This window comes from Streptomyces sp. HSS9-12 (assembly GCF_054963655.1).
On record NZ_JBUEGC010000040.1, the window covers coordinates 1 to 57,671 of the forward strand.

45 protein-coding genes and 1 pseudogene are annotated in these 57,671 nt (G+C 70.8%); 15 read left to right on the plus strand and 31 right to left on the minus strand.

From position 1 onward, the window contains the following. Positions 1-308: 308 nt before the first annotated feature. Positions 309-1,316: a stage II sporulation protein M gene (locus tag ACY34J_RS20550; RefSeq protein ID WP_462728009.1), complete on the minus strand. Its 1,008-nt coding sequence runs from the start codon at positions 1,314-1,316 to the stop codon at positions 309-311. 194 nt (positions 1,317-1,510) lie between these two features. Here ACY34J_RS20550 and ACY34J_RS20555 point away from each other — a divergent pair, with 194 nt between their 5' ends. After that, complete coding sequence (locus ACY34J_RS20555; RefSeq protein WP_462728008.1) at positions 1,511-2,482, plus strand: RDD family protein; 972 nt, start codon at positions 1,511-1,513, stop codon at positions 2,480-2,482. Between the two features lie 21 nt (positions 2,483-2,503). Here ACY34J_RS20555 and ACY34J_RS20560 read toward each other — a convergent pair whose 3' ends face one another. The 8 genes from ACY34J_RS20560 to ACY34J_RS20595 form a co-directional block, all read right to left on the minus strand. Beyond that, positions 2,504-3,142 carry a hypothetical protein gene (locus ACY34J_RS20560; RefSeq protein WP_462728007.1) on the minus strand — a complete coding sequence of 213 codons (639 nt, stop codon included), beginning with the start codon at positions 3,140-3,142 and terminating at the stop codon, positions 2,504-2,506. Between the two features lie 72 nt (positions 3,143-3,214). Next, positions 3,215-4,672, minus strand: coding sequence for an adenosylhomocysteinase (gene ahcY, locus ACY34J_RS20565; protein ID WP_462728006.1), 1,458 nt, complete (start codon positions 4,670-4,672; stop codon positions 3,215-3,217). 406 nt (positions 4,673-5,078) lie between these two features. After that, positions 5,079-6,047 (minus strand): cation diffusion facilitator family transporter, encoded by a 969-nt coding sequence (locus tag ACY34J_RS20570; RefSeq protein ID WP_462728005.1) that lies wholly within the window; start codon positions 6,045-6,047, stop codon positions 5,079-5,081. 140 nt (positions 6,048-6,187) lie between these two features. Beyond that, on the minus strand, positions 6,188-7,399 hold the full coding sequence (gene manA / locus ACY34J_RS20575; protein WP_462728004.1) for a mannose-6-phosphate isomerase, class I: 1,212 nt from the start codon (positions 7,397-7,399) through the stop codon (positions 6,188-6,190). 62 nt (positions 7,400-7,461) lie between these two features. Continuing rightward, complete coding sequence (locus ACY34J_RS20580; RefSeq protein ID WP_462728003.1) at positions 7,462-8,667, minus strand: SIS domain-containing protein; 1,206 nt, start codon at positions 8,665-8,667, stop codon at positions 7,462-7,464. A 79-nt stretch (positions 8,668-8,746) separates the two neighbouring features. Further along, positions 8,747-8,947 (minus strand): Trm112 family protein, encoded by a 201-nt coding sequence (locus ACY34J_RS20585; protein ID WP_462728002.1) that lies wholly within the window; start codon positions 8,945-8,947, stop codon positions 8,747-8,749. 718 nt (positions 8,948-9,665) lie between these two features. After that, positions 9,666-11,024 (minus strand): phosphomannomutase/phosphoglucomutase, encoded by a 1,359-nt coding sequence (locus ACY34J_RS20590; RefSeq protein WP_462728001.1) that lies wholly within the window; start codon positions 11,022-11,024, stop codon positions 9,666-9,668. Between the two features lie 132 nt (positions 11,025-11,156). Further along, positions 11,157-11,582, minus strand: a complete 426-nt coding sequence (locus tag ACY34J_RS20595) for a DUF3499 domain-containing protein (protein ID WP_462728015.1) — start codon at positions 11,580-11,582, stop codon at positions 11,157-11,159. 271 nt (positions 11,583-11,853) lie between these two features. Here ACY34J_RS20595 and ACY34J_RS20600 point away from each other — a divergent pair, with 271 nt between their 5' ends. Next, positions 11,854-12,324, plus strand: a complete 471-nt coding sequence (locus ACY34J_RS20600) for a metallopeptidase family protein (RefSeq protein ID WP_462728000.1) — start codon at positions 11,854-11,856, stop codon at positions 12,322-12,324. Positions 12,325-12,369: 45 nt separating this feature from the next. Here ACY34J_RS20600 and ACY34J_RS20605 read toward each other — a convergent pair whose 3' ends face one another. From ACY34J_RS20605 to ACY34J_RS20615, 3 genes are all read right to left on the minus strand, one after another. Beyond that, on the minus strand, positions 12,370-13,923 hold the full coding sequence (locus ACY34J_RS20605; RefSeq protein WP_462727999.1) for a DUF5719 family protein: 1,554 nt from the start codon (positions 13,921-13,923) through the stop codon (positions 12,370-12,372). After that, positions 13,920-17,612 carry a glycosyltransferase gene (locus ACY34J_RS20610; protein WP_462727998.1) on the minus strand — a complete coding sequence of 1,231 codons (3,693 nt, stop codon included), beginning with the start codon at positions 17,610-17,612 and terminating at the stop codon, positions 13,920-13,922. The genes ACY34J_RS20605 and ACY34J_RS20610 overlap by 4 nt, the downstream gene beginning before the upstream one ends. 334 nt (positions 17,613-17,946) lie before the next feature. Next, a complete protein-coding gene (locus ACY34J_RS20615) occupies positions 17,947-18,210 on the minus strand; it encodes a WhiB family transcriptional regulator (RefSeq protein ID WP_004952403.1) in 264 nt (87 codons plus the stop codon). Between the two features lie 636 nt (positions 18,211-18,846). Here ACY34J_RS20615 and ACY34J_RS20620 point away from each other — a divergent pair. From ACY34J_RS20620 to ACY34J_RS20630, 3 genes are all read left to right on the plus strand, one after another. Next, on the plus strand, positions 18,847-19,344 hold the full coding sequence (locus ACY34J_RS20620) for a cysteine dioxygenase (protein WP_462727997.1): 498 nt from the start codon (positions 18,847-18,849) through the stop codon (positions 19,342-19,344). Positions 19,345-19,419: 75 nt separating this feature from the next. Then, positions 19,420-20,382 carry a 2-phospho-L-lactate transferase gene (gene cofD, locus ACY34J_RS20625; RefSeq protein ID WP_462727996.1) on the plus strand — a complete coding sequence of 321 codons (963 nt, stop codon included), beginning with the start codon at positions 19,420-19,422 and terminating at the stop codon, positions 20,380-20,382. Beyond that, positions 20,379-21,722, plus strand: coding sequence for a coenzyme F420-0:L-glutamate ligase (locus ACY34J_RS20630; protein ID WP_462727995.1), 1,344 nt, complete (start codon positions 20,379-20,381; stop codon positions 21,720-21,722). Before cofD ends, ACY34J_RS20630 begins: the two co-directional genes overlap by 4 nt. A 60-nt stretch (positions 21,723-21,782) precedes the next feature. Here ACY34J_RS20630 and ACY34J_RS20635 read toward each other — a convergent pair. Beyond that, positions 21,783-23,049, minus strand: a pseudogene (locus ACY34J_RS20635) (LCP family protein). A 127-nt stretch (positions 23,050-23,176) separates the two neighbouring features. Between ACY34J_RS20635 and ACY34J_RS20640 the strand changes: the two are divergent. After that, the gene (locus ACY34J_RS20640; RefSeq protein ID WP_462727994.1) at positions 23,177-23,725 is read left to right on the plus strand and encodes an acyl-CoA thioesterase; all 549 of its coding nucleotides are present in this window, start codon (positions 23,177-23,179) and stop codon (positions 23,723-23,725) included. A gap of 12 nt (positions 23,726-23,737) precedes the next feature. On the opposite strand, the gene ACY34J_RS20645 is transcribed toward ACY34J_RS20640, so the two are convergent. Beyond that, positions 23,738-25,192 (minus strand): LCP family protein, encoded by a 1,455-nt coding sequence (locus tag ACY34J_RS20645; protein WP_462727993.1) that lies wholly within the window; start codon positions 25,190-25,192, stop codon positions 23,738-23,740. Positions 25,193-25,329: 137 nt separating this feature from the next. Here ACY34J_RS20645 and ACY34J_RS20650 point away from each other — a divergent pair, with 137 nt between their 5' ends. Continuing rightward, positions 25,330-26,358, plus strand: a complete 1,029-nt coding sequence (locus ACY34J_RS20650; protein WP_462727992.1) for a glycosyltransferase family 2 protein — start codon at positions 25,330-25,332, stop codon at positions 26,356-26,358. An 82-nt stretch (positions 26,359-26,440) separates the two neighbouring features. Here ACY34J_RS20650 and ACY34J_RS20655 read toward each other — a convergent pair whose 3' ends face one another. The 4 genes from ACY34J_RS20655 to ACY34J_RS20670 all read right to left on the minus strand — a co-directional run bounded on the left by ACY34J_RS20655 (position 26,441) and on the right by ACY34J_RS20670 (position 32,184). Beyond that, complete coding sequence (locus tag ACY34J_RS20655; protein ID WP_462727991.1) at positions 26,441-28,093, minus strand: LCP family protein; 1,653 nt, start codon at positions 28,091-28,093, stop codon at positions 26,441-26,443. 52 nt (positions 28,094-28,145) lie between these two features. Continuing rightward, a complete protein-coding gene (locus ACY34J_RS20660) occupies positions 28,146-29,837 on the minus strand; it encodes an LCP family protein (protein ID WP_462727990.1) in 1,692 nt (563 codons plus the stop codon). Between the two features lie 219 nt (positions 29,838-30,056). Then, entirely contained in the window at positions 30,057-31,307 is a 1,251-nt protein-coding gene (locus tag ACY34J_RS20665) for an LCP family protein (protein WP_462728014.1), read from the minus strand. 121 nt (positions 31,308-31,428) lie between these two features. Beyond that, on the minus strand, positions 31,429-32,184 hold the full coding sequence (locus ACY34J_RS20670; protein ID WP_462727989.1) for a TIGR03089 family protein: 756 nt from the start codon (positions 32,182-32,184) through the stop codon (positions 31,429-31,431). Positions 32,185-32,324: 140 nt separating this feature from the next. Between ACY34J_RS20670 and ACY34J_RS20675 the strand changes: the two genes are divergently transcribed. The 3 genes from ACY34J_RS20675 to ACY34J_RS20685 all read left to right on the plus strand — a co-directional run bounded on the left by ACY34J_RS20675 (position 32,325) and on the right by ACY34J_RS20685 (position 35,923). Continuing rightward, positions 32,325-33,683, plus strand: coding sequence for a peptidoglycan recognition protein family protein (locus ACY34J_RS20675; protein ID WP_462727988.1), 1,359 nt, complete (start codon positions 32,325-32,327; stop codon positions 33,681-33,683). A gap of 89 nt (positions 33,684-33,772) precedes the next feature. After that, positions 33,773-34,855: a mannose-1-phosphate guanylyltransferase gene (gene manB / locus ACY34J_RS20680; RefSeq protein ID WP_462727987.1), complete on the plus strand. Its 1,083-nt coding sequence runs from the start codon at positions 33,773-33,775 to the stop codon at positions 34,853-34,855. A gap of 126 nt (positions 34,856-34,981) precedes the next feature. Further along, entirely contained in the window at positions 34,982-35,923 is a 942-nt protein-coding gene (locus ACY34J_RS20685) for a DNA-3-methyladenine glycosylase family protein (RefSeq protein ID WP_462728013.1), read from the plus strand. Between the two features lie 65 nt (positions 35,924-35,988). Here ACY34J_RS20685 and ACY34J_RS20690 read toward each other — a convergent pair whose 3' ends face one another. Beyond that, complete coding sequence (locus ACY34J_RS20690; protein ID WP_462727986.1) at positions 35,989-37,146, minus strand: acyl-CoA dehydrogenase; 1,158 nt, start codon at positions 37,144-37,146, stop codon at positions 35,989-35,991. Between the two features lie 162 nt (positions 37,147-37,308). Here ACY34J_RS20690 and ACY34J_RS20695 point away from each other — a divergent pair, with 162 nt between their 5' ends. After that, on the plus strand, positions 37,309-38,649 hold the full coding sequence (locus ACY34J_RS20695) for a UDP-glucose dehydrogenase family protein (RefSeq protein ID WP_462727985.1): 1,341 nt from the start codon (positions 37,309-37,311) through the stop codon (positions 38,647-38,649). 34 nt (positions 38,650-38,683) lie between these two features. Here the strand turns inward: ACY34J_RS20695 and ACY34J_RS20700 are convergent, their stop codons facing one another. The 4 genes from ACY34J_RS20700 to ACY34J_RS20715 all read right to left on the minus strand — a co-directional run bounded on the left by ACY34J_RS20700 (position 38,684) and on the right by ACY34J_RS20715 (position 42,942). Next, positions 38,684-39,925: a dipeptidase gene (locus tag ACY34J_RS20700; protein ID WP_462727984.1), complete on the minus strand. Its 1,242-nt coding sequence runs from the start codon at positions 39,923-39,925 to the stop codon at positions 38,684-38,686. Positions 39,926-40,051: 126 nt separating this feature from the next. After that, positions 40,052-41,239: a dipeptidase gene (locus tag ACY34J_RS20705; protein WP_462727983.1), complete on the minus strand. Its 1,188-nt coding sequence runs from the start codon at positions 41,237-41,239 to the stop codon at positions 40,052-40,054. 21 nt (positions 41,240-41,260) lie between these two features. Then, positions 41,261-41,758 carry a 5-(carboxyamino)imidazole ribonucleotide mutase gene (gene purE, locus ACY34J_RS20710; protein ID WP_462728012.1) on the minus strand — a complete coding sequence of 166 codons (498 nt, stop codon included), beginning with the start codon at positions 41,756-41,758 and terminating at the stop codon, positions 41,261-41,263. 29 nt (positions 41,759-41,787) lie between these two features. Continuing rightward, on the minus strand, positions 41,788-42,942 hold the full coding sequence (locus tag ACY34J_RS20715) for a 5-(carboxyamino)imidazole ribonucleotide synthase (protein WP_462728011.1): 1,155 nt from the start codon (positions 42,940-42,942) through the stop codon (positions 41,788-41,790). A 293-nt stretch (positions 42,943-43,235) separates the two neighbouring features. Between ACY34J_RS20715 and ACY34J_RS20720 the strand changes: the two genes are divergently transcribed. Beyond that, positions 43,236-43,733 carry a GtrA family protein gene (locus tag ACY34J_RS20720; protein ID WP_462727982.1) on the plus strand — a complete coding sequence of 166 codons (498 nt, stop codon included), beginning with the start codon at positions 43,236-43,238 and terminating at the stop codon, positions 43,731-43,733. A 3-nt stretch (positions 43,734-43,736) separates the two neighbouring features. Here ACY34J_RS20720 and ACY34J_RS20725 read toward each other — a convergent pair whose 3' ends face one another. Then, on the minus strand, positions 43,737-44,996 hold the full coding sequence (locus ACY34J_RS20725) for an ATP-binding protein (RefSeq protein ID WP_462727981.1): 1,260 nt from the start codon (positions 44,994-44,996) through the stop codon (positions 43,737-43,739). A 39-nt stretch (positions 44,997-45,035) separates the two neighbouring features. Beyond that, positions 45,036-45,710 carry a response regulator transcription factor gene (locus tag ACY34J_RS20730; RefSeq protein WP_462727980.1) on the minus strand — a complete coding sequence of 225 codons (675 nt, stop codon included), beginning with the start codon at positions 45,708-45,710 and terminating at the stop codon, positions 45,036-45,038. A gap of 334 nt (positions 45,711-46,044) precedes the next feature. Here ACY34J_RS20730 and ACY34J_RS20735 point away from each other — a divergent pair, with 334 nt between their 5' ends. Further along, the gene (locus ACY34J_RS20735) at positions 46,045-47,550 is read left to right on the plus strand and encodes a peptide MFS transporter (RefSeq protein ID WP_462727979.1); all 1,506 of its coding nucleotides are present in this window, start codon (positions 46,045-46,047) and stop codon (positions 47,548-47,550) included. Between the two features lie 493 nt (positions 47,551-48,043). Here ACY34J_RS20735 and ACY34J_RS20740 read toward each other — a convergent pair whose 3' ends face one another. Then, on the minus strand, positions 48,044-48,556 hold the full coding sequence (locus tag ACY34J_RS20740) for an ATP-binding protein (protein WP_462727978.1): 513 nt from the start codon (positions 48,554-48,556) through the stop codon (positions 48,044-48,046). A 172-nt stretch (positions 48,557-48,728) separates the two neighbouring features. Further along, positions 48,729-49,109 (minus strand): STAS domain-containing protein, encoded by a 381-nt coding sequence (locus tag ACY34J_RS20745; protein ID WP_462727977.1) that lies wholly within the window; start codon positions 49,107-49,109, stop codon positions 48,729-48,731. A gap of 241 nt (positions 49,110-49,350) precedes the next feature. On the opposite strand from ACY34J_RS20745, the gene ACY34J_RS20750 reads away from it, so the two are divergent. Then, a complete protein-coding gene (locus ACY34J_RS20750; RefSeq protein WP_462727976.1) occupies positions 49,351-50,301 on the plus strand; it encodes an RNA polymerase sigma factor SigF in 951 nt (316 codons plus the stop codon). Positions 50,302-50,390: 89 nt separating this feature from the next. On the opposite strand, the gene hutI is transcribed toward ACY34J_RS20750, so the two are convergent. From hutI to hutU, 4 genes are all read right to left on the minus strand, one after another. Then, positions 50,391-51,593 carry an imidazolonepropionase gene (gene hutI, locus ACY34J_RS20755; protein ID WP_462727975.1) on the minus strand — a complete coding sequence of 401 codons (1,203 nt, stop codon included), beginning with the start codon at positions 51,591-51,593 and terminating at the stop codon, positions 50,391-50,393. 116 nt (positions 51,594-51,709) lie between these two features. Then, on the minus strand, positions 51,710-53,056 hold the full coding sequence (locus ACY34J_RS20760) for a formimidoylglutamate deiminase (protein WP_462727974.1): 1,347 nt from the start codon (positions 53,054-53,056) through the stop codon (positions 51,710-51,712). Continuing rightward, positions 53,047-54,246, minus strand: coding sequence for an allantoate amidohydrolase (locus ACY34J_RS20765; protein ID WP_462728010.1), 1,200 nt, complete (start codon positions 54,244-54,246; stop codon positions 53,047-53,049). Before ACY34J_RS20765 ends, ACY34J_RS20760 begins: the two co-directional genes overlap by 10 nt. A gap of 65 nt (positions 54,247-54,311) precedes the next feature. Further along, positions 54,312-55,970, minus strand: coding sequence for a urocanate hydratase (hutU, locus tag ACY34J_RS20770; protein WP_462727973.1), 1,659 nt, complete (start codon positions 55,968-55,970; stop codon positions 54,312-54,314). Between the two features lie 143 nt (positions 55,971-56,113). Here hutU and ACY34J_RS20775 point away from each other — a divergent pair, with 143 nt between their 5' ends. Further along, entirely contained in the window at positions 56,114-57,490 is a 1,377-nt protein-coding gene (locus tag ACY34J_RS20775; RefSeq protein WP_462727972.1) for a type III PLP-dependent enzyme domain-containing protein, read from the plus strand. The last annotated feature ends 181 nt before the right edge of the window (positions 57,491-57,671 follow it).

A 57,671-nucleotide genomic window follows, 5' to 3' on the forward strand; every position in this document is an offset into this window, starting at 1 on the left:
GCTCTATTCGCACCGTTCCCGGTCCGAATTCGACATCCAGAGGCCGTTGGAAAGCCTTTGCCTTTCGGCTTCTCCGACTTTATCAGATTCGCTTTGGCCGATTTGCTCGGCTCAACGCTCCCGATAACTATCCGAGAGGTGCTCCGCAGGGCTTGGTTTCCCGTCCGGAGCGGCGATGATCTTACGTGCTTGCGGAGAAGCCTGTCCAGCTCCCCCGGCAACCGTTCGAATCTACCTCCCGGCTCGACCCGTGTCAACAGGTCCGCCGGAGACAGCGACCTTAGCAGGTCAGGGCCGCCGGATGCACATCAGGCGGCGGCCGGCAGCTCGGCGCTACGGTCCCCGGCCTCGAGGTCCCCCGTCTCGCCGGCACGTACCGCCCGGCCACCCACCACATAAACGTACGCCAGGAAGGCCAGCTCTGCGGCGACGCCGATCGTGATGCGGGCCCACGTGGGGAGACCGGAAGGGGTTACGAAGCCCTCAATCACTCCCGAGACGAAGAGCACGACCGCGAGACCGATCGCCATGCCGATCGCGGCCCGGCCCTCCTGCGCGAGCGCTGAGCGGCGGGGTCGCGGGCCGGGGTCGATGAGCGTCCAACCGAGCCTGAGGCCCGTTCCCGCGGCGACGAAGACGGCGGTGAGCTCCAGCAAGCCGTGCGGGAGTATCAGGCCCAGGAAGGTGTCGAGCCGGCCCGCCGAGGACATCAAGCCCAGACCGACGCCCAGATTGAGCGTGTTCTGGAAGAGCACCCAGAGCACCGGCAGTCCCAGGAAGCCCCCGAAGACCAGGCACGTCGCGGCGACCTGGGCGTTGTTCGTCCAGACCTGGGCGGCGAAGGCGGCCGCCGCGTGGCTCGAGTAGTAGGTCTCGTACTGGCCGCCGGGACGGGTCAGCTCTCGCAGCTCGTCCGGGGCCGCGATGGACGCCTGTACTTCCGGGTGGGTACCGATCCACCACCCGATCAGGACGGCGAGGGCTGTGGACAGTACGGCTGTCAGGCCCCACCATCGCCGCGTCCGATACAGGGCGGCCGGGAAGCCCACGGCGAGAAAGTGCGCGGCGTCCCGCCAACTCGCCTTGCGGGCACCCGTGACGGCGCTGCGGGCGCGCGCGACGAGCTGCGTCAGTCGGCCGGTGAGCTGCGGGTCGGGGGCGCTCGACTGAATCAGCGAGAGGTGGGTGGCCGCTCGCTGGTAGAGCATGACGAGCTCGTCGGCTTCCGCACCGGTCAGGCGACTCCGGCGCCGCAGCAGCACGTCCAGGCGGTCCCACTCGGTGCTGTGGGCGGCGACGAACACATCCAGGTCCACGGGGCGCTGCTCCTCGATGGGACATCGGCACAGGTACGCGGCCCGTGGTGGTGCGGATGCACGGACCGCGCACTCAGCTTGGCAGACAGTGGTCGATCGACGGCAGACTGGTCGCACGGGTGTACGGGGCAGGGTACGGGCACGGCCCGTGGCAGATCGGGGAACGCGAAAACGTATGAGAGAGGACGCCGCACGTGACTGAGCTCGTGACCGGTGAGGCCGTGGTGCTGGGACTGCGGCCCGCGAAGCTGCCGAGCCGCACGCTGGCGGTGTTGATCGACCTGGTGGTGATCTGGACCGCCTATATAGCGCTGTCGGTGGCGCTCATAGCGGCGACGGCTTCGTTGGACCCGGCGGCGGAGGCTGCCGTGTCGGTGGCCTTGTTCGTGCTGGTGCTGGTGGGGCTGCCGATCGCGGTGGAGACACTGAGCCGCGGACGTTCTCTGGGGAAGCTCGCGTGTGGGCTGCGCGTGGTCCGGGACGACGGTGGGCCGATCCGTTTCCGGCACGCGCTGGTACGCGGCGCGATGGGCGTCGTGGAAATCCTGATGACGTTCGGGGCGGTCGCGGTGATCGCGTCTTTGGTGTCGGCCCGGGGGCGGCGGCTGGGGGACGTCTTCGCGGGGACGCTGGTCGTACGGGAGCGCATACCGGTGCCCGAGGCGGTGCGGATGCCGCCCCCGCCGCCGTGGCTGGCCGGCCGGCTGGGCGCGCTGGACCTGTCGCGGGTGCCGGAGGGGCTGTGGCTTGCGGTACGTCAGTACCTGAGCCGTATCGGCGATCTGGATCCGCAGGTCAGCTGGACTCTGGCGGCGCGGCTGGCGGCGGACGTCGTTTCCTTCACGGGTACGGCGGTGCCCGACGGGGTTCCCCCGGCTGCCTTTTTGGCGGGGGTGGCGGGCGAGCGGCAGGCACGCGACGCGCAGCGGGCCTTCGGTACGCCTGCGCCCGGTCCGTGGGCTGCGCCGACGGGGACGCCGGGACACTGGTCCGCGTCGGCTGCCGGTCCGGAGTCCGCACCGGCCATGCCTTCTGATTCGCCACCGAATCCGGCTCCTGTGGCGGCCCAGGATCCGTCGTCGCCGGAAGCCGCCGAGCCGGGCCCGGTCCACACAGTGCGGGCGGAGCCGCCCCACGCATCAACGGGCTTCGTACCGCCAGCGTGACCGTGCGGCTCTCGGCAGTTCTCAGCTGAAGGCCGAGGGCGGGGACTCGAGGTCTTCGAGTTCGATCCCGGGAGCGGACAGGACGACGTCACCGGCGATGTGCACGGTGCTCTGCTCCCCCGTCTCCAGGTCGGTGACCCGGTAGTGGTCCACGGTGAGGGGGCCACTGTCAGTGGCGTGTGTTTCCCTCTTCATCAAGGCCCAGGACTGGTCGAGCGTGCGGGGCGCCAGGACGGGGCTGGTGAAGGCGACGAGTCGGATACGGGTGGCTGGGGGGCCGCCCGCCACGTTGGCGGCCGAAGCCTCGGTGAGGCGGAGCAGCCGGGCCGTGGCGACGAGAAAAGCGGGGGAGGCACCAGTGAAGGCATGGGCACGGACTTTGCCCTCAGTGGCGTGGGCGCCGGTGGGATCCGTACGGACCCAGGTCACTCCCTCGAGAGCCGCGCCGCGGACCTGCCAGCTCGCGGCGTGGAGTTCCAGGCGAATAGGGCGGCCGAGTGCGTCGGTGGTGAGGTCGACCGAGCCGACGTGATCACCGGAGGGGGAGGTGATCTGGGAGACGTAGCGCCAGCCGGAGGGGCCGACGGCGCAGTGGAAGTGCTCTTGTCCGAGGGGGGTGTGGTCGTGCGGGTCGTGAAGCGAGTAGCGGCCGCGGGGCATGATGAGGTCCTTGACGGGCCGGGCCCCCGCGGCTGGCGGGGGCCCGGCTTGATCGTCGTGGTGCTGGTGCTGTCAGTAGCGGTAGTGGTCGGGCTTGTACGGGCCCTCCACCGGAACGCCGATGTACTCAGCCTGCTCCGGCCGCAGCGTGGTCAGCTTGGCGCCGAGCGCGTCGAGGTGGAGCCGGGCGACCTTCTCGTCCAGGTGCTTGGGCAGGACATAGACGCCGATGGGGTAGGCCTGCGGCTTGGTGAACAGCTCGATCTGCGCGATCGTCTGGTTCGCGAAGGAGTTGGACATCACGAACGACGGGTGACCGGTGGCGTTGCCCAGGTTCAGCAGACGGCCCTCGGATAGCACGATGATCTTCTTGCCGTCGGGGAACGTCCAGGTGTGGACCTGGGGCTTGACCTCGTCCTTCACGATGCCCGGGATCTTTGCCAGGCCGGCCATGTCGATCTCGTTGTCGAAGTGGCCGATGTTCCCGACGATGGCCTGGTGCTTCATCTTGGCCATGTCGGAGGCCATGATGATGTCCTTGTTGCCGGTCGTGGTGATGAAGATGTCGGCCGTCTCGACCACGTCGTCCAGGGTGGCGACCTGGTAGCCGTCCATCGCCGCCTGCAGCGCGCAGATGGGGTCGATCTCGGTGACGACGACGCGCGCGCCCTGGCCGCGCAGCGACTCGGCGCAACCCTTGCCCACGTCGCCGTAGCCACAGACGACCGCGACCTTGCCGCCGATCAGCACGTCGGTGGCCCGGTTGATGCCGTCGACCAGCGAGTGCCGGCAGCCGTACTTGTTGTCGAACTTCGACTTGGTCACCGAGTCGTTGACGTTGATCGCCGGGAACAGCAGCTCGCCGGCCTGCTGCATCTCGTACAGCCGGTGGACACCGGTAGTGGTCTCCTCGGTCACACCGCGGATCTCCGAGGCGAGCTGGGTCCACTTCTGCGGGTTCTCACCGATCGTGCGGTTCAGCAGCTCGAGGATGATGCGGTACTCGTCGTTGTCCGCCGTCGAGGGGTCCGGGACGGCCCCCGCCTTCTCGAACTCGACGCCCTTGTGGACGAGAAGGGTGGCGTCACCACCGTCGTCCAGGATCATGTTCGGGCCACCGGTCGGGGTGCCCGGCCAGGTCAGGGCCTGCTCCGTGCACCACCAGTACTCGTCGAGCGTCTCGCCCTTCCAGGCGAAGACCGGCACGCCCTGCGGGTTCTCCGGGCTGCCGTTCGGGCCGACCACGACCGCCGCGGCGGCGTGGTCCTGGGTGGAGAAGATGTTGCACGACGCCCAACGGACCTGGGCGCCCAACGCGACAAGGGTCTCGATCAGCACAGCCGTCTGCACCGTCATGTGCAGCGAGCCGGTGATGCGGGCACCCGCCAGCGGCTGAGAGTCGGCGTACTCCTTGCGGATCGCCATCAGGCCGGGCATCTCGTGCTCGGCGAGGGTGATCTCCTTGCGGCCGTAGGCGGCCAGGGACAGGTCGGCGACCTTGAAGTCCTGACCGGTAGCGGCTGTCGTCATACGGGCTGCTCCTCGTGGATCGAGCGAGAGTGGATACGGCTTGTCTGCGGCAGCGGACACACGGGTCCCCTGGCCGCAGCGCAGTCCGTCGGAGGCCCTCTCTCCCTCGGCCGGCCCGTAGGACGGACCGCCCGACCGCCATCAGCAGCGACGTCTGTCTCGCCACGAATCTACACCGATCAACCCAGCGCGCCCTAGCCCGCACCCCGAACCCGCCCGGTGGTGTTGCGGGATCCACACGGTGCGAGAACGCGTGCACGGCTCGTGCTGGCAGAGCTGCGCCCACCCACCCCAAGCTGGGGCGGGTGGGCGGGCAAGCTGCCGCGGCGCGCCGCGGGGGCTTTCAGTGTTCGCGCCGGATCCACGACGCCTGTTCTATGAGACCGATATGCCGGGGTTGGGGCGCTTAGTGTGCGCTGGGTTCGCCTGCCGCCTCGACCGGCTCGGGACCCGCGGTGGCCCGCGCCGCGTCGTAGATGTCCGGCTCGAGGTAGATCACGCGGGCGATCGGAACGGCCTCGCGGATACGACGCTCGGCCGCGTTGATCGCCTCCGCGACCTCGGCAGCGGTGGAGTCGCGACGCACTGCGATCTTCGCGGCGACGAGCAGTTCGTCGGGCCCGAGGTGCAGCGTCCGCATGTGGATCAGGCGGGTGACCTTCTCGTCGTCCACCACCGCCTCGCGGATCTTCTTGACCTCCTCGGGCCGGGCGGCCTCGCCCAGCAGCAGCGACTTGGTCTCGGCCGCGAGCACGAGGGCGATCAGCACAAGCAGCACGCCGATGCCGAGGGTGCCGATGCCGTCCCACACGCTGTTGCCGGTCGCGAGCGCCAGGGCCACGCCGACGAGCGCGATGACCAGACCGACGAGCGCGCCGAGGTCCTCCAGGAGGACGACCGGCAGCTCCGGAGCCTTGGCGGTACGGACGAACTGGCTCCAGGACTGCTTGCCGCGGACCTCGTTGGACTCCTTGATCGCCGTACGGAAGGAGAAAGTCTCCGCGATGATCGCGAAGACAAGAACACCGACCGGCCAGTACCAGTGCTCGATCGCGTGCGGGTGCTTGATCTTCTCGTAGCCCTCGTAGAGCGCGAAGACACCACCGATGCTGAACAGGACGATCGAGACCAGGAAGCCGTAGATGTAGCGCTCGCGGCCGTAGCCGAAGGGGTGCTCCTCGGTCTCCTTCTTCTGCGCCTTCTTGCCGCCGAGCAGGAGCAGTGCCTGGTTGCCGGAGTCAGCGACCGAGTGCACGCCCTCAGCGAGCATCGACGACGAGCCGCTGAAGGCGAACGCCACGAACTTGCTCGCGGCGATGGCCAGATTCGCGCCCAGCGCGGCAACGATCGCCTTGGTTCCGCCTGATGCACTCATGAGTGCCGAGTGTCCCTTCCGTCGAGCCGGAGTTTTGCTCTCCCTTTACCGGGGCCATTGTTGCAGCCCGCTCGACGGCCGATCCCCCAGGTTGCCGCAGGCCGGTCCGGGCGACCCCGGACCGGCCTGCGGCGCCGGCATCAGACGGCGACGGTGGCGCGGAAGACCGTACCGGTGCCGGAGAGTGTGATCTGCTCCCCTGCCGGGACGAAGGCCGACTCCCCCTGCCTGAGCAGCAAATCTTCGCCGTCAGTCCCGCACTCGGAGCGCAGCAGGACCGTACCCGCCGTGCAGAGGAGGATCTGCGGCGTGCCGGTCGGGAGCCGACGCGCCCCGTCCGCCTCGGCCGGCACGTACCGCGAGAGCCGGAACTCGTCGATCGGGGTCTCGTACGCCTCCTCGCCCGCGGCCGCTGCGGCCGCGGGGCGCAGCACGGCCGGAGCGGTCGCCTCGAAGCGGACGATGCGCAGGAGTTCGGGTACGTCGACGTGCTTGGGGGTGAGGCCGCAGCGCAGCACGTTGTCGGAGTTGGCCATGATCTCGACGCCGAGGCCGTCGAGGTAGGCGTGCGGAACGCCGGCACCCAGGTACAGCGCCTCGCCCGGCTGCAGCTGTACGTAGTTGAGCAGCATCGCGGCGATCACGCCGGGGTCGCCGGGGTAGTGCCGTGCGATGGCGGCGTACGCGGCGTAGGCGTCACGGTACGGTCCGTCCACAGTGCCGAGCCGCTTCGCCGCCGCGGCCGCCTCCGTGACGGTCTCGGCCATCGCCTCCGGATCGGCGGTCAGAACGGCGGTGAAGACCTCGCGCAGCGCGTCCGACTCGGGGCTTGCGTGCAGGATGTCGACGTACGGCTTGAGGGAGTCGACCTCGAGACGGGCGAGCAGGTCGGCGGCCTCCTCCTCGTGCCGGAAGCCGCACAGCCCCTGGAAGGGGGTGAGGGCGCAGATCAGCTCGGGCTTGTGGTTGGTGTCCTTGTAGTTGCGGTGCGGGGCGTCGATCGGGACGCCGCGCTGCTCTTCGTCGGCGAAGCCCGCCGCGGCCTGGGCGAGGTCGGGGTGGACCTGGAGGGACAGCGGCGAGGCGGCAGCCAGGATCTTGAGCAGGAACGGCAGCCGGGGGCCGAATGCCTTCACGGCGCTCGGGCCGAGCTCGGTCTCGGGGTCGGCCTCGATCACCTCGGAGAGCGCGACGGGGCCCGCGCCCCGGTCGACGCGGGACGGTGCCCCGGGGTGTGCACCCATCCACAGCTCGGCCTGCGGCTCGCCGGTCGGCTCGGTACCCAGCAGCTGCGGGATGGCGGTGGTGGAGCCCCAGGCGTAGGGGCGCACGGTGTTGGCGAGGCGGTCCATGGGGTGCGGTTCCTGACTGTGAGTTACGGGCTGGCCGCAGCGTCAACCGCCGCGGCGACTGCTCATGATTTCTCTGCGGAGGCGATCGCCAGGTAAACGGCGGCGAAATCCGAGATGGCGAGCAGTTCGGCGGCAGCTTCCAACGCGCTGCCTCCGGAAGGCTCGAATTCGCTGATCGGCGTGTCGTGGCCGAGCGCGAGCTCGCGGGCCGCCGGCGTCGGCGAGTGCGCGGGCAGGGTGGTCTCCTCACGGAGCAGCACCACGCGCGCGTGCAGCGCCTGCCTCTCCTCGACGCGGTCGCGGAAGAAGTCCTCGGGATTGGCGCCGGCAGCGAAGGCGCCGGAGAGCAGGGTGCCGTGGGCGATGAGGGCGTCGGGCAGTTCGGCGGCCAGGGCCGGGCGGCCGGCCACGGTGGCGAGCACGCGTGCGAAGTGCCGGCCGGCGGCGCCCGCCACGGGACCGTCGCTCCACAGCAGCGGGAGGGCGTCCGCGAGCTCGACCGCGAGGGTCTTGGCGGGGTTGGTGTAGGTGGCGTTGGCCGGGCCACAGCGTTCGGCGACCCGGTCGAGGCTGTCGGCGACCAGCTGGATGGTCGGTGGCGACGCGGGGAAGATGCCGATCCGGTCGAAGAGGACAAGAAGTGGGGTCAGCAGAGCCCAGAGAGTGCCGGGGAGCCCGGCGCCGACGACCTGCTGCCCGTCGGGACGCGGGAGCGGACCGGGGCCCGGAAGGGGGCTGGGAATGGAGACCGGCTTGTCCTCGGGGAGCTCGAAGGGGGCGGGGGTCAGCGGCACCACGAGCCCGTGTCGGCCCCCGGTCTCATCGCTGACCGGGGTGCGCGGCGGTGTGATCGCCACGACCGAACAGCCGCGCCGGTAGGCCTGTTCCAGGAGCGCGGACAGGCCCGGCTCCGTACCGTCCATGGTGACCAGAATCAGCAGGTCGAGCGGGCCCGCCCAGCCGGGGAGCGTCCACAGCAGGGCACCGGGGGCGGCAAGGGCACCGGTAGCGCGGATCAGGCTGACCGGGGTGTTGCCGCCGGCGAGGGCGGACAGCAGGTCGGCGATGCAGCCGGTGGTCGGGGCGGAGCCTGCAACGAGGACGGAGCGCGGCCGGCCGTCCGGCTTGAGGTCGGCCACCCCGGCTTCGCTGGCAGCGCGGTTGGCTGTACGGACGCGGGCACCTGATGCGGCGACACTGCGCAGCAGGCCGCCGGTGTCGGCGCTGACGAGAGTCTCGGGGGCGTCGAGCAGCGACTCGTCGAGCATCGTTCTGGGGCCTCCGATCACCGGGGGATGTCATTCCGCCGGGGCTGGGGGTTCCGCGGCCCGGGCGCCCGTACTGTGCTCAGGCCGGGCGACGGGCCTCGTCGACAAGGAGGACGGGGATGCCGTCGCGGATGGGGTAGGCCAGGCCGCAGTCGGTGCCGGTGCACTGCAGCTCGCCGCCGCCGGTTTCGGCTCCGGTGTCGGTCGCCGAGGCTTCGCGGAGCGGCGCGTGGCACGCCGGGCAGGCGAGAATCTCCAGGAGACCGGCTTCGAGCGGCATGGGCTGTCCCTTCGGGTGGTCCTTTCCTCTGCCCGGTGGGGGCGAGGCGAGGAATATTCGGCCTCGTCAGCCTACCGCCGGGTCGGCGTCGGAGCGCGGGGCGGGACGGCCTGCGGCGCCCGGCTGGGCGGGGTGGCCTCCGGCCGGGTTACACGGAAGGGACCGGGCTCCGGCCCGGTGGTGCGAGGTGACCTCCGGCCCGGTGGTGCGAGGTGACCTCCGGCCCGGTGGTGCGAGGTGACCTCCGGCCCGGTGGTACGAGGTGGCCTCCGGCCCGGTGGTGCGAGCTGTCCCTTCGGGTGGTCCTTTCCTCTGCCCGGTGGGGGCGAGGCGAGGAGTATTCGGCCTCGTCAGCCTACCGCCGGGTCGGCGTCGGAGCGCGGGGCGGGACGGCCTGCGGCGCCCGGCTGGGCGGGGTGGCCTCCGGCCGGGTTACACGGAAGGGACCGGGCTCCGGCCCCGTGGTGCGAGGTGACCTCCGGCCCGGTGGTGCGCTGCCCGCGGGCTCAGCGGCCGGCGCCTGGGCCAGTTACGGCGCCTGGGCCGGTTACCGGGGGACCAGACGGCCTCCGTACGGCGGCTTGCCGAGCAGCCAGTTGGCCCGCGCCTCGGCGCGGCTGTTCCCGCCCACCCGCCCCAATATTGGGGCGTACCAGCCATCTCCGACCGGTTGCGCGGCGCGGGCCGCCCCCTCCGGGAATCGGCCCGCCGTGGCGGCTCAGGCTCGGACGATGGCCAGGACTTCGTCGCGGACCTTCGCCACCGTCTCCGCGTCGCCGGCCTCGACGTTGAGGCGGAGCAGCGGCTCGGTGTTGGAGGGGCGGAGGTTGAACCACCAGTGGGCGGCGGCGACGGTCAGCCCGTCCAGCTCGTCGAGTTCGACGTCGTCACGGCCGTCGAAAGCGGTCCTGACGGCGGCCATGCGCCCGCCCTGGTCGTCCACCATGCTGTTGATCTCGCCGGACGCGGCGTAGCGGTCGTACTGCTCGACGAGCGCGGACAGCGGCCCGTCCTGCTCGCCGAGCGCCGCCAGCACATGCAGGGCGGCGAGCATGCCCGTATCGGCGTTCCAGAAGTCGCGGAAGTAGTAGTGCGCGGAGTGCTCGCCGCCGAAGATCGCGCCGGTGCGGGCCATTTCCGCCTTGATGAAGGAGTGGCCGACCCGGGTGCGGACCGGGGTGCCGCCGTGCTCCCTGACGACCTCCGGGACAGACCAGGAGGTGATGCAGTTGTGGATGATCGTGCCGCCGCCGTGCTTGTCCAGCTCGCGGGCGGCGACGAGAGCGGTGATCGCAGACGGGGAGACGGGCTCGCCGCGCTGGTCGACGACGAAGCAGCGGTCGGCGTCCCCGTCGAAGGCCAGTCCGGCGTCGGCGCCGGTCTCCAGGACGCGGGCCTGGAGGTCGACGAGGTTCTTCGGGTCGAGCGGATTGGCCTCGTGGTTGGGGAAGGTGCCGTCCAGCTCGAAGTACATCGGAACCAGGTCGATCGGCAGGCCGTCGAAGACGGTCGGCACGGTGTGGCCGCCCATGCCGTTCCCGGCGTCGACCACGATCTTCAGCGGCCGGATGGTGGTGAGGTCGACCAGCGAACGCAGGTGCGCGGCATAGTCGGCGAGGACGTCCCGTCGGCTGATCGTGCCAGGAGTGGCGGCGGGCGCGGGGGCGCCGGAGCCGGCCCAGTCCTCCACCAGGGCGCGGATCTCGGCGAGTCCGGTGTCCTGGCCGACGGGAGCGGCACCGGCCCGGCACATCTTGATGCCGTTGTACTGGGCGGGATTGTGGCTCGCGGTGAACATCGCACCCGGCAGGCCGAGTTGGCCGCTGGCGAAGTACAACTGATCGGTGGAGCACAGGCCGATCTCGGTCACGTCCACTCCGCACGCGGCAGCGCCGCGGGCGAACGCCCCTGCCAGTCCCGGCGAGGAGGGCCGCATGTCATGTCCGACGACGATGGCGCGCGCGCCGGTCACCTGCGCGAAGGCTGCGCCGAAGAGCTCGGCGAGGGACTCGTCCCACTGGTCCGGGACCACACCGCGCACGTCGTACGCCTTCACGATCTGCGACAAGTCGGGCACAGCCAACCCCTTCTGGAGTCCAATGGGCTGCCAAATCTACCGGGCGGCACCAGCGCAGAGGGGATGGCGACAAGCCTGGCGAGGCGGACAAGTCGGGCGCGAGGCCACAGCAGCCTTACAGGCAGGGGTGTTTCAGGACTCAGGCGAGCGCAGGACACGCAGGTGGCCACGGCGAGCCACCTCCATGGGGTCGGCCTCCCGGCCGCTGTGGCCGCCCCCTTCGGCCGCGCGCTCCTGCGGGCGGGCGGCCTCGCGTACGGCGTTGGCGAGCGCTTCCAGATCGTCGCTGCTGGGGCGGGTGGGGCCGGCGTCGACCGCGAGGCGGACGACTTCCCAGCCGCGGGGGGCGGTCAGCCGCTCGGAGTGCTCGGCGCACAGGTCGTAGCAGTGCGGCTCGGCGTAGGTGGCGAGCGGACCGAGAACGGCGGTCGAGTCCGCGTAGACGTACGTCAGCGTCGCGACGGCGGGACGGCCGCACGCGGTTCGCGAACAGCGACGTACAGGGCTCACGACGTTGGACGGTACCGCACTCTTGAGCGGGCCGCGACGACTCTCCAGGAGGTCACTCCGCCGTGTCGTATCGGCCCCCACACTTGGTCTGACCTGCGGACACCGTGCCTGACCTGCGCCGGTCCCACCGGCGGAGCGAGGCGGCGACGATGATTCCTGTCACCACTCGGTACAAATAGTGTCATTCGCCTCGAGATCCCCGGTCTCAATATCGCGCAGAATCGAGCGCGAATATGGCTGGAATGCTCATTGGGCGACATGCCGCTGCATAACCGGCCTGTGCCGCCACCACCAGGACCGACAGCTACCCTCGGGAGTGATGGACACCCCCGTTTCTCCCCGCCCCTCCGAGCCACGACCACGACGCCGTGACCGGCACGGACGCGGCATGCGCGGCCCGATCGCTCCGCCTCAGGTGCCGCTTTCCCTCAGCCGCACGGAAGCCTTCGTCGATCTCGTACACGACTCCGCCGAGCGGCTGGAGCGGCGCTGGCCCCAACTGTCGGACGTCGAGTTCCTGGTGCGCGAGGTGCCGCCTCCCGACGGCACCCAGAGCGACGGCCCGGGCCTGTGGGACGACGGGGCGGTGCCACTGGGCCGGATGATCCCGGCGCGCGAGGGGCGCGACGGCGGCCCGGCGCGCATCGTCGTCTACCGGCGGCCGGTGGAGATCCGTACCAAGAGCCGGGACGAGCGGGCGCTGCTCGTCCACGAGGTCGTCGTCGAGCAGGTCGCCGAACTGCTCGGTTTGGCCCCGGAGTCGGTCGATCCGCGCTACGGGCAGGAGTGACCCCCGCCCCCGCCCGGTGCCGCCGCGAGGTCCCGGGCGGGCCGCTCAGTCGTTCAGCACCAACAGGTTCTGCGCGGCCTTGGACACCGCGACGGTCCCGCGGTCGTCAGGAAGCGTCTGGATGGTGAACATCGGGATGCCGCCCCGCGGGAGTTCGAGCGTCCGGGAGGCGTGGACGGGGCCGCCCGACAGCGGCTCGACGGAGACCGCATAGCTGCCCTTGGCACCCGGCGGGACCGGCGGGCGTACGGCCATGGTCGTACCGCCCTTGACCGCGTACGTCTTGCTCCCGGAGCCGCCCCCCGCCGAGGCGGTGACCTTCACCTTCGCGGTCTTCCCGGGCGCGATGAGGGAGAGGGTCGAGCCTTTGGCGCGGTTGTCGACGGCGGTCGCCCGCTCCTCGATCGCCCCGGTTGCGGGGATGAACGCGGTCTCCTGCTCGCTGCCCTTGCCCCGGGTGACGCGCAGGGCCGCGGCGAACGGCGCGGGGTCGCTGCCGTCCGCCGGGGAGAGCACCAGCGAACCCGGCTCGCCCTTGGTCAGATCCCCGAGGTCCACCGCCGTGGTCATGCCGCTCTTCACATTCAGCGTCTCGTGCCCGGCCGGCGTCAGCTGACCGGACGGACCGGCCAGCCGCACCTTCAGATCGGCGTCGTTCTCGCCGGTCGCCATCGCCACCAGGCGTACGGAGGTGGCGTCCGCGGGGATGCCGGGCAGTACGGCACTGCCGCTGGGGTCGGCGGCGGCCGGCAGCCAGTCGCCGCCCTGCTGCTCGTCCAGGGCCTGGACCGAGGCGCCGACGCGGCCGGCGCGGGCCACGGCGTGCAGGGTGGCGTCGGGCGCCGGCTTCGCGGTGAGGGTGGACAGCAGCACGGGAACGCTGGAGCGGGCCGGGATGGTGATGCCCTCGCCCGTCGAGTTCTCGAGCAGGCCGTCCCGCCCGTACAGCTCGAGGTCGACGACGGCGGCGGTGTCGTCCGGGTTGGTCAGGTGGATGTAGTCACGGCGCTGGTCGGCGGTGCTGACACCCGGGAACCAGAACTCGGTGTCCGGAGCGGTACAGGAGGCGCCGAGCACGCCACGGCCGGTTCCCGCCGTGAGCACAGTGGTCTGCTGGACGGTCCAGCCGGGCGCGAAGGCGCCGTCCGCGGAGCCGATGAGTGCCGGGGCGGTGCTGTCGGAGGTGGTGGCCGTAGCCGGCGTGCCGGGCCGCTTGAGGGGCGCGAGCGGCTTGGCTTCACCACCCTTCGCCGTGTCCTTCTTCCCCTTGCCACCTGCCTTGGCGCCGTCCTTGCCGACTACGGCGCTGTCTCCCAGGGCGCTTGCCGCGGGCCGCAGATCCGCGCTGCCCTTCTGTGCGCCGCCGGCCGCAGGCCCACCTTTCGGGGTGAAGGATGTGTAGGTGGTCTCGGCGAGCTCCGAGGTGGACGGCGCTGGGCACAGCAGCGTCGACCGCTCGACGGGCTGTCGCTCCCCGGTGGCCACGGCGGTGGCCTCGGTGCCGCCCGTGGAGGCCTCCGGAGCGGTGAGGGTGGCGACCGAGGTGACGGCGGCGAGCGCGGTGGCGACGCCGATCAGGGACAGGGTGGTGCGGTTCACTGCTGCTCGCTCCCGTCGCGGCGGGGGCCGGGCTCGATGCCGTCCCCATAGGTGCCGTCGGTGTAGGGCTGGGCGGGGTAGCCGTACGGATCGGCGTACTGGCCGCCCTCGTACGGCCCGGCCTGGTAGGGGTCGGCCGGGTAGGTGCCCGCCTGCTGCTGGGCCGGATAGGTGCCCTGGTACTGGCCGTCGTACTGGCCGTCGTACTGCTCGTTGTACTGCTGGTAGCCGGCCGCGTATGCCTGCGAGTCCCACTCCCCGTACTGCTGTTGCTGCGGGATCGCGGTGTACGGGTCCGCCATCGGGTCGGGCTGCGGCTGCTCCCCGGCCCCTTCGGCCGGCTCCGGCTCGTCCGGTCCGGCGCCGTGCGCGGCCTGTTCGGCCTCGGCCGCTGCCCGCAGCCTGCGGGCACGGCGTCCCTCGCCCTCGACCGGCTGCGCGGGTACGGACACCGCCTCGGGCTCGGGCAGATCGTCGTCGACCTCCCGGCGGCGGCCCGGCAGCGCGAGCACCAGCAGTACGGTCGCGAGCGCTGCCTGCGCCCACAGCCACGCGGTACGGGTGACGGGCGTCTCGTACGTCAGGTCCAGCCGGCCGCCGCCCGCGGGGAGTTGGAAGCCCTGGGCCCAGCCATCGACCGTCGTCTTCGTCAACGGCTTGCCGTCGAGCGTGGCCTGCCACCCGGGCGCCGCCCGGTCGGCGATCCGCAGGACGCGGCCCGCGGGGCCGTCCGCCAGGCGCGTGTGCACCTCGACGGGCCCGGCGGCCACGGGCACCGGCGGGGTGGCCTGTCCGCCGGAAGGGCCCTGTGCCTGATTCGGTGAGACGATCACGGCCCGCGCGACCCGCTGGTCCACGCGCCACAGCGCGCTGCCGTCCTCCTGGCTGAGCCGGGTCAGGCCGGGCGTCGCGTCGAGGACGCGGCTCATCTGGCGCGGCGAGCCGTCCCGGACGAGCACGTAGCGCACGGCGTATCCGCCGAGCTGCCGGGTCTGGTCTGCGCCGGAACCGGCGACAAGGTGGGCGACGATGCCGTCCAGCCGGGAGTCGCCGCCGCCCACGGCCGCGATATCGGCGTCGCCGAGGCGGCCGCCGGATCCGCGGACGAGGGCATAGGAGACCCCGTCGGCGCCGCCGCCGATCACCAGGGTGCGCGCCTGGTCGCGGGTGCGGCTCTCCTCCGCGACGAACGCCGGGACTTGCTCGGGGGAGCGCCGCTGGACGGGTCCGGCCGCTCCGCTGACCATCCAGCCGATGGCGGCGAACAGCGGGCCGGCGACGGCCGCGGCGGCGATGAGGCCGGCGACGGGCTGCCGCCAGCCGAAGTTCAGCGCCGCGACCCGTTCGCGCGCGCCCTCGGCTCCGACCACCGCCGCGCACAGCAGCGCGATGCCGTAGACAAGCGTGCTGGGACCGGCCCAGGCCGAACCGTTGGCCAGCGCCGCGAACAGCAGGCCGGTGATCGCCACGACCCAGGCCGTACGGATCGTCAACTGCCGTTCGCCACGCAGCAGGGAGGCGAGTCCGGCCAGCACGAGGCCGATGAGCAGCAGCCCGCTTGTGGCCTTCGGGCCGCCGGGGCTGAGCGCCAGCAGATCGAGGGCGGAGGCGGATCCGGTGCCGTAGTCGAGCCCCACCTCGTGGAAGAAGGCGGAAGGGCTGGTGAGCAGGGACAGCGACCAGGGGGCGAGGACGAGGATCGGGGTGGCGAGCGCGGCGATGAAGCGCGTCAGGTACGCCGGCAGGTCCCCCTGGCCGCGCACCCGGCGCAGCACCAGCACCCCGATGCCCAGGACGAGCGCGATCGGCCAGACGACCGGGGTGAAGGCCGTCGCGAAGCTCAACAGGAGCGCGTACGCCCAGACGGCGCGCCAGCTCGGCCGCGCGCCCCCCTGAGCCGGAAGCCGCAGGCCGTTCGCGGCGATGCCGACGCGCGCCAGCAGCGGCAGCAGGATTGCCAGGACGGCCGTGCCGAGCCGCCCGCCCGCGAGCGCGCCGGTCGCCGCCGGCAGGAAGGCGTACGCGACACTCCCCCACGCCCGTAGCAGCCGGGACTCGACCAGCGGGCGCGACGCGAAGTAGGCGGTGAGCCCGGCCAGTGGCACCGAGCAGACCAGCAGCAGGGTGAGTGCGAGACCGGTGCTGCCGAACAGCACGGTCGACAGTGCGGCGATGACGGCCAGATAGGGCGGGGCGGACGCGGTGCCGCCGACGCCGATCGGGTGCCAGGCGCCGGTGTAGCGCGCCCACAGCTCGGAGGCGTCGCCGGGCGCGGGCAGCAGTGCGCCGCCGGCGAGCGCTCCGGAGCCCAGCAGCCCGCGGCAGGCGACGACCGAGACCAGCAGCAGGACGAGAAACAGGACGGGGCCCGGCTTGCGGGCGATGCGCTTGAGCCGTGCGAACTGCTCGATCTCCATGAAGTCCGCGTCGTCGCCGCCGGGGCCGGACTCGACGGCTCCATGCCGTCCGCTGGAGGCGAGTTCCGGGTCGGACCGCCCGAAGAAGTTGCCCGCGACCTGCTCCACGGTGGCCCGTACGGTCGCGCCGGGCGGCGGGAACAGCTGCCGCAGCTCGCCCGCCTCAACCACCGGCTTGCCGCGCCGCCGCCGGGCGGCGATGAGCCGCTCCGGCCGCAGCAGCACGCCGAAGAGGCCGGCGACTTCGTCGAGCGCCTGTCCGGGCACCTTCCCGACCAGATAGGCGAGCGTGCGCAGCAGGGTGCCGAGCACAAGCCGCAGCAGGACCCAGGGCAGCGCAGAGCCACGGGTGTTGGCGAGCATCGTGTAGACGGCACCCGCCTTGTCCACGCGGTGCGGGCTCGCCACGAACCGGCCGGCGCAGTCGATGGGGCGGCGCTCGCGGGCGGCGGCCTCGGCGTGTCGCAGCACGGCATCGGGAGCGATCAGCACCCGGTGTCCGGCTGCCTGCGCGCGCCAGCACAGGTCGACGTCGTCGCGCATCAGCGGCAGCCGCCGGTCGAATCCGCCGAGTTCCTCCCACACATCGCGGCGGATGAGCATCCCGGCGCTGGAGACGGAGAGGACCGGGCGGACCTGGTCGTGCTGCCCCTGGTCCTGCTCGCGCCGCTCCAGCCCGGTCCAACGGCGACCGCTGTTGGCGATGCTGACGCCGACTTCGAGCAGCTGCCTGCGGTCGTACCAGCCGCGCAGCTTGGGGCCGATGATCGCGGCGGAGGGGCTGGCGTCGGCGACGCGCAGCAGCTCGGCGAGCGCGTCCGGCTCGGGCGCGCAGTCGTCGTGCAGCAGCCACAGCCACTGGACGGGCTCGCCGTGCGGGAACTCCGGCATGTCGTAGGCGTCGTCCCGCCAGGTGCGGCTGACGGGGTCCCAGCCGCTGGGCCGCTTCAGATACGGCAGATCGTCGGGGGTGGGCACACCCGCCACCCGCGCAGCCTCGTCGACGGCCGTCCCGAAGCTGCTGCGGCGGGCGAGGTGCAGCACCCGGTCGGCGCCGAGGGCGTCGGCGAGGAGCGCTGCGGACTCGTCGGCGCTGCCGGTGTCCGCGGCGATCACGTTCTGGACCGGGCGCTCCTGGCCGAGCATGCCGGAGAGCGCCTGGGGCAGCCAGCGGGCGCCGTCGTGGGCGACGAGCACGGCGGTGACGACGTGCCGCGGAAAAGCGGGCGTGGCGGCGTCATGACTGGCCGCCGAGTAGCTGTGCACGGACATCGAGGTACGGGCCCTCCGACCGGGGTTCGGGAGCCCGCGGCGAAGCCGCTGTGGGCCGGGGCCCCCGGACCGGTGGTGTGCTGGACGGTGCTGGACTGCGGTGGACGCGCACGCCTGGTGGGCGTGTTGGTGCGTCCAGGACGGGGCTCCACACTAACGGCTCGCCCCGGTCCGGCTGTCGGCCGCGTACACCCGTGCGTACGCGAGGGCGAACGCGCGGGCACAGACATCGGTCCGCCTTCCACGTATGGGGCGTGGAAGGCGGACCGATGACGCTGTGCGTTTTGTCGCTGAATGGAGGGATGTGACGGGTTGACGGTTGTCCGGCGACCCGTCAGACGGCGGCCTTCTTCAGACGTCGGCGTTCACGCTCGGACAAGCCGCCCCAGATACCGAACCGCTCGTCGTTGGCGAGGGCGTACTCCAGGCACTCGGAACGGACCTCACACGCCAAGCAGACCTTCTTGGCCTCTCGGGTGGATCCGCCCTTCTCCGGGAAGAACGACTCGGGATCGGTCTGGGCGCACAGCGCGCGCTCCTGCCATCCGAGCTCCTCGTCCGCCTCCTCGACCAGCAGTTGCTGGAACAGCTCGGTCATGTGCGCCCCTCGTCAGTCTTTACGTCCCCGTGATGTCGCCGTTACCGAGAGCGGCAAACGACACGAGTGAAATTACAAGTTGGCGATCCAGGCGAGTCAAGCCGGGATCTGCTATTGGGCCCCTTATTCACTCTGCGGAACCAAGGCCTTGCGAAAAGTGTTCAAATCGCCATAAAGCATGACAGTCTTTCCAGCCCACGGAGCGCGCCTCCTTCTCGAACAGAAGGACGCAGCGGACCGCTCCTCCGTTGCAATCCGATCACGGAAGCGAACAAGATCACAGTCCGATCACGAGCAGGCAACGGCGTTTACGGGCACGGATGCTGCGCCACTTGTCCGGTACAACGGATGCACAAACCTTTCGCCTCCGAGAGCAACCGGATGAGGTGAAACATCACCGCCAAACCGGGCATCCGGTTGACATTCACAGGGCTGACCCGTTCTCCTTATACGCATGCCAGTGCCCCACGCGCCTTCCCGGACTTGCCCCCAGGGCTTCCGTTGGGCTGCGCAGGCTCACTGTTGCTGTCGCTGTTCCAGCTGTTGACGCTCCCCGCTCACTGACGAGCCGCTGAGCTCCAGCCGCCTTGGTGCCCACTTCCGCACTGCTGCACTTCTGCCGAGGAACCTTCCCCCATGAACAGCGACGTCCAGATCGCCGGCGACCCCCTCGCCATCCCGCACCTTCTGCCGCCCGTGGCCGCTCACCCCGTCACCGTCGCGGAGTTCGCCGGTCTCGCCCGTACGATCGCCGCCGACCGCGGAAGCTGGGAGCACCTCGTCCGGTACGACGCCACCAGTCGCTGGTACCACCGGCTGCGCACCGGACCCGGCTACGAGGTCTGGCTGCTCAGCTGGGTTCCCGGCCAGGGCAGCGGGCTCCACGACCACGGGCGTTCCTCAGGCGTCCTGACCGTCCTGGACGGCGAGCTGACCGAGCGCACGGGCACGGAGCAGCGCGTACTGCGCGCCGGCACCCAGCGGGTCTTCGCCCCCGGCTATGTCCACGAGGTCGTCAACGACGTGCTGACGCCCGCCGTCAGCCTGCACGTCTACTTCCCCGGCCTGACCCAGATGACGATGCACACCAGCCAGGTGAGCGGGGTTGCAGCCCATGAGGTCGTGCCCCACTGACTCGGGCCCGTGGGCCAGTGCCCACGCCTTGGCCACCGGCACGCGTGCTGCCCTCCGGCTGACACACTGTTCCCCATGCGCATTGTGGTTCTGGCCGGCGGCATCGGCGGTGCCCGGTTCCTCCGCGGCCTCACGTCGACCGCCCCCGACGCCGACATCACGGTCATCGGCAACACCGGTGACGACATCCACCTCTTCGGGCTCAAGGTCTGCCCGGACCTGGACACGGTGATGTACACGCTCGGCGGCGGCATCCACGAGGAACAGGGCTGGGGACGTGCCGAGGAGACCTTCACGGTCAAGGAGGAGCTGGCCGCGTACGGCGTGGGACCCGAGTGGTTCGGGCTCGGCGACCGGGACTTCGCCACCCACATCGTCCGTACGCAGATGATCAGCGCCGGCTATCCGCTCAGCGCGGTCACCGAGGCACTGTGCGCGCGCTGGCAGCCCGGCGTACGGCTGCTGCCGATGACGGACGACCGCGTCGAGACGCACGTCCTCATCGACGCCCCTGAGGGCGGCGGCCGTAAGGCGGTGCACTTCCAGGAGTACTGGGTGCGGCTGCGCGCCTCCGTTCCCGCGCACGCCGTCGTACCGGTCGGCGCGGAGCAGGCCAAGCCGGCGCCCGGCGTACTCGAAGCCATCGCCGCGGCCGATGCCGTCCTGTTCCCCCCGTCCAACCCGGTCGTCAGCATCGGTACGATCCTGGCCGTGCCCGGCATCCGCGAGGCCATCGCCGAGGCCGGGGTGCCGGTCGTGGGCCTGTCCCCCATCGTCGGTGACGCGCCCGTGCGCGGCATGGCCGACAAGGTCCTCGCAGCCGTGGGGGTCGAGGCCACCGCGGCAGCCGTGGCCAGGCACTACGGCTCCGGGTTGCTCGACGGCTGGCTCGTCGACACGGTGGACTCCGCCGCAGTCGACCAAGTGGAGGCCGCCGGCATCCGCTGCCGGGCCGTGCCGCTGATGATGACGGACGCCGACGCCACGGCCCGGATGGCCGCCGATGCACTCGGCCTCGCCGAAGAGGTACGGGCATGAGCGTCGGATCCGCGGACGGTGCCGTATCCGCGTTCCAGGCGTGGGCGCTGCCGGGGATACCGGAAGTACGTGCCGGGGACGACCTCGCGAAGCTGATCGCCGACGCCGCCACTGCCACCGGCCTGCCCGGACTCGCGGACGGCGATGTGCTGCTGGTGACTTCAAAGATCGTCAGCAAGGCGGAGGGCCGGGTCGTCGAGGCCGAGGACCGCGAGGCCGCCATCGATGCGGAGACCGTACGGGTCGTCGCCCGGCGCGGCCGGACCCGGATCGTCGAGACGCGGCACGGCCTCGTCATGGCCGCGGCCGGCGTGGACGCGTCCAACTCTCCTGCCGGCACTGTGCTGTTGCTGCCCGAGGACCCCGACGCCTCGGCGCGGCGCATCCGCGCGGGGCTGCGGGAGGTGCTCGGCGTCGAGGTGGGGGTGGTCGTCACGGACACCTTCGGCCGGCCCTGGCGCAATGGGCTGACCGACGTCGCGATCGGTGCGGCCGGAGTGCGGGTGCTCGACGATCTGCGTGGCGGTGTCGATGCGCACGGCAATCCCCTGGCCGTGACGGTCGTCGCGACGGCCGATGAACTGGCGGCCGCCGGCGACCTGGTGAAGGGAAAGGCGGACGGCCTCCCCGTCGCGGTCGTACGCGGTCTGCCGCACATGGTGGACAGCGAGGGCGACAGCGGCCAGGGCGCGCGGGCGTTGGTGCGGGCCGCGGCCGACGACATGTTCCGTCTGGGCACGTCGGAGGCGGTGCGTGAGGCCGTGACGCTGCGGCGTACGGTCCGGGAGTTCACCGACGAGCCCGTCGACGGCGCGGCGGTGCGCCGGGCGGTGGCGGCCGCGGTCACGGCGCCCGCACCCCACCACACGACCCCATGGCGTTTTGTGCTGCTGGAGTCGGAGGAGTCGCGGGTGCGGCTGCTCGACGCGATGCGGGAGGCGTGGATCGCGGACCTGCGCGGCGACGGCTTCAGCGAGAAGAGCATCGCCAAGCGGGTGCGGCGGGGAGATGTGCTGCGGAAGGCTCTGTATCTGGTGGTGCCCTGCCTGGTCATGGACGGGTCACATGCCTACCCGGATGCCCGGCGGGCGGCGGCGGAGCGCGAGATGTTCGTGGTCGCGGCGGGCGCCGGCGTACAGAACCTGCTGGTGGCGCTGGCCGGTGAGCGGTTGGGCTCGGCGTGGGTGTCCTCGACGATGTTCTGCCGCGATGTGGTGCGGGATGTGCTCGGGCTTCCGGCGGACTGGGATCCGATGGGTGCGGTGGCGGTCGGGCATCCAGCTGCTCCGCCCGCGCCGCGCCCGCCGCGCGGCGCTGAGGCGTTCATCGAGGTGCGGTAAGCGGCACAGACCGGAAAACGGCGGAGGGCCCGGAGTCCGGGGCCCTTCGCCGTTACGGCCTCAGCGGTTGCTGGTAACCGTCACCGGCTCGTCGTTCTTGAGCTCCGACACCAGCTGCTTGACCTTGGGCATGTCCCACTGCAGGTTGCCGCCCACGCTGCCGGAGATCGGCATGTTCATCGACTTGCCGTTACCGCTCGTGACGTCCTTCATCGCGAAGAACATCCGCCCGAGATCCCACAGGCTCATTTCCTTGTCGACGGTCAGGGTGTCCAGACCGGCGCTCATGGTCGGGTAGAGCTTGAAGGGGTTGAGGATCGTGCTCGGGGTGGCCGTCTGGCTCGCCAGCGCGGACAGGAACTTCTGCTGGTTCTTGGTGCGGTCCAGGTCACTGTTCGCCAGTGCGTAGCGGGTGCGGACGAAGGCGAGGGCCTGGCGGCCGTCCAGCGTCTGCGTGCCCTTCTTGAGGTCGGCGCCGGATTTCGCGTCCTTGATGTCCTGCGGGATATCCATCTCCACGCCGCCGACCGCGTCCACGATGTTGGCGAAGCCGGCGAAGCCGATCTCCGCGTAGTGGTCGATGTGCAGGCCGGTGTTGTATTCGACGGTGCGCACCAGCAGCTGGGGGCCGTCGAAGGAGTACGAGGCGTTGAGCTTGTTCGGGCCCAGCGGCCCCCTGAGCTTGCCGGACTCCGAGCCGCGGAACTTGGGAATGGTCACATTCGAGTCACGGGGCAGCGAGATCAGCGTGGGGCCGTTGCTGCCGACGTGCAGGATCATCATCGAGTCGGTGCGCTTGCCCTCGGCAGAGCCGGTGTGCAGGTCCTTCTTCTGCGCCGCGGTCATGCCCTCGCGGCTGTCGGAGCCGACGATCAGGTAGTTCGTACCTTGGCCCGTATCCGGGCGCTCGATGACCTGGCTCAGGTCCACCTCACGCCGCAGCTTGGAGTCGGCCCAGAAGTACGTGCCTATGGAAACGCCGAGGAAGACCACGACCAGCGTCAGCACGAAGCGCTTGAACCGCCGGGGTCTGCGGGGAGCCTGGTACGGGTCCCGGTCGTCGAAGAAGGCGTCGCCTCGGCCGCGCCCGCCGCCGTAGACCTGCCCCTGACTGTAACCATCGTCATAGTCGTCGTAGCCCCGCGACTGGCTCGGGACGGCTCCACCCCGCGGCGACATGCGCGGGGGCAGGGGGGGCTCGTCATACGGCCGCGTCATGGCCAACACCCCCTCGCCGCACCTGGCGCATGGCGCGCGCGGACTCCGGACGGGCGCTCGCACTGGCGCGTCCGTACCGATCTCTGCTGTCGCCGTTCCGATCGCTCATGGGGGAAGTGTGCCTTCCCTGGATGTCCGCGATACAGGCCGGGGTCGAATCGGGCCCCGGCTGTTGCAGAGCTGATGCAAAGCGACGGGTGCCGGACCGGATGACTTCGACGCATACAGTTGAGGACATGACTGACCAGGCCCATAGCCCGGAAGCTGAGATTCCGGGAAAGCCCACTTCCGCCTCTTGTGCCACCCTGAGTCACATCATGACCGGCAGTGACACCAACCTCTTGGGCACCGTCCACGGCGGCGTGATCATGAAGCTGGTCGACGATGCTGCGGGGGTGGTCGCCGGGCGGCACTCAGGCGGGCCGGCGGTCACCGCGTCCATGGACGAGATGGTCTTCCTCGAGCCGGTGAGCGTGGGGGATCTCGTCCATGTGAAGGCGCAGTGCAACTGGACGGGGCGGACCTCCATGGAGATCGGCGTCCGGGTCATCGCCGAGCGCTGGAACGAGTCCACGCCCGCCACCCAGGTCGGCAGCGCCTATCTCGTCTTCACGGCCGTCGATGCCGACGGCAAGCCCCGGCGCGTACCGCCCGTGATCCCCGAGACCGAGCAGGACAAGCGCCGTTGGCAGGAGGCGCAGATCCGGCGTACGCACCGGCTGGCCCGCCGCCGCGCCATCAAGGAGCTCCGCGCCAAGCGGGCCGCCGAGGGGTTCAGGGAGTGACCGCCGCGGGGGTCAGTGGCAGCTGACCTGGTCGCCGGTGACCGCCGGGAGGACTGCCGGGCCGCCCTGTACGGGGGCCTCGCCGCGTACCGGCCGCACCTGATGGAAGTCCGCCCCGACCGTGACCTTCATCACGGCCCCCTGGCCCGGTTCCGGCCGCAGCTGCGCTCCGGGCAGCGCCGCCGCGACCGTACGTGCCGAGCGGTCCCAGCGCGGGTCGTAGTCGACGACGGTGTGCGCCGTCGCGGGCGCGTTGCCGGGGCTGCCGACGGTCAGGAAGCCGGTGGCGCGCAGCCCGCGCTCCACACGTCGGGCCAGGCCGGTCTGGTGGGTGCCGTTGTCGACATGGACCCGGATCTGCTGGGGCGGTACGTCCACCAGCGCCGTCGGGGTGCGATGCGGCCGGTGGACGGTGAGCGGGCGGTCCGCGCGCACCGCCGCGAAGAGCCGGGCCGCCTGCCGCTCGTCCCACTTCACGGTCGAGCCCAGTCGCGGCACGGCGTAGGCGGGGTTGGCGACAGGCACCGAGGTGAATTCCGACGAGGCGGGCTTGAAGTCCCGCATCGCCCGGCCGAGCGCGACCAGTTCGTCGGTGCCGAAGCCGCGGTCGACACGTACGGACGCCAGCAGAGCGGAGGAGACCTCGTCGAACCGCACCGGGTTCATCAGCACCCCATTGCTGGTGACCTTGCGGATGAGGGCGGCGAGGAACCGCTGCTGGCGCTGCATCCGGCCGAGGTCGGCGGCGCCGTCGGTGTGCCGGGAGCGGACGTACTGCAGCGCCTGGCCACCGTCCAGCGTGGTGCGGCCGGCCGGCAGGTCCAGCCCGGTGTAGTTGTCCTTCATCGGGCGGGCCGTGCAGATCTCGACCCCGCCGACGGCGTCGACGGTCTTGATGAAACTCCTGAAGTCCACCTCGAGGTAGTGGTGGATGGGGATGCCGGTCATGTGCTCGACGGTGCGCACGGTCAGCTGCGGGCCGCCATAGGCGTAGGCGGCGTTGAGCTTCTCCCGGCGGGCCGGGTAGCGCCGGCCGGTGGCCGGGTCGATGTGCGCCGGCACTTCGGCGTAGGAGTCGCGGGGGAGGCTGATCACGCTGGCCCGTTCCCGGTCGGCCGACAGATGGACCAGCATGATCGTGTCGGTGCAGTCACAGGCGGTGCCGCCGAGCCGGTACTTCGCCCGCTCCGTGTTCGTGATCGTGTCGCGGCCGTCCGTGCCGACAAGGAGGAAGTTCAGCCCGCTGGCACCCCGGGGTCGGTCATTGAGCCCGTCAAAAGGGTCAATTCGGCCGATTCCGCGGTCGATCCCCGAGAGAATCACATGCCCGATGCCGCCGAGGCCCAACACCGTGAGGGCGGCGACCGAGGCGATCCGGAGCCCCCAGCGGGGCCCGCCGCGCGAGGGCTTCCTCGCGGGATACGGGCTGCCGGTGCGGGGGCGGGCAGAGCGATCCGGTGCGGTCATGAGGGACACTCCTCCGCAGGTCATGGCACGGACCGGGCTCACCGTAGGCCCATACGATCGGCTGCCCGCGGACCCACGCCCCGCGGCCACTCGGTCGCGTACGGGGGTGTCCTCCGTTCGCGGTAACGTGAGGAGCGATGAACGCATCTGCTGAATCGCAGCTTCCGGCCGTGTCCGTGATCATGCCGGTGCTCAATGAGGAACGACATCTGCGGAACGCGGTCCGGCACATCCTGGCGCAGGAGTACGCCGGCGAGCTCGAGGTGGTGATCGCCCTCGGGCCGTCCACGGACCGTACGGACGAGATCGCGGCCGAGCTCGTCGGGGAAGACCCGCGTGTGCACACGGTGCCGAACCCCACCGGACGTACGCCCGCCGCGCTCAACGCGGCGATCAAGGCGTCCCGGCACCCGGTCGTGGTGCGGGTCGACGGTCACGGCATGCTCTCGCCGAACTACATCGCGACGGCAGTGCGGTTGCTGGACGAGACGGGTGCGCAGAACGTCGGCGGCATCATGCACGCCGAGGGCGAGACCGACTGGGAGCACGCGGTCGCCGCCGCCATGACCTCGAAGATAGGTGTGGGCAACGCCGCATTTCACACCGGTGGTGAGGCCGGTCCCGCCGAGACCGTGTATCTGGGGGTCTTCCGCCGGGCTGCCCTGGAGCAGCAGGGCGGCTACAACGAGGAGTTCATCCGCGCCCAGGACTGGGAGCTCAACTTCCGTATCCGCGAGGCGGGTGGGCTGATCTGGTTCTCGCCGGAGCTGAAGGTCTCCTACCGGCCGCGGCCGAGCGTGCGCGCGCTCGCCAAGCAGTACAAGGACTACGGCCGCTGGCGGCATGTGGTCGCCCGCTACCACCAGGGCTCGATCAACCTGCGCTATCTGGCGCCGCCGACCGCGCTGGCCGCCATCGCGGCGGGCACCCTGGTGGGCGTGGCGCTTACGCCGTGGGGCTACGTCATACCGGCCGGCTATCTGGCCGCGATCACGGCGGGCTCGATTCCGGCGGGCAAGGGGCTGCCGCTGAAGGCGCGGCTGCAGATCCCGCTGGCTCTGGCGACGATGCATCTGTCCTGGGGCTGGGGCTTTCTGACCAGCCCGCGGTCGCTGGCGAAGAAGGTCATCGCCAGCCGCCGCCCGGCGGTGGTCACGGCCAGATAGCCCGTAAGGGCAGATGAAGGGGCCGGGCCCCCTCCCTTGGCGCTCGGCTCGCCTCCGGAGGTTCCGGCCCCCTGCGCGCGTGCTACCAGATGTTCGCCGGGTTGACCTTCATGCAGGCCTTGGTGTCATTGCCGTTGAGCGGGTCCGCGCTCTCGGGCGCCTTGTTGTCCTCACCGCCGGAGCCGACGGCCTTCGGGAAGCTGGTCCCCGCACGCCAGTCGGCGCCGATGACGAGCGTTACCTGCTGTACGGCCGTTGAGTGCCGGACCGCGCTCTCCGGCAGCCCGATCGCCTTGGCCACCGCCAGGGCGTCACCGCGCTGGTCCGGCGAGGCGTACGAAATCGTGGTGTCCGTCTGGGACTTGGGGGTCGCGTCCGCGACGGCCTGGGTGAAGCCGAGATGGAAGAGCCGCCCGGCGACCACGGCGGCGCGGCCTTGTACGGCGACCTGGGTGGCGGTTCCGGTGCCGTTCTGGACGGTGACGGGGATCTGTGCCTTCGGCGCGGCCGGGTCGCTGGGGGCGGCGCTCTTCTTGGGCCCGGTCTTCTTCTTGTCCTTGCCGTCCAGGGCGATGTCGTTGCGGATCAGCGAGAAGACCTTGTCGGCATCGCCCGGCTTGGGGATGACGTGTGCCGCGTTCTGCGGGTCCGGTATCCACGGCATGGTCGTCATGGTGATCCGGCCTGTCGGCACCCGCTTGATGTCGTTGGCCAGGTCGTAGAGCTTCGTCACCGAGCCGAGGGCGTCGTCGACGGTGAGGTTCTTGGTCGCCGCCTCGGCGAGATCGCGCAGCTGGGCCGGGTCGGTGAGCTTCGTACCGGCCTTGAGCTGCCGGACCATCGAGTTCATGTACATGTGCTGGGCCTTGGCCCGGCCGATGTCGCTGCCGTCCTCGAAACCGTGCCGGGTACGCAGCCACTGCAGGGCCTGCTTGCCCTTGATGGTCGACTCGCCCTTCTTCAGGCGCAGGCCGGACCTGGTGTCCTCGATGTTGTTGTCGACGCACACCGGGACCCCGCCGACCGCGTCGGCCATGGCCACCACACCCGCGAAGTCGATCATCATGAAGTGGTCGATCGGGATGCCCGTGAGTTCCTCCCACGCGGCGACCGTGCAGCCCGGACCGCCGTTCTGAAGGCTGGAGTTGATGGTGGCGTCCATCTCCCGGTAGACCGTGCCGTCCTTGCTGTCCGTGCACTTGGGGATGGTGACGCGGGTGTCGCGCGGGATGCTGACCACGGAGATGCTGCGGCGGTCGGCCGAGACGTGCAGCAGCATCTCGACGTCGGCGAGCGGCTTGCGGCCCGCGTCGGCCCGGGCACCGCCGAGCCGGACGTTCTCCGCGCCGTTACGGCTGTCGGAACCGAGCAGCAGGATGTTGAGCGGGGTCTGGCCCTGAGCGTTCGGCGCGCTCTTGTCGAGCTTGTTGTCGCCGAGGTTGAGGGCGCCCTTGACCAGATTGTGGTTGAGGTGCTCGTAGTAGAGATAACCGGCGCCGGCCGTGCCGAGTATCAGCAGCGCGACGCTCGAGGCGAACCAGCGCAGTACCCGGCGCTTCCCCGACCGCCGAGGTGCGAGGCCCGCACTGTCGGCCGGCTGCCGCGGGTGCGGGATACGGTCCCACGTCTCCGGCTGATCCGGCCGGTCCTCGTACAGGGTGTCGTCCCAGCCGAGATCCCCCGCATGGGGGGCCCTGTATCGCGCCCCGTCGTCGCGAACCTTGCTCTGGCGCATCGGGCCCTCCCCCGTTGTTCCGGTGATTGCTGTGGCCCGGTCGGCGGGCATGTCACTTGGCGCAGATTTCCTTGTCGGCGTTCACCTTCTGGACTCCGTCCGGCGCCTTCGTCGGTGCGGACAGGGGCGTACCGGCCTCCTTGAAGTCCTCGCCGAGGGTGAGCGTCATGGGAGTCGTCGGCGCGGCATCCTTCGTGCCGGGCTTGAGCGCCGAGGCGGACAGGCCCATCATCCCGGCGAGCGTCCGCGCCTGATCAGCCTGGTTCGGAGCGTACTCCAGCATTGTTTTCTTCTGTTTTGCGGGAGCGTTGCCGCCGTTGCTGGACTTCAGCACGCCCTCGCTGTTCTGGAGCCACTCCAGGGTGCTCTGGGCGGCGCCCATCGGGCCCCCGCCGTTGAGGACCTCGACCCGGACGTCCGCCGGGGCGGCCTTCGGCCCCTTGAGCTTGGCGGCTTCCTTCGCCTTCTGCTTCTTCTTCACCTCGGTCAGCGAGACATCGTTCCTGACCATGGAGAACAGCGGCTCGGCCTTGGGCTTGTCGAGGAGGACGGTCGCCCCGTCGGTGTTGTCCACCACCGGCACGGTGGCGAAGGTGATGTTCTTGGTGTTCACCCGGCTCAAGTCCTTGGCCAGGTCCTGGAGCTTGGGGATCGTACCTATGCCCGTGTCGACGGTCAGCGCCTTGGTGGCGGCGTTGGCCAGATCCCACAGCTTGCCCGGGTCGGTGAGGGTGTCGTTGGACTTCATCGTGCGGATCATCGAGCTGAGGAACTGCTGCTGGAGCTGGATCCGGCTCAGGTCGCCGCCGAAGCCGACCGAGTGCCGGGTGCGCACAAAGGCGAGGGCCTGCTCGCCCTGGACCCGGTGGGGCCCCTTGGAGAGATGGAGGTGGGACTGCTTGTCGTTTATGTCCTTGCCGAGGCAGATGGGGACGCCGCCGACTGCCGTGGAGAGCGTCTTGACCGCGTTGAAGTCGGCCATCATGAAGTGGTTGGGCTGAATACCCGTCAGCGCCTTGACGGTGCGCATCGTGCAGCCCGGGTCGCGCCCCTCCTGGCCCAGGCTCTCGTTGAAGCGGGTCTGCCGGGTCGCCGGAATGACCTTGGTCGAGCCGTCCTTCTGCTTGGTCGGGCAGGCCGGGATGTCGGTGATCATGTCGCGCGGGATGCTGAGGGCGGTGGCGTTGCTGCGGTCCTTGGAGACGTGGAAGAGGATCGTGGTGTCGGCATGACCGACACTGCCGGCGTCCCCGTACCCCTGGTTGCCCTTGCCGGTACGGGAGTCGGTGCCGATGACGAGGATGTTCATCGGGCCGTCGCTGCCGATGTCACCGCCCGCGCCGCCGATGTCGACCGTGCTGATGTTGCTGTTGAAGTGCTCGAGGACGAAGTACGCCGCGGCGGCGCCGGCCACCAGCACGAAGGCCATCGTGCCCCCGGTCCAGAACAGCGCCTTCTTCTTGCCGGAGGCCTTCGGCTTGGGTTTGCGGCGGCCGGTGGCCGGCGGCGGGGCGCCGCGGCCCGCGGACCGGCGGCCGCGCTGTGGCGGGACCTCGCGGCGGCGCGTGCGGCCGAGTCCCTCTGAGCGTGAGGCGGCAGCGGACGAGGAGGCCCCGCGCTGCGGTGTCGCCGATTGCTCTCCGGAGAGATCCAGTCGCAGTTCGTAATTGCCAGTGTTAGGGTCGTAGACCCACTGATCGGCGGGGTCGATGTCGCCCGCCCGTCCACGGCCTTGCGCGTCCACGGTTGCCTGAATCCTCCGTCGGTGCCACGCGGCGCCTTCCCCCACAGGCGCTCGGTCAGTCGTCCTCAGATGCGCAAGTGCCCAGGTCGAGCGCATCGGGACCGTCACACTATCCGGCCAGTTCAACGCCAAGCGACGCCGGTGACAAATTCGCCTTCCTTATAACCGGGCAATTACGCTCATTCTTTTCGAGTTGCCAGGGTGTTCTCTTTGTCTGCTTTATCCGCACACGTTGTTGGCTGCGGTAGTGCCCCGGTAGGTGGGCGGGGCGCCCGTCGGCGCCGCACTCGGTTCGCTGTCCGCCGGTGCCCTGGACCCTGAACCTCCCTGTGTGGCTTCGGGTTCGGCAGGCCGCCGCCTCGCACTCACCGTCACCCGCAGGTCATTTCGCAGCGCATTGAAGAGATGAGCCGCGTCAGGTTGTACGAGTTCGTCGCGATCCGCGTTCAGCGAGTACGGCCGCCGGGGAACAGTGAGGAACTGCACTTTTTCCGTCGGAATGCTCCGCATGCTGCGCACCAGGTCGTACAGCTTCCTGAGCGAGTCCAGGCCAGAGTCGGTGGTGAGCGCAGAGGTCGCGGCATCGAGCACCGGGTAGAGCCGGGTGGGGTTGAGCAGGACGCCATTGCTTTGCACTTTCTTCACCAGTGATCCGAGGAAACGCTGCTGCCGTTCCATCCGCTCGGTGTCGCTGCCGTCGCCGAGGCTGTAGCGGGTGCGGACGTACCCCAGCGCCTGCTCCCCGTTGAGCCGGTGCCGGCCGGCGGACAGCTTGAGGTGCGCCTCGGGGTCCTTGATGGATTTCTTCAGGCAGACGTCCACACCGTCCACCGCGTTCACCATTTTCTGGAACCCCAGAAAGTCCACGATGATGTGGTGGTCGACGCGGACGCCGGTGAGGTTCTCGACCGTACGGATCGCGCATGCCGCGCCGCCGAATTCGAACGCCCAGTTGAATTGGGCGAACCGGGCAACGCTCCGGCCGCCGCCCGCTGTCCGGCAGCGCGGGATCTCCAGCATCAGGTCGCGCGGGATGCTGACGGCGGTGGCGCTCTGCCGGTCGGCGGCCAGGTGCAGCAGGATCGTGGTGTCCGAGCGCTGGGTCCCGCTGTCCCTGCCGTACTTGCCGTTGCCGTCGGCGCGTGTGTCGGAGCCGATGAGCAGGATGTTCTGGGCGCCCTTCACCATCGCTCTCGGACGCTCGGACTCCCATTTGCGCAACTCGTCGGCCGTATCACGATCGGTGTGGATATTGCCGTCGAGCTTCCGGTACGCGACCCAGCCGGCCCCGGCGCCCGCCAGCAGCACCACCGCCGCACCCAGCCCTCCCAGGCGCACCAGGCGCCGTCTGCTGAGCGACCTGGCGTCGCCGGGCCGGTCCGGTCCGCCGGGGGTCCCCGCCGCTTCTGCGTCGGTGGGGCCCTCCGGCCCGGCGGGCGTGCCAGCGCTGTCGGTCACGAATGCGTCCATCCTCACGGAGTCGGCGGCGTCGTACCGTACGAGGCCGCCGGTCACGGGAGTAGACCGCCAAAAGCCTCGCAAGGTTGCACGTACCGCCCGATCATCGCTCCGCGTCATGGGCGGAAAGCGGTTAGGCAGCCGTCGTGGTCACCCGTTCGCTCTCCCGCCGCTGCTCCAGGGCCTCGGGTGTCAACTGGTCCAGGTGGCGGCACAGCACGACCGAGCCGCCGGCCGCCAGCGGGGCGAGCAGCCCGGAGGACAGGCCGTCCCAGGTGTCGTACGGCAGCCCGGACAGCACCCGGGACACCGGCGTCAGGCCGCGGGTCACCGCGTCGGCGTGGGCCTGCTCGACGACCTCGGCGGCCGTCAGCTCGGCGCCGCCGGCGAAGGCGAGGGCCGGCGCGTCAGGGTCCACCGGGGCGTACGCGCTGAAGCGGTCGCCCTGGCTCGGCACCTCGACGGCGTAGTCCACGAAACCCTGCGGCGGCTGCGGGAAGCGGGCGCCGAGGGGGCGCAGGCTCAGTGCCACGCGCTCCCCGCGGCAGGCACGCGCCTCCTCCAGCGTGTCCGGGCCGCTGACCACCAGGTCGGCGGCGGCCGGGTCGCCGCCGATGTCGGCGACAACTCCGGTGGAGGAGCAGGCGAGCAGCCAGACCGCGCTCTGCCAGTGGGCGGGGAGCAGCAGCGCCAGCCGGTCACCCGGCTGGGCGGCCAGGTCACCCTGGAGAAGGTTCGCGGTCTTCGCCACCCAATTGGCGAAGGTGGCCACCGAGAGTTCGACGCGTTCGCCGGTGGCATCGTCGTAGAAGGTGATCAGCGGGCGGGCGGGGTCCGCGGCGAGCGCGGATCGCAGCAGGTCGGCGGGGGTCCGGTCAGTGGCGTTCACCCGCGCAAGCGTACGCGCGGGCCTACGGCGCCGGGCCGGTGACGGGGGTGTCCGGGCAACGGAGTGAACCACCGGATTGGCCGACTGCCCATCAGGTTACGAATAGACAGAATTGCCCCCATACGGACACGATTTTCGGTATGCGTGCACTGCTTGCATCCTCGATCGGCGTGGCCTGCGCGGCCGTCCTCACTCTTCCGCTCGCCCCGCCCTCCGCTGCGAGACCCGTCCCCGCTCCCGCAGCCCATGCCCGGCAACTGCCGGGAAGTACGCAGTCGCTGCCGCTGGCGCCGCTCGGCGACCGCTCCGACCGGGCAGTGCGGGTCCCGTCCCGGCCTGTCGGCGCTCTGGGGCTGTGGCAGCAGAACGTCCGCCCCTTCTCGCTCGTCGGCGTCGTCTGGAACGACCCCGACGCGCAGTTCCACGGCCGGGTGCAGGTCCGTACCCGCTCGGCCGCCACCGGACGCTGGTCGCCCTGGCAGCCCCTCGAGATGCACCATGACGATGACGCCCCCGACCTCGACTCGCCCGAGCGGCGTGCGCCTGGGGTGCGGGGCAGCACCGCCCCGCTCTGGGTGGGTGCCTCCAACGGCGTACAGGTACAGGCCATGCCCGGACCCTCCTCGCGCCGGGCCGGCGTCGGCCACGCCGCCCTGCCGGGCGGTCTGCGCGTCGAACTGGTCGACCCGGGTGACGGCCGTGCTTCCCGGCCCCAGACCCGCAGTGCGCCGCCTCCCCTGACTCCGGCGGAGGCCGCCGCCTCAGGGGCGAACGCGAAACTCATCCCGCTGGGCGCCCGAGTGATCCCGGCCCTCGACAAGAGGCACACGCTGGCCCAGGCGGCGCGTAAGGTCGCCGTCGGCGGCGCCAAGCCTGCCGGGGCGACGTTCCCGTTCATCGGTCCGCGGCCACGCATCGTCACCCGCGCCGGCTGGGGCGCGGACGAGTCCCTGCGGGAGCGCACCTTCGTCTACGGCGGCACGGTGAAGGCCGCGTTCGTGCACCACAGCGCGAGCGGCAACAACTACAGCTGCGCGCAGACCCCGGCCCTGCTGCGCAGCATCTACCGCTACCACATCAAGAGCCTGGGCTGGCGTGACATCGGCTACAACTTCCTCGTCGACAAGTGCGGCACCATCTTCGAAGGGCGCGCCGGCGGCGTGGCGGCGCCTGTCAGGGGCGCGCACACGCTAGGTTTCAACACCGGCAGCACCGGCATCGCCGTCCTCGGGTCGTTCTCCCACACCGACCCGCCCCCGGCAGTGATGCAGTCCATCGCCCGGCTCACCGCCTGGAAGCTCGGCCTGTACGGCAGAGATCCCCATGGCAAGACCTTCATGGTCTCCAGCGGCGGCAACAAGTACCCCAAGGGCAGCGCGGCCCAGCTCAACGTCATCTCCGGACACCGGGACGGCTTCGCCACCGACTGCCCGGGACGCCGGCTCTACGACCGGCTCGGCTCGGCCCGTAAGGCCTCGGCGAAACTCCAGGGACGCTGACCGTCGCGGTTCCACGGAAACCGAACACCGTCTGCATACACTGGCCGCCCACGACCCGGCCGGCCCCGGCAGGAAGCAGAGAAGACAAGGTGACAGAAGCGATCCTCCTGGTTGGCGGCAAGGGAACCCGGCTGCGGCCCCTGACAGTGAACACGCCCAAGCCCATGGTTCCGGCGGCCGGGGTCCCGTTCCTCACCCACCAGTTGGCGCGCGCCCGGGCGGCCGGTGTCGACCACATCGTGCTCGCCACGTCCTATCTCGCCGAGGTGTTCGAGCCGTACTTTGGTGACGGCTCATCACTCGGCCTGCAACTGGAGTACGTCACGGAGGACGAGCCGCTCGGCACCGGCGGCGCGATCCGCAATGTCGTCTCCCATCTGCGCTCCGGGCCCGACGACCCCGTGCTCATCTTCAACGGCGACATCCTGACCGGCCTCGACATCCGCGCCCTGGTCGACACCCACCGCACCTCGGGCGCGGACGTCACGCTGCACCTCACCCGCGTCACGGATCCGCGAGCGTTCGGTCTCGTCCCCACCGACTCCACCGGCCGCGTCACCGCGTTCCTGGAGAAGCCGCAGACGCCCGAGGAAATCGTCACCGACCAGATCAACGCCGGCGCCTACGTCTTCAAACGGTCCGTGATCGACTCCATCCCGGACGGCCGCCCGGTCTCCGTGGAGCGCGAGACCTTCCCCGGGCTCCTGGCCTCCGGCGCCCACCTCCAAGGCATGGTGGACTCCACCTACTGGCTCGACCTGGGCACTCCGCAGGCGTTCGTACGCGGCTCGGCCGACCTGGTGCTCGGCCGCGCTCCCTCCCCCGCGGTACCGGGGCGGTGCGGCGACCGGCTGGTGCTCGACGGGGCGGAGGTCGCCGCCGACGCCAAGCTGACCGGCGGCACGGTCGTCGGTGCGGGGGCCCGGATCGGCGCGGGCGTGCGCCTGGACGGCAGCACCGTTCTCGACGGCGCGGTCGTCGAGCCCGGGGCCCGGATCCAGGACTCGCTGATCGGGGCCGGTGCCCGGATCGGGGCCCGTACGGTGCTGCAGGGTGCGGTCATCGGTGACCTGGCGGAGATCGGGCCGGACAACGAGCTGCGGGACGGTGTCCGGGTGTGGTGCGCGGCGCGGATCCCGCCGGGAGCGGTGCGCTTCTCCTCGGACGAGTAGGACCGGACGGCGCTACGTTCGAAGCACTAGGCTCGTGGCGCACCCCCGCTCCGAGGAAGGCCCGTGGACCAGAACGCCGAACGGCTCAACCGCACTACCGTGCGCGGCGGTTACACACGCGTGCCCATCACGGCTCAGCGGCGGCCCGCGGTCATCGCCGAGGCCGGCCGTGTCCGCCGGTGGACACCGCCCTACCCCCTCGCCCTCGGCGCGACCGTCGGTCCGCTGCGCCGCGGACCCGGCGACCCCGCCTTCCGTACCACCCCCGACGGCTCCATCTGGCGCGCCAGCCGCACCCCGGCCGGCCCCGGCACCCTGCGCTTCGCCCTACGGGGCGGCGCGGTCGAAGCCGAGGCCTGGGGACCGGGAGCGGACTGGCTGCTCGATACGCTGCCCGCCCTGCTCGGCGCGGTCGACGAGCCCGGTGACTTCGTACCGCGCCACCGCCTGGTGCACGAGATGCACCGCCGCCACCCCGGACTGCGGCTGACCCGCACCGGCCTCGTCCTGGAATCCCTGATCCCCTCGATCCTGGAGCAGAAGGTCACCAGCGACGAGGCGTACCGCGCCTGGCGTCTGCTCCTGCAGCGCCACGGCGAACCGGCCCCCGGTCCGCTGGAGCGGCTGCGGGTGATGCCCGACGCGCGGGCCTGGGCCATGATCCCGTCCTGGGAGTGGCACCGGGCGGGCGTGGACGGCAAGCGCTCGGCGACGATCGTCCGCGCGGCACGGGTGGCCCGACGGCTGGAGGAGGCCACGGCGATGGACCTCGCCGCCGCCGGCCGTCGGCTCCAGGCGATCCCGGGCATCGGCCCGTGGACGGCGGCCGAGACCCTGCAGCGCAGCAACGGGGCCCCGGACGCGGTAACGGTCGGCGACCTCCATCTGCCGAAGATCATCGGCTATGCGCTCACGGGCCGGCGCGGCACTGATGACGAGGGCATGCTCGAACTGCTCGAGCCCTACGCCGGGCAACGCCACCGCGCGTGCCGGCTCATCCTGCTGTCGGGCCTTGCCCCGCCCCGCCGGGCCCCGCGCTTCTCGGTGAACGACATCCGCCACCTGTAGAGGCCGTCGGGAAAGACCAGAGGCACCCCGGAGGGTGCCTCTGGCTCATGGCTTCGCGGCCGGCGTTACGGAAGGTTCCGCGCCATCACGATCCGCTGGACCTGGTTGGTGCCCTCGTAGATCTGGGTGATCTTCGCGTCGCGCATCATGCGCTCGACCGGGTAGTCGCGGGTGTAGCCGTAACCGCCGAGCAGCTGGACCGCGTCCGTGGTGATCTCCATCGCCACGTCGGAGGCGAAGCACTTGGCCGCGGCGCCGTAGAAGGTCAGGTCGCCATCGAGCCGCTCGGACTTGGCGGCAGCCGCGTAGGTGAGCTGGCGGGCGGCCTCCAGCTTCATCGCCATGTCGGCGAGCATGAACTGGATGCCCTGGAAGTCGGCGATCGCCTTGCCGAACTGCTTGCGCTCCTGGACATAGCCCTTGGCGTAGTCCAGCGCCCCCTGGGCGATGCCGAGCGCCTGCGCCGCGATGGTGATGCGGGTGTGGTCCAGGGTCTTCATGGCGGTGGCGAAGCCGGTGCCCTCCTCGCCGATCATGCGGTCGGCGGGGATGCGGACGTTGTCCAGGTAGACCTCGCGGGTGGGCGAGCCCTTGATGCCCAGCTTCTTCTCCGGCGCGCCGAAGGAAACGCCCTCGTCGCCCTTCTCCACCACGAAGGCGGAGATGCCCTTGCTGCGCTTGTCCGGGTCGGTGACGGCCATCACCGTGTAGTACTCGCTCACCCCGGCGTTGGTGATCCACCGCTTCACGCCGTTGAGCACGTAACCGTCGCCGTCCCGTACGGCCTTGGTCTTCATGCCGGCGGCGTCCGAGCCCGCGTCCGGCTCGGAGAGGCAGTACGAGAACATCGCCTGGCCCTGAGCGAGCGGGCCCAGGTACCTCTTCTTCAGGTCCTCGGAGCCGGAGAGGATCACCGGCATAGAGCCGAGCTTGTTGACCGCCGGTATCAGGGAGGACGAGGCGCATACGCGCGCCACCTCCTCGATGACGATCACGGTCGCCAGCGCGTCCGCGCCCGCGCCCCCGTACTCCTCCGGCACGTGCACCGCGTGCAGGTCATTGGCGACCAGCGCCTCGAGTGCCTCCTGGGGGAAGCGGCCCTCCTCGTCCACCTCGGCGGCGAACGGCGCGATCTTCGCCTCGGCGAGCGAGCGCACCGAGTCGCGGAGCATGTCGTGCTCCTCGGACGGCCGGTACAGGTCGAAATCAGCGGCTCCCGCCAAGGCTTCTCACTCCCCATTAATTAACTACTGTTAAGTAACACGATTCTAGGGGTGAGCCGCCCATCGCGGTACGTGAGCTTGCTGACAGCATTTTCCCGTGCCCCTCATGCCCGCGGGCTATGCTCGGGGCCGCAGTCCAGCCCGCACCACCATGGAGCACACATGGCCCCGAAGATCACCGTGATCGGCACCGGCTACCTAGGCGCCACGCACGCTGCCGCGATGGCGGAACTGGGCTTTGAGGTGCTGGGCCTGGACATAGCCACCGAGAAGGTCGAGATGCTCTCGGCGGGCACGGTGCCGATGTACGAACCGGGGCTGGAAGAGCTGCTGCGGCGGCACGTCGCGGGAATCGAGGGCTCCAGCGGCCGGCTGCGTTTCACCACCTCCTACGCCGAGGCCGGCGAATTCGGTGATATTCACTTCATCTGCGTGAACACCCCGCAAAAGCACGGTGAATACGCCTGCGACATGCGATATGTGGACGCCGCCGTGGAATCGCTGGCCCCGCATCTGCACCGTCCCGCGCTGGTCGTCGGCAAGTCCACCGTGCCGGTCGGCAGCGCGGCCCGGCTGGCCGCCCGGCTGGCGGAGCTGGCTCCGGCGGGTCCGGACGCCGAACTGGCCTGGAACCCGGAGTTCCTGCGCGAGGGATTCGCCGTCCAGGACACCCTGCACCCGGACCGGATCGTCGTCGGTGTCGCGAGCGAGCAGGCGGAGAAGCAGCTGCGCGAGGTCTACGCGGCCCCGATCGCGGAGGGCTCGCCGTTCGTCGTCACCGACTACCCGACGGCCGAGCTGGTGAAGACCGCCGCCAACTCCTTCCTCGCCACCAAGATCTCCTTCATCAACGCGATGGCAGAGGTGTGCGAGGCGGCCGACGGCGATGTGGTCAAGCTCGCCGAGGCCATCGGCCACGACGAGCGCATCGGCAAGAAGTTCCTGCGCGCCGGCATCGGCTTCGGCGGCGGCTGCCTGCCCAAGGACCTGCGCGCGTTCATGGCCCGGGCGGGCGAGCTGGGCGCCGACCAGGCGCTGACCTTCCTGCGTGAGATCGACTCGATCAACATGCGCCGCCGCGGGCACATGGTGGAGCTGGCCCGCGACGCCGTGGGCGGCTCCTTCCTCGGCAAGCGCGTCGCCGTCCTCGGCGCGACGTTCAAGCCGGACTCCGACGACGTACGGGACTCGCCCGCGCTCAACGTCGCCGGGCAGATCCACCTGCAGGGCGGCCAGGTCACGGTCTACGACCCCAAGGGCATGGACAACGCCCGCCGCCTCTTCCCGACACTCGGCTACGCCCCCACCGCGCTGGAGGCGGCGCACTCCGCCGATGTCGTGCTGCACCTCACCGAGTGGCAGGAGTTCCGCGACCTGGACCCGGCGGAGCTGGGCGCGGTGGTCGCGGAGCGCCGGCTGCTGGACGGGCGCAATTCGCTGGACCCCGAGCTGTGGCGCGAGGCGGGCTGGAGCTACCGCGCGCTGGGCCGGCCGCGGGCCTGACCCCGCCGCCGGCGGCTACGGTCCGCCCCTCGGCTCAGTCCGCCCCGGATCGGTTCCGGAACATCCGGTACGCGCTGTGCCCGTCGAGGCGGGCCATGGTCGCCGTCGACGGTTCGCGGCGGGCCTGGGCCGACCTGGCGGTGAATTCCACATCCCGCATCACCCGGAGCATGTTCCGCCACGTCAGCTTCGTCAGATCCTCGGTGGACCAGCCGCGCTCCAGCAGTTCGGCGATCAGCCGCGGATAGCCGGCGGCGTCCTCCAGGCCGGCCGGCCGCGCCGCGCCGCCGTCATCGGTGTCGTACGAACCGGCGAGCCCGACGTGGTCCGGCCCGGCCACCTCCCGTACATGGTCCAGGTGGTCGGCGACATCCGCTACGGTCGCGGCCCCGCCGCCGGACACGTACTTCGCCTCGAAGGTCACCATGCACACACCGCCGCCCGAGGCCATCAGCGACAGTACGTCGTCCGGCACGTTGGCCGGGTGGTCGGTGACGGCGCGGGCAGCGCAGTGCCCGAAGACCACGGGAGCCTTGCTGACGGCCAGGGTGCGCCGCATCGTGGCGAGCGAGCTGTGGGACAGGTCGACGAGCATGCCGAGGCGGTTCATCTCGCGCACCACCTCCTCACCGAAGACGGTGAGGCCGCCGGCCCTGGACTGGTCGTTCGCCTCGTCCGCCCACGGTGTGCTGCGGCCCTGGGTGAGGGCCATCCGGCGCACGCCGAGCGTGAAGAACGTACGCAGCGTGCCGAGCGAGCAGTTGATCGCCTGCCCGCCGTCGGCCGCCAGCAGTGAGGCGACCCGGCCGCGCTTGTGGGCCTCGATCATGTCGTCGGCGGTGAGCGCCAGCCGCAGGGACTCGGGGTAGGCGCGGATCAGGGCGTGGACGAACTCGATCTGCTCGAGGGTGGTGCTGACCAGGCGGTCCCCGGCGGTGCCATCGGCCACCGACACCGACCAGAACTGGGCGCCGACGCGGCCCGCGCGCAGCCGCGGCAGGTCGGTCTGCAGCCCGGCCTCGCCGATGTCGAGCTCGAACCGGCCGGGCGTCGGCTCATGTCCGGAGCGCACCCGCAGCACCCATGGGAGCCCGTTGAAGCCGTCCACGACGGGGTGGGTGGCGAGCAGTTCCCTGGCCTGGTCCACCGCGTCCTCAGAGGGGGTCCGAGTGACTGGGGTCACAGCGGCGGGAGGGCGCAGAACCAGCTCCTGCGGGTGGTCGGCAGCCTCGACTGAGGCGGGCGCGTCCTGCAGCACGGTGGCAAGGTCGGCCATACTCGAACTCCGTACTAGGCGGTGAGGTCTGCGCTCACCCTGGCACGGGGTGATCAAGCTTTCGCGGTGAGCGAGGCGTCCGGGTGTACCCCTCCCGCTGCGGCCTCCGGATGAGTCAACGGTGCGTCAGCCGTCCAGTTCTTCGATGGTGATGTTCGACGGGCCGCGCTCGCTCTGCAGCCGGCGGGCCACCGCCTCGGCCTCCCGCAGCGTACGGACCGCGTTCTGCCAGGTGAGCTTGGCGAGGTCGGATGGGGACCAACCGCGGCGCAGCAACTCGGCGATGAGATTGGGGTAGCCCGCCACGTCCTCCAGGCCCTCGGGAGTGAAGGCCGTGCCGTCGTAGTCGCCGCCGATCCCGATGTGGTCGATGCCCGCGACCTCACGCATGTGGTCGAGGTGGTCGGCGACGGTGGCGGTGGTGGCGACCGGGCGCGGGTTCGCCTCCTCGAAGGCGCGGTGGACCGCCATCGCCTCCTCGGTGGTGTCGAGCGGATGCAGGCCGTGGGCGCGCATGTTCTCGTCGGCGGCCCGCGTCCACTCGATGGCTTCCGGGAGGATGAACTTCGGTACGAACGTGACCATCGCCAGACCGCCGCCCTTGGCCGTCAGCGCGAGCACATCGTCGGGGACGTTGCGCGGGTGGTCGCACACCGCGCGGGCGGAGGAGTGCGAGAAGATCACCGGTGCCTCGCTGACACGCAGCGCGTCGCGCATCGTGTCCGGCGAGACATGGGAGAGGTCGACGAGCATGCCGATCCGGTTCATCTCGCGTACGACCTCTTCGCCGAAGCGGGTGAGGCCGCCTGCCTTCGGCTCGTCGGTCGCCGAGTCGGCCCACGGGATGTTGTCGTTGTGGGTGAGCGTCATATAGCGCACGCCCAGCCGGTACAGGGCGCGGAGGGTGGCCAGCGAGCAGTTGATGGAGTGGCCGCCCTCGGCGCCCATCAGGGAGGCGATGCGTCCCTCGGCGCGGGCCGCCTCCATGTCGTCGGCGGTGAGGGCGAGCCGCAGGTCCGCCGGGTAGCGGTCGGTCAGCTGCCGTACGGCGTCGATCTGCTCGAGGGTGGCGCTGACGGCTGTGTCGCCGGCCAGGTCGGACCGGACGAACACCGACCAGAACTGCGCGCCGACGCCGCCGGCCCGCAGCCTGGGGATGTCGGTGTGCAGATGCTCGCTCTGGTCGGTGGCGATGTCGCGACGGTCGAGGTCGTAGCGGACCTGTGCGCGCAGCGCCCAGGGGAGGTCGTTGTGGCCGTCGACCACGGGGTGGGCGGCGAGAAGTTCACGGGCCTGGGCGAGCTGGTCGTTCATGGCCGTGACCCTACTCCGCCGCTACCCGCCGAAGCCGAAACCCGTGTTCCCGCCGACCTTGTTGCGCAGCCGCCTGCCCTTCTCGGTGGCCTGCTCGTTCAGTTCGTCCTGGAAGCTGCGCATCCTGGCCAGCAGCTCCTTGTCGTGGGCGGCGAGCATACGGACCGCGAGAAGGCCGGCGTTGCGCGCGCCGGCCACGGAGACGGTGGCGACAGGGACGCCGGCCGGCATCTGGACGATGGACAGCAGACTGTCCATGCCGTCCAGGTACTTGAGCGGTACGGGCACGCCGATCACCGGGAGCGGGGTGACGGACGCGAGCATGCCCGGCAGGTGGGCCGCCCCGCCGGCGCCGGCGATGATCGCCTTGAGGCCGCGGTCGGCGGCCTGCTCGCCGTACGCGACCATCTCGCGCGGCATGCGGTGCGCGGAGACGACATCGACCTCGTAAGGCACCTCGAACTCCTCGAGGGCCTTGGCGGCGGCCTCCATGACGGGCCAGTCGGAGTCGGAACCCATCACGATGCCGACCAGAGGCTGGGGGTTGCTCACTCTTGGATCGTCCCTCGCAGGTAGTCGGCGGCGTGGCGGGCGCGCTCGCGCACGTCGTCCAGGTCGTCGCCGTAGGTGTTGACGTGCCCGACCTTACGGCCCGGCTTCACATCCTTGCCATACATATGGATCTTCAGCTGCGGATCCCGGGCCATGCAGTGCAGGTACGCGGCGTACATGTCGGGGTAGTCGCCGCCGAGGACATTGGACATGACGGTCCAGCGGGCGCGGGGGCGGGGGTCGCCGAGCGGCAGGTCGAGGACGGCGCGCACATGGTTGGCGAACTGGGAGGTGATGGCGCCGTCCTGGGTCCAGTGACCGGAGTTGTGCGGACGCATCGCGAGCTCGTTGACGAGGACCTGCGGAGTGCCGTCGGCGCCGCGGGCCTCGAACAGCTCCACCGCGAGATGGCCGACGACCCCGAGCTCCTTGGCGATGGTCAGCGCCAGCTGCTGGGCCTGCACGGACAGCTCGTCCGACAGGCCGGGGGCGGGGGCGATGACCGTGTCGCAGACGCCGTTTACCTGGATGGACTCGACGACGGGGTAGGCGACGGCCTGGCCGTGCGGGGACCGTACGACGTTGGCGGCGAGCTCGCGGACGAAGTCGACCTTCTCCTCGGCGAGGACGGGGACGCCGGCGCGGAACGGCTCCTCCGCCTCCTGCTCGCTGCTGACGACCCAGACGCCCTTGCCGTCGTACCCGCCACGCACGGTCTTGAGGACGACCGGGAAGCCTCCCCCTGGCTTCGCCGGGGGGACCCCCGCTTCCTCTGCGAAGCGCACCACGTCCGCCGGGTCGGTCACGATCCGGTGCCGCGGGCACGGCACGCCGATCGCGTCGAGCTTGGCCCGCATCACACCCTTGTCCTGGGCGTGTACGAGGGCGTCCGCGCCCGGGCGGACGGGGATGCCGTCGGCCTCCAGCGCACGCAGGTGCTCGGTCGGAACATGCTCGTGATCGAAGGTGATCACATCGCAGCCTTGTGCGAAAGCACGAAGGGTGTCCAGGTCGCGGTAGTCGCCGACGACGACCTCGTTCACGACCTGGGCCGCGGAGTCCTGCGGAGTGTCGCTGAGGAGCTTGAACTTGATGCCGAGGGGGATGCCCGCCTCGTGTGTCATACGGGCGAGCTGGCCGCCTCCGACCATGCCGACTACAGGGAACGTCACGCCCCAAGAGTATCCGCACACCAGGACTGTTCCGGCGCTCTCCTTGGAGGATCCTCCATGTCGGACTTCGGGGACGCGTGTCGCGCGCCACGGCACGTCCGCGGGCGACGCCCGGAAGCCGTGGCTAGCATGAGGGCGCCAGGCCGAGGCCGATCTCCCCTGCCGCCGCTGGGTGGGGGTGCCCCCAGCGGTAGTCCCCCCTGGGCCCAACGGCCCGGGTGGTACCCCAGGGGGAGTTCCCCCACGCCGAACAATGGAGCCATACCAACACTATGAGTGAACGGCGCACACTGCGCTCGCGGCTGGATCACCTGGTCCGCGAGGCCGCCAAGTTCGGGGCCGTCGGCGCGATGGGATTCCTGGTCAACCTGGTCGTCTTCAATCTGTGCGTGCACGCCCTTCATCTGGCGGTGGTGCGCTCCGGAGTGATCGCCACGGTCGTCGCGATCGGCACGAACTACCTCGGCAACCGGTACTGGACCTATCGCGACGCCGACAAGAACCGGCGCAGCCGCGAGCTGTCGCTCTTCCTGCTCTTCAGCGGCATCGGCCTGATAATCGAAAACGGCATCCTGGCCCTGTCGCACTACGGCTTCGGGTTCACCTCGACCCTCGCCGACAACATCGCCAAGAACGGCATCGGACTCGGCATCGGCACGGTCTTCCGCTTCTGGTCCTACCGCACCTGGGTGTTCCGCGCGCTGCCCGAACCAGCGGGCGCCGAGCCCCCGGACGCGCTCCCGGAGCGCGACCCCATAGGGCTCACGTAGCGCTCAGGAGTTCCGCGGGGTCACGTTCTGATCGGCTTCCCGGCTGAGGAAGAGGGCGAAGACGGGAGGGCGCTGCTGAAGCAGCTCCAACCGTCCGCCGTCCGCCTCCGCCAGGTCGCGCGCGACCGCCAGCCCGAGACCGGTGGAGTTCCGCCCGCTGACCGTCCGCTCGAAGACCCGTGCGCCCAGGTCGGGCGGGACGCCCGGGCCCGCGTCGGTGACCTCGATGACCGCCTGGTTGCCCGTGACCCGGGTCCGCAGGGCCACCGGCCCGTCTCCGTGCATCAGTGAGTTCTCGATCAGCGTCGCCAGCACCTGGGCGACCGCGCCGGGCGTACCAACGGCCCGCAGGCCCTTCTTCCCGGAGCAGACGATGGCGCGGCTCGCACTGCGATACGCCGGGCGCCACTCCTCGATCTGCTGCTTGACGACCTCGTCGATGTCGAAGGCGACCGCCGAACCGGTGCGGGGGTCGCGGGAGTTGGTGAGCAGCCGCTGTACGACGTCGGTGAGCCGCTCGACCTGTCCGAGCGCGATCGTCGCCTCTTCTTTGACCGTGGTCAGATCGTCGGTCTCCGAGATCTCCTCCAGCCGCATGGAGAGGGCAGTCAGCGGCGTGCGCAGCTGGTGCGAGGCATCGGCCGCCAGCCGCCGCTCGGCGGTGAGCATCCGGCCGATGCGCTCGGCGCTCGCGTCGAGGACGTCCGCGACCCGGTCCAGCTCCGGCACGCCGTACCGCCGGTGGCGCGGCCGCGGGTCGCCTGAGCCCAGCCGCTCGGCGGTCTCGGCGAGGTCGGTGAGCGGTGTGGTCAGCCGGTGCGCCTGCCGTACGGCCAGCAGTACCGCGGCGAGCACGGCCAGCAGCGCGACCGCCAGGATGACCAGCAGGGTGCGGCCGATCTCCTGGCTGACGGTGCCTGCGGACTCCTGCACGGTGATCGTCTCGCCGGCCTCGCCCCGCTCCCGGGCCTGGATGACGTCACCGGTGGGCCGCACACCGAGTTCGACGGGCGCCCGGCCCGGAAGCTCGATACGGGCGTAGCGGTCGGGGGTGATCTGCTCGCGCAGCACGTCCGGGCCGACCGGCTCGCGGCCTCTCAGCCGGCTGTCGACGATGCTGACCAACCGTACGGCCTCGGAGTCGACGCTGTCCTGCGCGCTGTTCTCGATGGTGCGCGCCTCGACGACGACGAGGGAGAGGCCGAAGACGGCGATCACCACAAGGACCACGGCGAGCGTGGAGTTGATCAGACGGCGGCGCACGGTGCTCTCCGGGCCGGGGCGACACGGGTCGTCAGGGTTCTAGCTCTTCTCGAATCGGAAGCCGACGCCGCGCACGGTGGCGATGTAGCGGGGGTTCGCCGCGTCGTCGCCGAGTTTCTTGCGCAGCCAGGAAATGTGCATGTCCAGGGTCTTGGTGGAGGACCACCAGGTGGTGTCCCAGACCTCGCGCATCAGCTGGTCGCGCGTGACGACCCGGCCGGCGTCACGTACCAGAACCCGCAGCAGGTCGAACTCTTTCGCGGTGAGCTGAAGCTCCTCCTCACCCATCCAGGCGCGGTGGGACTCCACGTCGATCCGCACACCGTGCGTGGCGGGCGGCTGCGCGTCCGTGGCGCCCCGCCGCAGCAGGGCCCGTACCCGGGCCAGGAGTTCGGCCAGCCGGAACGGCTTGGTCACATAGTCGTCGGCACCGGCGTCGAGACCGACCACGGTGTCCACCTCGTCGGCGCGGGCGGTGAGCACCAGCACCGGGAAGCCCATGCCTTCGGTACGCAGACGGCGGCAGACCTCGAGACCGTCCATCCCGGGCAGGCCCAGGTCGAGGACGAGCAGATCGACGCCCCCTTGCATGCCGGCGTCGAGAGCGGTGGGACCGTCCTCCCGCACCTCGACCTCGTATCCCTCACGGCGCAGTGCGCGAGCGAGCGGCTCGGAGATGGAGGCGTCGTCCTCGGCGAGCAGTACTCGGGTCATGGAGTGATGGTAGTCCGCGCGGGTGGTGGGGAGGGCTACGCCGATGGAGCCCTGTGGACCGGACCGATGAACGACCGGTTACCGTCGAAGGCACGTCACCGTTTCGGCGGCAACTGTGATCTATGTCTCAAGTTCTTCCATTTACCGCCATGTTCTAACGTATGGTGGCGATAAGTCCCACAGCACTCACGGGGACCTTTGGCCCGACCAACGCGCCGAAGGTCTCCGCTTCTGTGCGGGGCCGGCACCACCGGCTCTCCAAGGACAGTGCGCCTTCCCCCCATACGGGCGCGGACCGCGCAATGGCCGCGTCCCGAAGCAGCAAGGAAACAGCATGGCGTCCAGCCTGACGAAGGACGCCGCCTCGCAGGGGACCCCTGCGTCCGGCGGCAAGACCTTCTTCGGCCACCCCCGCGGTCTGGCCACCCTCTTCATGACCGAGACGTGGGAGCGTTTCAGCTACTACGGCATGAGGGCGCTCCTGGTCCTCTACCTGACGGCTGAGGTCTCCAAGGGCGGCCTCGGCATTGGTGCCGCGACCGCCGCGGCCATCTACAGCGTCTACACCGCCACGGTGTACCTGCTGGCCATGCCGGGTGGTTGGGTCGCCGACCGCCTGCTGGGCCCCCGCAAGACAGTGGCGGTCGCCGGCGCCATCATCATGACCGGCCACTTCCTGCTGGCCGTGCCGTTCACGGCGTCGTTCTTCGTCGGCCTGGTCTTCATCGCCGTCGGTTCCGGTCTGCTCAAGTCCAACATCTCGGTGATGGTGGGCCAGCTGTACCCGGACCGTAACGACCCGCGTCGTGACGGCGGCTTCACCATCTTCTACATGGGCATCAACCTCGGTGCCTTCCTCGCCCCGCTGGTCATCGGCACCGTCGGCCAGACCGTCAACTGGCACCTGGGCTTCGCGATGGCCGGTGTCGGCATGGCGCTGGGTCTGGCCCAGTTCCTCATCGGCACCAAGAACCTGGCCCCCGTGAGCAGTGTCGTCCCGGCGCCGCTGGCCGCCGCCGAGCGCGCCTCGCTGCTGAAGAAGGCCCTGATCTGGCTGGCCGCCGCCGTGGCCTTCTACGGTGTGGTCACCTTCACCGGGCACTTCACCATCAACTGGGTGCTGTGGCCGCTGTCGCTGGCCGGCCTGGCGCTGCCCGCCGTCTACTTCGCCCGCATCCGCCGGGACAGGGATCTGACGGCGGACGAGAAGTCGAAGATGACGGGCTACATCTGGTTCTTCATCGCGGCGGCCGCCTTCTGGATGATCTACGACCAGTCCGGCTCCACGCTGTCGATCTTCGCCGAGAAGAACACCGCGTCGACGCTCTTCGGCTTCGCCTTCCCGACCAGCTGGTTCCAGTCGCTGAACCCGCTGTTCGTAATGGCGCTGGCCCCGGTGCTCGCCGCGCTGTGGATCAAGCTGGGCAGCCGTAACCCGAGCACCACGGTGAAGTTCGCCTTCGGCCTGATCGGCATCGGCGCCTCCTTCGGCCTGATGATGCTGGCCCAGGCCGCGGCCGCGGGTGACGTCAAGGTCTCCCCGCTGTGGCTGACCATGGTCTACCTGATCCAGACCGTCGCGGAGCTGTGCCTGTCGCCCGTGGGCCTGTCGGTCTCCACGAAGCTGGCCCCGGCCAAGTACGCCAGCCAGGTGATGGGCCTGTGGTTCCTCGCCGTCACGGCGGGCGACTGCGTCGCGGCCATCGTCCAGCTGGTCATCGGCGACGCGTTCCTGTCGGAGGCATCCTTCGCGGTCCAGGGCGCCCTGGCGTTCCTCGCGGGTGTGGCCTTCGTGATCTACCGCAAGAAGGTCATCAAGCTGACGGGTGACGTCCACTGACGTAAGCCCCTTCGGATGGGCCCGGTGCGCTTTCGCGCGCCGGGCCCATCCGCGTGTGCACCGACGGGGCCGGTCAGCCCCGCAGGCGGCGCCACGGTGTGAAGGTGAAGACCGCGCCGCCGAGAAGGATCACGGTGCCCAGGGCGGGCCCGCAGGGCGCCATGGTCGCTCGCTCCGGTCTCGCTACCGTGGACCCGCCGCCCTGGAAGGCGCCCGCGCCACGTGTCGGCGTGCGCGGCGGGGGCCGACAGCAGCACCGCGGCCCCGGCCACTGCCGCGGCCAGGGCGAGCGCACCCGTGCGGCCCGTCGCATGGCGCTTCGTCCGGGACACCTGGGGCTCCCCTCTCATCAGGTCCGGCTGCCGGGTGATACTGACGACACATCAGATTGGCAGGTGACGGTACGCCAGGGACCGTTGAGAGGGAAGACAAAGAACACGCCGGATCGGCGTGTTCGCATGACGAAGGGATCGCGGGCAGTCGCGGCGGGAGACTACGAGGGGGCGGCCAGCTCGGCCCACACCGTCTTGCCGATGCCCTCGGGGTTCCGTACGACACCCCAGTCCAGGCACAGCCGCTGGACGATGAACATGCCGTGCCCGCCGGGGCGGCCCGCGCGGTGCGGCGTACGGGGTGCGGGCGAGCCCGAGCCGAGGTCCACGACCTCCAGCCGGAGCACCTTGCCGATACAGCCGACGCGCAGCTCCTCCGGGCCCTCGGCGTGCAGACAGGCGTTGGTGACCAACTCGGAGACGACGAGCAGCACATCCTCGGCCGCGGCCCGCTGATCGGCGGTGGCGGCGGGCAGCCAGCCCCAGTCGCGCAGGGCCTGCCGGGTGAAGTCGCGAGCGGTCGGGACGATGCCGCTGACGCCCGCAAGGCGCAGCCTGCGCACTTGGCCGTCCATTCCGACCGCTCCGGTTGTTCCGGCCGCTGGAACGGCAGGGGAAGCACCGTCCGACTCCGGGCCGCGGTCGCCCGGCGAGTACGGCCGAGTGGTGCTCATCAGCGCTTCACCTCACCGTTTCGCCGATACAGAGGTAACGAACACCTGACACGTTCATCAGATTCAGCTGTCTCCTGCCCGACCGATCCGTGAGAACACCCACTAATTCGGATGGGAGCGTGTGAGCCATACAACGCCGGTCACGCTCCGGAGTGGCGGGGACGACGGACGGTCAGTCGGCCGGAGTATCGGCGAGCGCCTCGTCAAGAGTGTCATGTACAGAGAAGACCGCTTCGGCGCCCGTGATCTCAAACACACGGGCGACGACGGGGAGCATTCCCACCAGGTGCACACTGCCGCCGGCGGCCTCGGCCTTGAGCCGCGCACCGAGCAGGACATTGAGCCCGGTGGAGTCGCAGAACTCGAGCTGAGAGCAGTCCACGACCAGGCGCGGGGCCCCCTCGTCAACACACCCTTCCAGCGGCTCGCGCAGCAGCTCGGCGGTGTGGTGATCGAGCTCACCCGCCGGCGTCACGACAGCGCTGGATCCGTGGTGCCGGACGCCGACTCGGAGCCGGCCCCGACTGGTACTGCCGACCATCCCGCGGTCCATGCGCACCCCTTCTGGTTGCTTGCGACGGCGCACCCCGAACCCTACGCCTTCGATACGCCGACCGGTAGCCGAACATCCCCTCGAAAGGGACATTCCATATCATTCGGGCCTTGCTTTGCGGGGGGTGAACCGGGTAGGGCTAGAAAGGACCCGTAGAACCACGGCCGGCTTTGGAGGCGCCGCACACCGTAGGAAGCGACATCGGCTTCGGCAGCCATACGCCGAGAATCATGGAGGAACCATGTCACCCCGGCTCGACGCAACGCGTACCGAGAACACCGCCCTCGAGGCAAACGAGAGCGACCGGACCGCGACGTCGACAACCGATCACCAGCCCGAGCAGATCAACAACGAGATTTACGGCATTCACGGTCTCGACGAGGAGTTCTTCGCGGACCTGCCCGAGATCCCGCCGTACGACGAAGTTGGGCCGCTGGATGCCAGGGCCCTGTCCAAGACCCTCTTCGCGCGCCTGGAGTCGCTCGAGGAAGGCACCCACGAGTACTCGTACGTCCGCAACACCCTGGTCGAACTCAACCTGGCTCTGGTGAAGTTCGCGGCCTCCCGGTTCCGCTCCCGCAGCGAGCCCATGGAGGACATCGTCCAGGTCGGCACCATCGGGCTGATCAAGGCGATCGACCGCTTCGAGCTCAGCCGCGGTGTGGAATTCCCCACCTTCGCGATGCCGACGATCGTCGGTGAGATCAAGCGGTTCTTCCGTGACACCAGTTGGTCGGTGCGGGTTCCAAGGCGGCTGCAGGAGCTGCGGCTCGACCTCGCCAAGGCAGGAGACGAGCTCTCCCAGACGTTCGACCGGGCGCCCACCGTGGCCGAACTGGCCGAACGGCTTGGGATCAGCAACGACGAGGTCGTCGAGGGCATGGCCGCGAGCAACGCGTACACCGCCAGCTCGCTGGACGCCCAGCCCGAGGAGGACGACACCGAGGGCGCGCTGGCGGACCGCATCGGCTACGAGGACCACGGACTCGAAGGCATCGAGTACGTCGAGTCCTTGAAGCCGCTGATCGCGGAACTCCCGCCGCGCGACCGGAAGATCCTGTCGCTGCGCTTCGTCGCCAATATGACGCAGTCGGAGATCGGCGATGAGCTCGGCATCTCGCAAATGCACGTGTCCCGGCTGCTCGCGCGGACGCTGGGGCGGCTGCGTAAGGGGCTGATGATCGAGGAGTGACGCTGCTCCAGCGGCCACTGTGCGGTGTGCGTGTGCCCGAAGGGCCCGCCCCCTGGGGGCGGGCCCTTCGGCATGTTCCGGCCCGCGCGTCAGTCCAGCGTGTGGTGGCCGGCCATGGGCTCGCCGCGGTGCCAGACGGCGGCGACGAGGGGGACGCCGGGGCGGTAGGCCAGGTGGACGTGGGAGGGGGCGTCGAGCAGGGCCAGATCGGCGCGGGCTCCCGGGGCAAGCCGGCCCACGTCGGTACGGCGCAGGGCGCGGGCCCCGCCCGCCGTCGCCGACCACAGCGCCTCATCGGGGGTCATGCCCATGTCGCGTACGGCGAGGGCGATGCAGAACGGCATGGAGCTGGTGAAGGACGAACCCGGGTTGCAGTCGGTGGACAGGGCGACGGTGGCGCCCGCGTCGAGCAGGCGGCGCGCGTCGGGCCACTGCGCGCGGGTGGAGAACTCGGCGCCGGGCAGCAGGGTGGCGACGGTGTCGCTGTGGGCAAGGGCGTCGATGTCGGCGTCCGTGAGGTGGGTGCAGTGGTCGGCGGAGGCCGCGCCCAGTTCGACGGCGAGCTGCACGCCGGGGCCGTGGGACAGCTGGTTGGCGTGGACGCGCGGGATCAGGCCGCGGGCGGCGCCGGCGGTGAGGATCGCACGGGCCTGGTCGCCGTTGAAGGCTCCCTTCTCGCAGAAGACGTCGATCCAGCGGGCGTGGGGGGCGCAGGCGTCGAGCATGGGACCGGTGACGAGGGCGACGTACGCGGCCGGGTCGTCGGCGAACTCGGGGGCGACGATGTGCGCTCCGAGGAAGGTCACTTCGTCGGTGTGGGCGGCGGCGATGGCCACGGACCGGGCCTCGTCCTCGGTGGTCAGACCGTAGCCGGACTTGGTCTCGATGGTCGTGGTGCCCTGGCGCAGCGCCTCGTGGACGTAGCGGCGGACGTTGGCGTGCAGGACGTTGTCGGACGCGGCGCGGGTGGCGGCGACGGTGGTACGGATGCCGCCCGCGGTGTAACCGCGGCCGGACATCCGGGCGTTGAACTCCTCGGTTCGGTCGCCCGCGAAGACCAGGTGGGAGTGCGAGTCGACGAAGCCGGGGATGACGGCCCGGCCGCCGGCGTCGATCCGGTTGTCAGTGGCGGGTGCTTTGCTGGATGCACCAACCCAGGCGATGCGGTCGCCGTCGATGACGACCGCCGCGTCCTGGATGAGACCGAGGGGGCCTTCGCCAAGGGAGGGGTCGTTGGTGACGAGAGCGGCGATGTTGGTGATCGAGGTGGTGCTGCTCGGCGCGGTGGTCATGGGGGTGCTGTGCTCCTTCGGCCGCTGGGGGGCGCTCGGGTCGCTCGGGTTCGCCCGACCGCCTGCCCGGCGGCGGTCGGGCGGGAAGGGCCGGGCGCGCGGCGCCCGGCAGCGCTTCAGCCGCGCACGGCTGCGATGGCTTCGGACAACGTGGTGGGGACGTGCGGCACCATCTGGTGGATCCCGTCCCGTACGACATGGCGGCCTGCGATCACCGTGTGGCGGACGTCCGCGTTGGTCGCGGCGAATACCGCGGTCTCGGCGGCCAGACTGGGCGGCGGCCCTGCCGTCCGGACGGTGTCCAGTGCCACGGTGATGAAGTCGGCCGGCGCGCCTGGCTCGATGCGGCCCGACTCCGGCCAGCCGAGGGCTGCGTGGCCGGCGGCGGTGGCGGCGTGCAGCAGCTGCGCGGCGGTCCAGTGGCCGCGGACGCGGGTGCGCAGCCGCTCGTCGAGCTCCATGGCGCGGGCCTCTTCGAGCAGGTCGATGACGGCGTGGCTGTCGCTGCCCAGGGACAGCCGGCTGCCCGCGTCCTGAAGCTGCTTGGCGGGGCCGATGCCGTCGGCCAGGTCCCGCTCCGTGGTGGGGCACATGCACACACCCGTGGCCGAGTTGCCGAGGAGGTGGATGTCGCCGTGGGTGAGGTGGGTGGCGTGCACGGCGGTGGTGCCCGGGCCCAGCACCCCGTGGTCGGCGAGCAGCCGGGTGGGGGTGAAGCCGTACGCCTCCACGCATGCGTCGTTTTCCGCGGACTGCTCCGAGAGGTGGAGGTGCAGCGGCGCCTCGCGCTCCTGGGCCCACTGGGCGACGGTGCTCAACTGGTCGGCCGGAACGGCCCGTACGGAGTGGATGGCCGCACCGATGCGAGCGGTGCCGTGCGCGGTCAGCGCCGAGACCCGTTCGGCCCAGTCCTCGGCCGTGCCGTCGCTGAAGCGGAGCTGGTGTTCGTTCGGCTCGGCGCCGAACCCGGAGGAGAGATAGCAGGTGTCGAGAAGGGTGATGCGAATACCGGCTTCGGCAGCCGCGGCGATCAGCGCCTTGCCCATGGCGTTGGGGTCGCCATAGCGGGTGCCGCCCGGGGCGTGGTGCACATAGTGGAATTCCCCCACGCTGGTGATGCCGGCCAGGGCCATCTCGGCGTAGACCGCCCGCGCGAGGTCGAAGTAGTTCTCCGGAGTGAGCTTGTCGGCGACCTCGTACATCACATCGCGCCAGGTCCAGAAGGTGCCGGAGCCGGCCTGGACGGTGCCGCGCAGGGCACGGTGGAAGGCGTGCGAGTGGGCGTTGGCCAGCCCGGGGAGGGTGAGGCCGCGCAGGGTGACCGCGCCGGCCGGCGGGGACTTGACCCCGGTGCGCACGGCCGTGATCTTGCCCTCCTCCTCGGTGGCGATGACCACACCGGGCTCGACGGCGCCGTTGAGCCAGGCGTGATCCGCCCAGTAGGTCTGAGCCGTCAGCGGCACGCGAGGCCCTCCAGTACGTCGGCGAGTGCGGTCACCCCGGCGAGGCAGTCGTCCTCTGTCGCCGACTCGGCGGGAGAGTGTGAGACGCCCGTGGGGTTGCGTACGAACAGCATGGCGGTGGGCACCGAAGCGGACAAAATACCCGCGTCGTGTCCCGCGCCGGTGGGAAGCACCGGGACGGGCGCGCCGTCCCTGCCCAGGAGATTGGCCAGCTCGTCGCGCAGACCGTGCTCGAACTCGACCACGGGTGTGAAGGACTCCCGGGTCACGCTGACCTCCACGCCGTCGCGTTCGCCGCGCTCGACCGCCGCGCGCTCGATCGCGGCGACGACGGAGGCGAGGGTGTCCTCGTCGGGGGCGCGGGAGTCGAGCCAGCCGCGGACGAGGGAGGCGATGGCGTTGACGCCGTTCGGCTCGGCGCCGACCTTTCCGAAGGTGGCCAGGGCACCGGCGAGCCGGGCGCTCTCGCGGGCGGCGAGAACGGTGTCGGCGTAGGTGAGCATAGGGTCGCGGCGATCGTTCAGGCGGGTGGTGCCGGCGTGGTTGGCCTCGCCTCGGAAGTCGAACCGCCAGCGGCCGTGCGGCCAGATGGCGGAGGCGATGCCGACCGGGGCGCCGCACAGGTCCAGGGCGCGGCCCTGCTCGACGTGCAGTTCGACGAACGCGCCGATCCGGGCCAGCCGTTCGGGGTCGGGGCCAATGGCTGACGGGTCGTAACCGGCCCGCTCCATGGCCTCGGGGAGGGAGATTCCGTCCGCGTCGCGCAGCTCGTGAGCCCGCTCGACGGTCAGCCGGCCGGCCGTCAGCCGGGACCCGACACAGGCGAGGCCGAAGCGGGCGCCCTCCTCGTCGCCGAAGTTGACTACCGCGATGGGCCGGTGGGGCTGCGCACCGCGCACCCGGAGCTCGTCGAGGGCGGCGAAGGCGGAGACGACGCCCAGCGGGCCGTCGAAGGCTCCGCCGTCGGGGACGGAGTCCAGGTGCGAGCCGGTGACGACGGCGTCCCCGGCGGTGGGGTCGCCGAGCCAGGCCCACTGGTTGCCGTTGCGGTCCAGCTCGTAGGTCAGCCCGCGGGACTCGGCCTGCGCGCGGAACCAGGCGCGGCAGTCGGCGTCGGCCGCCGTCCAGGCATACCGCCGGTACCCGCCGGAGGCCGCGAAGCGGCCAATGGGCAGCAGGTCGCGCCACATCTCGTGGAAGGACGACGGTTGTGGGCGGTCGTCCCGCGGGGCGGGACGACCGCCCACAACCGGGCTCACGCGTCCTCCCGCATCGGGATACGGACACCGCGCTCGGCGGCGACCTCGTCCGCGCGGTCGTAGCCCGCGTCAACGTGCCGGATGACGCCCATGCCCGGGTCGTTGGTCAGCACACGGCGGATCTTCTCGCCCGCCAGGGCCGTACCGTCGGCGACCGTGACCTGGCCGGCGTGCAGAGAGCGGCCCATGCCGACACCGCCACCGTGGTGGATGGACACCCAGGACGCACCCGAGGCGACGTTGACCATGGCGTTCAGCAAGGGCCAGTCGGCGATCGCGTCCGAGCCGTCCAGCATCGCCTCGGTCTCACGGTAAGGGGACGCGACCGAGCCGCAGTCGAGGTGGTCGCGGCCGATGACGATCGGCGCCCGCAGCGTCCCGTCGGCGACCATCTCGTTGAACCGCTCGCCCGCCTTGTCGCGCTCGCCGTAGCCGAGCCAGCAGATACGGGCGGGCAGGCCCTGGAAGTGGACCCGCTCCCCCGCCATCTTGATCCAGCGCGCCAGTGACTCGTTCTCCGGGAAGAGGTCGAGGATCGCCTTGTCCGTCGCCGCGATGTCCTTCGGGTCGCCCGACAGCGCCGCCCAGCGGAAGGGGCCCTTCCCCTCGCAGAAGAGCGGGCGGATGTAGGCGGGGACGAACCCGGGGAAGGCGAAGGCCCGCTCGAAGCCCGCCAGCTTCGCCTCGCCACGGATCGAGTTGCCGTAGTCGAAGACCTCCGCGCCCGCGTCCATGAAGCCGACCATGGCCTCGACGTGCCTGGCCATGGATTCCCGCGCCCGCTGGGTGAACTCGGCGGGCTTCTCGGCGGCGTAGGAGGCCATGTCGTCGAAGTCGACGCCGAGCGGCAGGTACGACAGCGGGTCGTGGGCGCTGGTCTGGTCGGTGACGATGTCGATGGGGGCGTTCATCGCCAGCAACCGCGGAACGAGTTCCGCGGCGTTGCCGAGGACGCCGATCGACAGCGGGCGCCGGTCGTCGCGGGCCTCGGTCGCGAGCCGCAGCGCGTGCTCCAGGCTGTCGGCCTTCACATCAAGGTAGCGGTGCTCGATGCGGCGCTCGATGGCACGCGGATCGCAGTCGATGCAGATGGCGACGCCGTCGTTCATGGTGACCGCGAGCGGCTGGGCGCCGCCCATGCCGCCCAGGCCGGCGGTCAGGGTGATCGTCCCGGCGAGCGTGCCGCCAAAGCGCTTGGCGGCGACGGCGGCGAAGGTCTCGTACGTGCCCTGCAGGATGCCCTGCGTGCCGATGTAGATCCAGGAACCGGCCGTCATCTGGCCGTACATGGTCAGGCCCAGGGCCTCGAGCCGGCGGAACTCCTCCCAGGTGGCCCAGTCGCCCACCAGGTTGGAGTTCGCGATGAGCACGCGCGGCGCCCACTCGTGCGTCCGCATGACGCCGACCGGGCGGCCGGACTGGACGAGCATCGTCTCGTCCTGTTTCAGCGTCCGCAGCGTGCGGACCATGGCGTCGAAGGAGCGCCAGTCGCGGGCCGCCTTGCCCGTGCCGCCGTAGACGACGAGCTTGTCGGGGTGCTCGGCGACCTCGGGGTCGAGGTTGTTCTGGAGCATCCGCAGGGCGGCCTCCTGCTGCCAGCCCCGAGCGCTCAGTTCCGTACCACGCGGCGCTCGCACGGGTCGCGGTCCTGCCATGGCGCTGCCTCCCTGCCGTCTATTGGATCAACTTATTCACATCTTGGCTCTACTGAATACAGCTAGTCAACAGGGGCTCCCCGAAGAGGTCCTTTCCGGACGAAGCCTGGGCGGCGGGCAGGGCCGGATGGTTGGCTGGCCCCATGGCTGAGGATGTGCATCTGAACTCGGCGGGACGGCGGGACCTGGCCGTACGGGCCGCGGTGGAGCAGGAGCTGATCGGGCCCGAGGAGCCCGTCATCGGGCTGCTGGACGTGGCGGGCATCCGCGACTCGGCCGCCGCGCTGCGCTCCGCCTTCGACGACGCGGCCGTGGGGATGCGGCCCCCGACGGCACCCCCGGTGCTGCACACCTTCGCCGTGAAGGCGGCTTCGCTCGTGCCCGTTCTGCGGTTGCTGGCCGCGGAAGGGCTCGGCTGCGAGGTGGCCAGCCCGGGCGAGCTGGCGCTGGCCCGCGCGGCGGGCGTACCCGCGGACCGTACGGTCCTCGACTCACCCGCCAAGACCCTTGACGAGCTGCGCGAGGCGCTGGCCCTGGGCATCGCCGTCCATGCCGACAACCCGCAGGAGCTGGCGCGGATCGATGCCCTCGTCCAGGGCGCGCCGACCGCGTCCACACTTGGCGTACGCGTCAATCCGCAAATCGGCAGCGGCACCATCGAGGCGCTCAGCACCGCCACCACGCATTCGAAGTTCGGGGTCGCACTGCGCGACGAGGGGGCGCGCGAGTGGGTGCTGCGCGCCTATCTGGACCGGCCCTGGCTGACCCGGCTGCACGCCCATGTCGGCTCCCAGGGGTGCCCACTGGAGCTGATGGCCGAAGGCGTGCGCGTGGCGTACGAGCTGGCCGAGGACATCAACGCGGCGGCCGGACGCCGGCAGGTCGACATGCTCGATCTCGGCGGCGGGCTGCCGGTCAACTTCACCTCGGACGAGACGTTTCCGACGTTCCGCGACTATGCGCGGCTGCTGCATGCGGCCGTCCCCGGCCTGTTCGACGGGCGGTACGGGCTGGTCACCGAGTTCGGCCGGGCCCTGCTCGCCAAGAACGGCCTCGTACTCGCGCGGGTCGAGTACACCAAGTCGGCGGGCGGCCGCCGGATCGCGGTGACGCACGCGGGCGCCCAGCTGGCCACGCGCACCGTCTTCGCTCCGGACTCCTGGCCGATCCGTGTAGCGGCGTACGACGCGGAAGGGCAGCCCAGGACGGGCCCGGCTGTCGCCCAGGATGTCGCGGGACCCTGCTGCTTCGCGGGCGACCTCGTCGCCCGGAACCGGCCCCTGCCGCTGTTCGAGGCAGGCGACCTGGCCGCGCTGCTCGACACCGGGGCGTACTACTTCTCCCACCACTACGGGTACAACAGCCTGCCGCGTCCGGCCGTGCACGGGTTCGCCCTGGACCCGGCGGCACCGGGGGGCGTGCGGTTCGGGCTCGTACGCCCGCTGCAGACGGTCGAGGAGATCGTCGCCGAGAGCGGCGGCGGCCGGCGCGATGCGCTGATCGGCCTGCGCCAGCCGTAAGGGGAGCGAAGCCGTCGGACGGCATCGCTCCCGCCGCGGAGCGCAGACCTCCTCACGGGTGCGATGCCGTCCGGCGGGCGGCCCCGACCGCCGCAGGCGCGGGCCACGGCACCGCGGTGCGCTCAGCCCGCGCAGGACCGGACCGCGCAGTCAGGACGCCGCACTGGCACAGCGCGCCGTC

Bases quoted from the DNA above. Each gene is read 5' to 3' on its own strand.
- ACY34J_RS20560 (WP_462728007.1), bottom strand. From the start codon at position 3,142: ATGCCCCGCGGCCGCTACTCGCTTCACGACCCGCACGACCACACCCCC.
- ahcY (WP_462728006.1), bottom strand. From the start codon at position 4,672: ATGACGACAGCCGCTACCGGTCAGGACTTCAAGGTCGCCGACCTGTCC.
- ACY34J_RS20570 (WP_462728005.1), bottom strand. From the start codon at position 6,047: ATGAGTGCATCAGGCGGAACCAAGGCGATCGTTGCCGCGCTGGGCGCG.
- manA (WP_462728004.1), bottom strand. From the start codon at position 7,399: ATGGACCGCCTCGCCAACACCGTGCGCCCCTACGCCTGGGGCTCCACC.
- ACY34J_RS20580 (WP_462728003.1), bottom strand. From the start codon at position 8,667: ATGCTCGACGAGTCGCTGCTCGACGCCCCCGAGACTCTCGTCAGCGCC.
- ACY34J_RS20585 (WP_462728002.1), bottom strand. From the start codon at position 8,947: ATGCCGCTCGAAGCCGGTCTCCTGGAGATTCTCGCCTGCCCGGCGTGC.
- ACY34J_RS20600 (WP_462728000.1), top strand. From the start codon at position 11,854: ATGGACACCCCCGTTTCTCCCCGCCCCTCCGAGCCACGACCACGACGC.
- ACY34J_RS20610 (WP_462727998.1), bottom strand. From the start codon at position 17,612: ATGTCCGTGCACAGCTACTCGGCGGCCAGTCATGACGCCGCCACGCCC.
- ACY34J_RS20615 (WP_004952403.1), bottom strand. From the start codon at position 18,210: ATGACCGAGCTGTTCCAGCAACTGCTGGTCGAGGAGGCGGACGAGGAG.
- ACY34J_RS20620 (WP_462727997.1), top strand. From the start codon at position 18,847: ATGAACAGCGACGTCCAGATCGCCGGCGACCCCCTCGCCATCCCGCAC.
- cofD (WP_462727996.1), top strand. From the start codon at position 19,420: ATGCGCATTGTGGTTCTGGCCGGCGGCATCGGCGGTGCCCGGTTCCTC.
- ACY34J_RS20630 (WP_462727995.1), top strand. From the start codon at position 20,379: ATGAGCGTCGGATCCGCGGACGGTGCCGTATCCGCGTTCCAGGCGTGG.
- ACY34J_RS20640 (WP_462727994.1), top strand. From the start codon at position 23,177: ATGACTGACCAGGCCCATAGCCCGGAAGCTGAGATTCCGGGAAAGCCC.
- ACY34J_RS20645 (WP_462727993.1), bottom strand. From the start codon at position 25,192: ATGACCGCACCGGATCGCTCTGCCCGCCCCCGCACCGGCAGCCCGTAT.
- ACY34J_RS20650 (WP_462727992.1), top strand. From the start codon at position 25,330: ATGAACGCATCTGCTGAATCGCAGCTTCCGGCCGTGTCCGTGATCATG.
- ACY34J_RS20655 (WP_462727991.1), bottom strand. From the start codon at position 28,093: ATGCGCCAGAGCAAGGTTCGCGACGACGGGGCGCGATACAGGGCCCCC.
- ACY34J_RS20665 (WP_462728014.1), bottom strand. From the start codon at position 31,307: ATGGACGCATTCGTGACCGACAGCGCTGGCACGCCCGCCGGGCCGGAG.
- ACY34J_RS20675 (WP_462727988.1), top strand. From the start codon at position 32,325: ATGCGTGCACTGCTTGCATCCTCGATCGGCGTGGCCTGCGCGGCCGTC.
- ACY34J_RS20695 (WP_462727985.1), top strand. From the start codon at position 37,309: ATGGCCCCGAAGATCACCGTGATCGGCACCGGCTACCTAGGCGCCACG.
- ACY34J_RS20700 (WP_462727984.1), bottom strand. From the start codon at position 39,925: ATGGCCGACCTTGCCACCGTGCTGCAGGACGCGCCCGCCTCAGTCGAG.
- ACY34J_RS20705 (WP_462727983.1), bottom strand. From the start codon at position 41,239: ATGAACGACCAGCTCGCCCAGGCCCGTGAACTTCTCGCCGCCCACCCC.
- purE (WP_462728012.1), bottom strand. From the start codon at position 41,758: ATGGGTTCCGACTCCGACTGGCCCGTCATGGAGGCCGCCGCCAAGGCC.
- ACY34J_RS20715 (WP_462728011.1), bottom strand. From the start codon at position 42,942: ATGGTCGGAGGCGGCCAGCTCGCCCGTATGACACACGAGGCGGGCATC.
- ACY34J_RS20720 (WP_462727982.1), top strand. From the start codon at position 43,236: ATGAGTGAACGGCGCACACTGCGCTCGCGGCTGGATCACCTGGTCCGC.
- ACY34J_RS20730 (WP_462727980.1), bottom strand. From the start codon at position 45,710: ATGACCCGAGTACTGCTCGCCGAGGACGACGCCTCCATCTCCGAGCCG.
- ACY34J_RS20735 (WP_462727979.1), top strand. From the start codon at position 46,045: ATGGCGTCCAGCCTGACGAAGGACGCCGCCTCGCAGGGGACCCCTGCG.
- ACY34J_RS20740 (WP_462727978.1), bottom strand. From the start codon at position 48,556: ATGAGCACCACTCGGCCGTACTCGCCGGGCGACCGCGGCCCGGAGTCG.
- ACY34J_RS20745 (WP_462727977.1), bottom strand. From the start codon at position 49,109: ATGGACCGCGGGATGGTCGGCAGTACCAGTCGGGGCCGGCTCCGAGTC.
- ACY34J_RS20750 (WP_462727976.1), top strand. From the start codon at position 49,351: ATGTCACCCCGGCTCGACGCAACGCGTACCGAGAACACCGCCCTCGAG.
- hutI (WP_462727975.1), bottom strand. From the start codon at position 51,593: ATGACCACCGCGCCGAGCAGCACCACCTCGATCACCAACATCGCCGCT.
- ACY34J_RS20765 (WP_462728010.1), bottom strand. From the start codon at position 54,246: ATGTGGCGCGACCTGCTGCCCATTGGCCGCTTCGCGGCCTCCGGCGGG.
- hutU (WP_462727973.1), bottom strand. From the start codon at position 55,970: ATGGCAGGACCGCGACCCGTGCGAGCGCCGCGTGGTACGGAACTGAGC.
- ACY34J_RS20775 (WP_462727972.1), top strand. From the start codon at position 56,114: ATGGCTGAGGATGTGCATCTGAACTCGGCGGGACGGCGGGACCTGGCC.